The following is a 57,671-nucleotide window of genomic DNA, read 5'->3' on the forward strand; positions in this document are numbered from 1 at the left end:
CATTTTCTCCTGGATTGCGTCACGCTGAGCCAGGAGTTCCTTGTTGCGGGGAGCCAGCTCGTGAATGATGCTGTCGACGTTCGCCCAGAATTTGTCGGCCTCAACGCCGGTGCCCGGAATCGCTTCATTGTTCACGAAATCGAACAGGTTCTTTGCGACCTGAAGGCCGCCGACTTGCACGCGTTCTGTCATCGTTGTTTGCCTCAGTGGTTTTACTGTGTTCCCTGTTTACCGGATCGAAACGCCCGGTTATTCGCTCCCGGCTAACCGGGAGTTGGGGAGCCACGGATGAACTCCGGATCATCTCTGGCCTTCAGAGCGGTTCACAATCAAGGCGCGACTTTGCAGACAGGCTGGTTGCCTTTCAAAAAGTCGCAACGCCGAGTGTGAATCGCTCTGAAGGCCCCGAAGGGCCCGCTCTGAGGGCTGCATCTGCGGCGTTGCGGCCCTTGCCAAGGGCTATCCGGGTGCGGCCCAGACCATTGGCTGCGGACCACGCCTTGCAGCTACAGCCCTCAGATCGCGCAGAGACGATTCGGAGTTCATCCGTGGCTCCCTGCGCTATCTTTCTAGGCGCGGCATTGTACGTTAAATCACGTATAAATTCATGCCTGGAAATGACCGCCATCAACCCCGGCGCCAGCTGGTGCCCTCTCGTGAATCGTCCAGAATCACGCCTTTACTGGCAAGCTCATCCCGGATTCGATCGGCCTCTGCGAAATCCCGTCCCTTGCGGGCATCCGCCCGCGCCTGGATCAGCGCTTCGATCTCCTCGGCGGTCAGCTCTCCGCCGGTATCGGCCTGGAAGAACGCCTCCGGGTCCTGCTGCATCAATCCCAGCACCTTTCCGAGCCGGACCAGCACGGCGGCACTGTCGGACGCCGCCTGCTCGTCGCCCTGGCGCCGGTGCTGATTGATTTCCGCGGCAACGCCGTGAAGCACCGCGATCGCACCGGCGGTGTTGAAGTCATCGTCCATGGCCGCCTGGAACTGCCGGTCATGGGCGGTGTCTGCCACATCCTTGGCAGGTACCAGACCACGCAGGGCGTGGTAGAGCTTGGTCAGGCTGCGCCCGGCTTCGGCCAGATTATCTTCGGAGTAGTCCACCTGGCTGCGGTAATGGCTGGACACCAGGAAGTACCGCACCACCTCGGGGGGATAGCTCTCGAGGATCTCGCGGATAGTGAAGAAGTTGCCCAAGGACTTGGACATCTTCTCCTTGTTCACGCGAATCGCGCCGGCATGCATCCAGGTGCGGGCAAATTCCTGCCCGGTCGCTGCCTCAGACTGGGCAATCTCGTTTTCATGGTGCGGGAACATCAGGTCCGGCCCGCCACCATGGATGTCAAAGGTGTCTCCCAGGCAGCAGGTCGACATGGCGGAGCACTCGATGTGCCACCCCGGGCGACCATCGCCCCAGGGCGAGTTCCAGCTCACCTCGCCGGCTTTGGCAGCCTTCCACAGCGCGAAATCCGCCGGTGACCGCTTGGCCTGCTCGACATCGACCCGAGCGCCTGCAAGCAGGTCATCCAGCTTTTTCTTGCTGAGCTTGCCGTAACCGTCAAACGAGTCCACGGCAAAGTAGACGTCCCCATTATCGGCCACATAGGCGTGATCCTTGCTGATCAGCGTGCGGATCATCGCGATGATGTTGTCGATGTGGGCGGTGGCCCGGGGCTCTTCCGTCGGCGGCAGAACTCCAAGTTTGCCTTCATCCTCGTGCATTGCGCTGATCATGCGCTCGGTGAGATCGGTATAGACCTCGCCGTTCTCCTCCGCCCGCCGCAGAATCTTGTCGTCAATGTCGGTGATGTTGCGAACGTAATGGACGTCGTAGCCGCAATGCCGCAGGTAACGGGTAATCACATCAAACGCCACCAGCACCCGTGCATGCCCCAGGTGACAGTAGTCGTAAACCGTCATGCCACAGACATACATACGAACCTTGCCGGGTTCGATGGGCTGGAACTCTTCCTTCTGCTGGGACAGCGTGTTGTAGATTCGAATCACGTTAACGGCCTATGGACTATCAGTTTTTGGCTTTGGCCCAGGAATCCCTGAGCGTGACGGTACGATTGAAAACCGGACGACCGGGCTCGGAGGCATCGGCATCCAGGAAGAAGTAGCCTTCCCGTTCGAACTGGTACGGCAGGTCGTTGCGGGGCTGGGCCAGGCTTTTCTCAACCCGGGCACCGGTCAGGCGAACCAGGGAATCCGGATTCAGGTGATCCAGGAAGTCGCCTTCCTTGTCACTGTCTGGAGACTCATGGTTGAACAGACGATCGTAAAGATTGATGTCCGCCTCAACACTGTCGCTCTCGGACACCCAGTGAATCACACCATTGGGTTTGTACCCCTCCGGGTTAACGCCCAGGGTGTTGGGATCGTACTCGCACTTGAGCTCGACGATGTTGCCTTCGCCGTCGCGGACCACCTCGCGGCAGGTCATCACGTATCCACCACGAAGCCGTACCGCCTGATCCGGTGCCAGACGCTTCCACTTACGCGGCGGCTCTTCGACGAAGTCTTCCCGGTCGATGTACAGGGTGCGGGTCCAGGGTACTTCGCGGGTACCCATCGCCTCGTTCTGCGGATGCACCGGCAAGGTCAGGGTTTCAGCCTGGTCTTCCGGGTAGTTGGTCAGGGTCACCTTGAGCGGGCGCATGACGCACATGGCTCGGGGCGCGCGGGCATTCAGGTCTTCGCGGATGGCGAACTCGAGCATGCCGACATCGACGGTGCCGCCAGCCTTGTTGACTCCAATCATGTCACAGAAGGCACGGATCGACTCTGGCGTGTAGCCCCGTCGACGCATCCCGGACACGGTTGGCATCCGCGGATCGTTCCAGCCTTCAACCACACCCTCATCCACCAGGCGCTTGAGCTTGCGCTTGCTGGTAATGGTGTAGTTCAGGTTGAGACGGGCGAACTCCGTTTGCCGCGGCCGTGCCGGCGGCGTGATGTTATCCAGTACCCAGTCATACAGCGGCCGGTGATCCTCGAATTCCAGCGTGCAGAGCGAGTGGGTAATCCCTTCCATCGCGTCGGAGATAGGGTGGGTGAAGTCGTACATCGGGTAGATGCACCACTTGTCACCGGTCTGGTGATGGTCGGCGTAGCGAATCCGGTACAGGATCGGGTCGCGCAGGTTGATGTTGGGCGAGGCCATATCGATTTTGGCCCGCAGCACCAGCTCACCATTGGCATACTTGCCCGCGCGCATGTCCCGGAACAGCTGCAGGTTTTCCTCAATCGGACGATCACGGTCCGGGCTGTTGCGACCCGGCTCAGTCAGGCTGCCACGGTACTCGGCCATCTGCTCGGCGTTCAGGGAGCACACATAGGCCTTGCCCTTCTCGATCAGCACTTCGGCAAAATCGTAGATGGCGTCGAAGTAATCGGAGGCAAAACGGATATCACCGGCCCACTCGTAACCCAGCCACTGGACGTCTTTGCGGATCGCATCGATGTATTCCTGGGATTCCTTCTCCGGGTTGGTGTCATCAAACCGAAGGTTACACTCGCCCTGGAACGTCTCTGCAATGCCAAAGTTCAGGCAGATGGATTTGGCGTGACCAATGTGCAGATAGCCATTTGGCTCCGGCGGAAAACGGGTAACAACCTTGCCGGCGTGCTTGCCACTGCTGATTTCGTCTTTAATCAGGCTTTCAATAAAGTTGTGGGCTTTCTTGGAATCGGCGCTCATACGATCTCAATTTCGTGGGACGGTGCGTTTGGAACCCCGGCAAAACGGGGCCAGCTTTGCTTGGGTGGTGCTGAAAGAGCCACTGACCAGGCTCCCGTTCACTCAGAAGCGATCCGGAGTCCGTCAGAGGATCTTTAGCGTAAACGCAGTATTATACGCATTCCCTCGTCAGGCATAACCCCGGCCAACACCGACACGTCGTCGCACCCGGAAAAAACCGGGAAGCCCTGACGCCTCCTGAAGCGTTACGTGGGTGAAAGAGTTACGTACAATAGATCCTTAAGGGCAATAAAGGCCGACTGGCCCGCCCAGAACCGAACCCGATTCATTGCTGCGTCCCGCTGGTGACGGCACGGCGCGCTCCCAACGACACAGGAAACCAGAATGATTCTGCTGAAAACCTCTCACGGCGACATCAAGCTTGAGCTGGACCATGACAAGGCCCCAGAGACCGCCAAAAACTTCGAACAGTACGTCCGTGATGGTTTTTATGACGGCCTGGTGTTCCACCGTGTGATCAGTAACTTCATGATCCAGGGCGGTGGATTCGAGCCCGGCATGACCCCCCGCAAGACCCGTGAACCGATTGCCAATGAAGCCAATAACGGCCTCAGCAACATGGCCGGCACCGTTGCCATGGCTCGTACCATGGACCCTCACTCCGCCACCGCGCAGTTCTTCATCAACGTGCAGGACAACGGCTTCCTCGACCACACGGCAGAAACCGCCGAAGGCTGGGGATACTGTGTCTTCGGCAAGGTGGTTGAAGGCATGGACACCGTCAACGCCATTCGCGCCGTCCCCACCACCATGAAAGCCGGCCATCAGGATGTCCCTCATGACGATGTGGTCATCGAGAAAGCCGAGGTGCTGGAGGATGGAGGCGCAGCGTGACCACGCTGTTCATCTCAGACCTCCACCTGGAGGAAGACCGGCCGGACATCACCGAGGCATTTCTGGCGTTCCTGGCCGGCGAAGCCCAGGGCGCTGAACGCCTCTACATTCTTGGTGACTTTTTTGAAGCCTGGATTGGTGATGACGAGCGGACGCCGCTGCAGGAGCAGGTCGCATCGGCTTTGCGCGCCCTCAGCGATCAGGGTACCGGGCTGTACCTGATGCACGGCAACCGGGATTTCCTCATCGGGGATGACTACTGTCAGCGCATCGGCGCAACCCTGTTGGATGACCCGACCGTAGTGGATCTGTACGGCACTCCCACTTTGCTGATGCACGGCGACAGCCTGTGCACCGCGGACGTGGAGTACCAGAAGTTCCGCGCCACCATGCGCAATCGTCAGTGGCAGACGATGTTCCTGCAACGCCCGCTGGCTGACCGGCAGACGACCGCCCGCCAGCTGCGGGAGATCAGCATGGCCAAGAATCAGGGCAAAGAACAGTCGATTATGGACGTCACCCCGGAAGAGGTGGTCAAAGTCATGGAAGAACACGGCGTCCAACGTCTGATCCATGGCCATACCCATCGGCCGGCGGTTCATGAGCTGGTCGCCAATGACCAGCTCGCCCAGCGCATTGTACTGGGTGACTGGGACCGTCATGTCTGGTGGCTAACGGTAAGCCCTGACCAGGAGCCGGCGCTGAACAAGCACCCTCTGAATAACCAGGGCCAGTGTTAGCGACGGGGAACAAAAGCTGGTACAGAAAAGCCCCGCCAAGGCGACGACGTCCATGGCGGGGCTTTTCAGGTGTTCAGTTTTTCGACACTGCAACAACCATCAAGCGGCGGCAGGTGTCATTCTCAGGCGACGGCGTGTGACTGATACACCGATCAGCCCCAACCCCAGCAGCACCAGCGTTGACGGTTCCGGCACCACAGTGGTCGGCGTGTCATCGCCGGGCACATTCGGGTCGTCCGAACCGAAGGTAATGTTGTCAAACCCGACCTGGTTGGCGGTGCCAGAGAAATCGATCGATTTCGCGGTCCCGGAAAAGGTCACGTTGCCAACATCGAAGTTGCAGAACTGGCCTGACGGATCGCCAGTACAGTTGTTGGCTGTGCTGTTAGCAACCAGATCAATCTGTCCCAGCAGGGAACCACCGGCATTCTCCTGGTCCCACACCGTCACCGATGCCGCCTGGGAGGTGGTGTAATAGAAAGAAAACCCGGTATCAAACCCCGGCGAGTAGTTCAGGATGGACGAGCCCGAGAGGAAAAACATGATGGTGTCCGGTGAGGGTTCATTTGCGAAGTTGCCGTTACCTCCGGCATCCCCGTCAACCACGCCCAACGCGTTGTCGCCAAAGCCAACGCCGTAGTTGGTTCCTGAGTTGCCATCGGAGTCCGTCCCGCCGTTATAGAAATCCTGAATCTGCGCCTGATCCCCAACCCCTTCAAAATCGAGGGTAAAGGGTACGGCATAAGCGCTGCCGGCCGTGCCGATCAATGCTGCGGCAAAGCAACCGCGAGTCCATTGATTCTTGATAGTCATGGTTCTCTCCTTGGCCGGGGATTGACTGAACCCAAACAACTTCCCCTGGCGTTGCTGTAACCCCATGCGAAAAGCCGGCCAAGTTCTCATATCATTGTTTTAACTGTGTGTTTATTGACGAGCCCATTTCGCATGTAAAGCATACCGACACTCTACCCTCCCCTATGGCGGCCCATTGCTCAGTCCGCTAACCGAATCGCGTTCCAGGCAATCCGGAGCCGCGTCGGATTCGGCGCACATTGAGGTTGATCAAGTGCCTGATCACATAGCGAAAAGCCCATCGCCGCCAGCCGCTGAGATTGCTTCCCCGTTCCCGGTAGAACTGATCGGGCTGTTGGTAGCGGCCAAAGTCCCGGGCGATGCCGAGCTTCTGGATGTAGGTATTGCCACCGGTCCACTCATTGTCAGGCGATGACAGGCAGCTGGCAGCAATGCCGAAGCCGTAGAAGGGCCCTCGATGATCGGTGAAGCGCTTCTGCACCTGGCCAAGATAGCGCTGGTCAATGATGTAACCCTCCAGCTCCAACCAACGACCGCCCACCCGAGCCTCCACCCAGCTGTGGATGATCTGATCCGGCGCCAACCCAAACAGATAGTCCGGGATTGCCCCACGTTGCAACTCGTTGTAGATGGTAAAACCATGTAGCCGGGCTGGAATCCCAACGGCCCGGAGCAGCGCCATCAAAAGCGTTCCCTTGGTGTTACACTGACCGTAACCATCCGCCAACACCTTGCTTGCCGACAGGTCATCACTGGCGTTGTAGCCAAACTGAATCTGGTCACGAACGAACAGGTAGATGGCCCTGGTCCCCTCAGGCTCAGGCATCTCCCGCCAACCCTGTTGCCGTACCAGCCGTTGAACACTCGGATGCCCGTAATCCAGCATCGCCGTTGGCTGCAGGTATAGCGGCTCTTTCTGACTCATTGCGTTCTCCAGCGGTCCATAGATGTTGGAGAAACAGTACCGCGTCGCCCCATGGCACACTTGAACAAACTGGCTAGACAGAGACTTGCTGAAGCGAACTGCTGCGGCTGAGATTAGCTTCGCGAAAGCAGGCGGGATGCCTGGCGAATAGAGAGGCCGAAACACCGACGAAAGGTCCGGCTGAGGTGGGCACTATCGGAAAACCCGGCCAGGTGGGCCGCCTCCGTCGCGGCCTGCCCCTCTGCCATCGCCGTCACCGCGCACAAAAGCCGACGCCACAGCAGGTAAGGACGCCAGGCCATGCCCATCTGGTCCCGAAACAGATGCAGAAACCGGCTTTCAGACAACGCAATCGAACGGGCCGCGTCTGCAGCACGCCAGCCCTGAGGCTTGAGGCAACGGTCTACCTCGAAGCACTCATCCATGGCCTGCAACAATCGGCGGATTCGGCCGTCCCCCACCGCCGTCATTGCCGGACCGGGCAGTGGCAGGCCAAGCCGGGAGCAAAGCAGCGCCATCGCCGGAACCAGCCAACCATCGGCCAGCGCGGTGCCAGCTGCCGAAGGCGTCAGCTCCGGTAGCGGCAAGGTGACGCAGTCCTCACCATCAAGCCGACGACCAAGCACCTCACCCCAGCATGACTGCGGCTCGATCAGAAGCAACAGCCCTTCGGACATCGCCAACCGATGAGGAACGCCTCCGGCCACCAGCGCCGGGCCGCGCCAGCGCTGGTTCCCGACCAGCAGCTCGTTGTCACCACAGGGCCAAACCACCTGCGCCGCCACGTGAGCATGCTCTTCCGCCTCAAGCGCCCGACCGACAAACAGCAACACCCCCGGCATCACCCGAACCTGATTAGTCATGAGGCTGCGCTCTCCAAGTACACAGGCCGGAAAGCGAATTCATAGCTAGACTGCAGATACACCATCTACTCTCCTGTGGACGGATGGTGGGAACACTCGCTGCCGGAACACAGCCCTTTGCCAAGGAAATCAACATGCTTCTTGTAAGTCTCGTGTATGCTTCCAATGTTTCAACAGCCGTGGACGAACAGGCCGTGGCACGGATTCTGGAGGTCTCCCGTGCCAACAACGAGCAACAGGACATCACCGGCCTACTGTGCTTCAACCACCGCTATTTCCTGCAATGCCTGGAAGGTTCCCGCACCCGGGTCAATCATCTGTACCAACGCATCCTAGGGGACCCCAGGCATTCCGACATACTTCTGCTTGATTACGCCGAGATCGAGCAGCGACAGTTCGATCAGTGGGCCATGGGCTACGTTCCATCCGGGCAGCTGGCGCGGCAACAGATCCTCAGGTTCTCCGGAAAAGCGGAGTTCAACCCCTATGAGATGACCGGCGCCAGCGCCCGCGGCCTGCTAGCCGAGCTTGGCAGCCTCTGATCACCGCTGCCATTCAAAAACCCGCTGGTTCTTGATGTGCCTGAAACCCTCGGCGAGATAGAACGCATGACTGTCCTCCCGTTCTTCCCGACAACGCACGCGCACAGGCATGCCCAACGAGTCTCCCCAGGTTGTCGCCCGGGCCAGCAGCGACGAGCCAATTCCGCCCCGTCGCCGGGCGCTTTCAACCACCAGCCCCCCGACTTCAACGAAGGGCACCGTACCGACCCGGCGGGCGATGAACGCATGCATCCAACCAACGACCGCACCTCTGGCCATAGCCGGGTTGCCGGTGCTTGCCAGCTCAGCAACCCAGACCCGATGATCAGGCAGCGCCAGCAGTGTCTTTAACGCCCGACGCGAGTCCACTCCTTCGCCGTCAGGCACCAGGGCTGCCGCCAGACGCAATACCGCTTGGCTGTCGGTCGGCCTTGCGGCGCGAATAGTCACTGGCTGATTATCCTGGGTCACAGTTCTGTTCTCATTGATGGCCATCACCCGAGCAAAAGAGTTCGTGCCGTGTCAGTGGGGTCTGAAGAGCTTACGTGCTAGATTCGATCTCTCACAATAGCTCAGAGAACGGGAATCGCTGAAGCCTCTCTGGGCAACTGGGATCAAGACGCCTCAATAACCGACGACCACCATCATGCAACACACTCACGATCTGCTGCTTCTGGGCATCATCATGCTGCTCGGACTGGGAGCCCACACGCTCGGGGGAAAGGTCCACGTTCCCCGGGTCACCCTCCTGTTGCTGCTGGGTGCCCTTGCCGGCCCGGCATTGTTCGACGTGATTCCATTGCAGGCAACCGGCAGTTTCGAACTGATTACCGAGCTTACGCTGGCGATGGTCGGCTTTCTGTTGGGGGAGCGGATGTCTCTGCGGGATCTCCGGGAAGGTCGGGAAGCGATCGTGCTCAGTCTCACGGTGACGCTGGTGACGGCGCTGGTGATGTTCCTGGCGGTATGGGCCTTCACCGGCAACCTGCCGGCTGCGCTGCTGTTGGCCGCGATTGCCACCGCCACCGACCCGGCAGCCACCCTGGATGTGATCCGCGAAGCCGGCGCCAAAGGCCCGCTGACCCGGGTGGTTACCCAGGTGGTAGCCATTGACGATGCCTGGGGCGCGATCCTGTTCAGTATCCTGCTGGTGTTTGCCGAGCTGGTCGCCGGCAATGGCAACAGTATCAGCGACCTGGTGGCCCATGGCGTGACGGACGTCTTCGGCGCCATGATCCTCGGGGCCGCCATCGGCTGGCCCATGGCCTGGCTCACCGGGCGCCTGAAGCCTGGCGAGCCGATGCTGCTGGAGGCGGCCGGCTTTGTGTTTCTGGCCGCCGGTCTGGCCGGATACCTCGGGGTGTCCTATCTGCTCACCTGCATGACCCTGGGCGTGGTGGTCGCCAACCGGGCCCGCCATCACGTGCGCCCATTCCGCTCCATTGAAGGTGTGATCGACCCGTTCTTCGCCCTGTTTTTCTTCCTCGCTGGCTACAGTCTTGACTGGGCGCTGTTGCCCACTTTGGGGCTGCTGGGATTGGTCTACCTGCTGGCGCGGGTTGCCGGTCGACTGGCCGGAGGCTACCTGGGTGGTGTATTCGCCCGCTCCGAGCCGGTGGTCCGGCGCTACGCCGGCGCCTGCATGCTGCCCCAGGCCGGGGTCGCCCTGGGGCTGGCCCTGGTAGCCACCGAGCGGCTGCCGGAACTGACCCTGCTGCTGCCATTGGTGATCGGTGCCACCGTGATCTTCGAGCTCGCCGGACCGGCCATCACCGCCTGGCAGCTGCGACTGGCCGGAGAAACCCGGAAACGGTAACGGTCACCGCAGAGGTGCAAACTGACCTGTGCCCCTGGGTTCAATAAAGAACGACGCCAGGTAGGACCCCCACACGCCCAGCGGCGAAAGCAGGCACGCCAGCCCGCCCCACACAATGGCGCTGCGCCCCATCCGGTGGGCAAACACACCAATGGCGAAGAAGTAAACGATAAGACTGATCAAACCCACCAGACCGGCAGGAAGCGCCCATGGCGGGGCATTGGAGAAATCGTCGACCAGCCAGACAGGCACGATCAAGGCAATATGCCCCAGCCAGAAGGTAGCGTCGACAAGCCACCGCCCCGGCTTACTCACATCATCCATAACATAATGTCCTTTTCTTCCTTGTTGTTCTCTTCCCTGGCCTTGTCCAAGGCCACCGCCCTGACGCGGGACATCAGATTACGCGGCGGAACCGGATCGGGCAAGACCACAACATCAGCCCGCCGTTGCTGTCAGCTCCCTAATCCCGCCACAGCGAGTGCTTCTGCAGCTTGCGTTGCAGTGTCCGTCGGTGCATGTTCAGGGCCCTGGCAGTGGCGGAAACATTCCCGTCGTTCTCCGTCAGTACGCGCTGGATGTGCTCCCACTCCATCTCTTCAACGGAGGGGGGCTCCGGCCTCAGCTCCGGCGGCGCTTCCAGGGGATCGAACCCGGCAATCAGCTGATCCACCGTCACCGGTTTACACAGGTAATTGACGGCACCACGGCGCATCGCTTCCACGGCCGTTGCGATACTGCCGTAGCCGGTCAACACCACCACCCTCAGGCTGGGCTGACTGTCGAGCAGCAATGGCAATAGCTGCAACCCACTGTCCCCGGCCAGGTTCAGGTCCAGCACGCACTGGCTGTAATGCTGCTCTGACAGCCGCTGTCGGGCTTCCTGCGGCGAACGGGCAACATCCGCAACAATACCCCGGCGGTCCAGAGACCGTCTGAGCACGTGAAGAAAGGCCTCGTCATCGTCGATCAGTAAACAGTGTGCGATGTCAGCCATGGTTTGTCCCCTGTTCTGCCAGCGGCAGTTCGATGATCATCGTGGTGCCGCCAGGCTCCACCCGTGCCTTGAGCGTGCCGCCCAATCGCTGGATGGTGGCATTGGACAAAAACAGGCCAACCCCCAGGCCGGTATCAGAGTCGACAACCCTGGCACCGGGGGCGCCCTGGAGCGTGGTCTCCAGGCCATCACCGTGGTCCTGTACCACCAGTTCCAGCCGTCCGGCGACGTCCCTGACGGCAACCCCCACCCAGTCCGGGCTGGCAGTCAGTGCATTGGCAAGCAGGTTGAGAACGGCCTGGTCCAGCGTTGCATCCACGGCGATGGCAGAGGCCGGCACCGACGCCTGCCACTCTATCGTGGCCCCCGGCCAGAGCAGGGTCGCCGACTCCCGCAACCGCCGAATCCAGGCGGCAACGGAAATCACTTCCAGCTCCGCGGCGCTGGCCTGCCGTGCCGCTGACGTCAACTGCCGGAGGTGGCCGCTGCACAGGTCCAACTGCTGGGCCATCAACGCAAGGTCCTCCTGCTGTCCCGGCATCGTCTCCCCTGCTCTCAGGTCATCCACCAGCAGCGATAGGGTATTGAGGGGGGTATTTAGGCGGTGGGCGACAGCCGCTGCGGACAGCCCCAGAGCAATAACCTGCTCGTCCCGCAAGCGGCCTTCACGAATCCTCGACAGCTGGGCCTGCTGCCTTCGCAAGCGTTGAGCCAGTGTCCCAACCACCAGCAGCAGGATTGCCGAGGTCAACACGAACGTCAGCCACATGCCAAACAGGTGCAACTGGGCCATGCTGCTGCCATGGTGGTGATCCATGGTCACCGGCAGGTACCAGCGCGCCAGCACCGTATAAAGCGCAATACCAAGCAGGGTCAGCCCGATACTCTGGGCCAGTGGCAGCAACACGATTGCCACCGCAATCGGTAACAGCATCAGCGAGGTCAATGGGTTGGTGTAACCACCAATCAAAAACAGCCAGCCGCCGATCATCAGCAGATCCAGCGCCAGCCCGGCCGCCACCACTAGGGCAGACGCCGGCGGCCAGCGCTCAAACCACAACCAGCCGCCGACCGCCAGGGCGGCATAGATCAACGTCAGCCAAAGCGCTTCCCCACCCTGGGCCAACGACACCATGCTTTCCGCCACCGCCAACGCCAGCAACTGGGCTGCGGCCATCGCCAGCCGCAGCCCGAGAAGGTAGCGACCTGCCTGCTGGAATCCGGATTCTGAATAGGTTAACCAAGCCATAACCCGCATTCTAACGGCTTTTCCTTTGGGAATACCTACTTGGAGATGCGGCATTCTGTCTCAGGCCAGGCGCGGGCCCGCTGATTACTATTGGCGCCACGTTCAATTCAGGAGAGACAGCCGTGAAAGCAGTACACAGACTGACGCTGGTTTGGCTGGCAGGGGGCGTGGCCCTGCCGTTGGTATCGGTGGCCGGAGAGCCCGCGACCGCATTGCCCTTGATTCAGGTTACCGGCGACCGATGGCAGTCGCCCGCCAGCGAGGTTCTGGTGCCGGAGCCGGTGGCGAGACTGGCCGGTGACGCCTCGGTCTCTCTGTCCCGTATGGGCGGCCGAGGCCTTGACCCGATCATCCGTGGTCAGGGCCGGGACCGTGTCGATGTTCTCCTTGATGGCATCCGCGTCGAAGGCGCCTGCCCCAACCGGATGGACCCGGCCACCAGTCGGCTGAGCTCGGCGCTGACACCCCTGCTGGACGTACGCACGACCAATAAAACGCTGCGCTGGGGACCGATTAGCGGTGGCCAGATCATGGCCACCACCGCCGCTCCGAGGTTCGCCGACGGCGTATTCACCGGTCACCTGACCGCCGGCGGATCGGATAACGGCAGCGGCTCAATCATCAATGGCAGTGCCGCCCTTGGCAATGAACGCAGCTGGGTGCGGCTGGCCGGAGGTCATGATAAAGCGGATGACTATGACGACGGCGATGGTAATCAGATCCGCAGCGCCTTCACCAACCGGGAAGGTCGACTGGACGCGGGCTGGACCGCTGACAACGGCTTTTACCTTCAGGGTTTGCTGCGGCGACAACAGGAGCGTGACGTCAAGTACGCGGGCTCTGGCATGGACGCCCCCAAAACCGATACCGACATCGCCCGTCTCACCCTGGGCAGCCCGGTAGGGTCCGGCGACTGGAAACTGGTGGCCTGGCAGGCGGATGTCGACCATCGTATGGACAGCGTCAGCCTGAGAACCTCCAGTATGGCGATGGTCACTGATTCCCAGACCCGAACCCAGGGACTGCGCCTGACGCTCGATCAAACCGCATCGGCCCAAACCGGTTGGGCGACTGGCCTGGATCTGGAGCGCAACAACTGGGAAGCGGAACGATTTGGTGGGGATGACCTGGAGATGCTGACCTCGGTGATCTGGCCCGACGTGGATCGGGACCGGATCGGCCTGTTTGCAGAGGCCAGCCACCGGCTCTCACGCCACTGGCAGCTGGGTGGCGGTGTCCGCTACGATCGGGTGGAAATGAGCCCGGACTCCGCCGACAAACCGTTCGGCATGGGCATGATGACCAACTCTGCCGCGGCGATCTACCAGCAGGTCTATGGCACCACCGAGCTTGAGCAGACTGACCACAACATCAGCGCGTTCCTGGACAGCCGCTGGCAGTTCAAGCCGGGTCACGCCCTGGAAGTAACGGCCAGTCGCAGCGTACGCAGCCCCGGCGTGACCGAGCGCTACCTGGCGAGCTGGAGCATGATGCCCGCCAAGCGCTGGGTCGGTAACCCGGCGCTGGACACCGAGAAACACCACAAACTGGAACTGGCGCTTGAGGGCCGTGAGGGAGCACTGAGCTGGCGGCCCGCCATCTGGGTGGATCAGGTGGAGGATTTTATCCTGCGCACCCGCAATGCCGACCAGCTGTCGGTTTACCGCAATGTCGACGCCCGACTGCTCGGCGCCGAGGCGGAGGTGAGTTGGCACCACGGCCCCTGGCAGCTGGCCAGCACCCTGGCAACGGTTCGGGGCACCAACCGTGACAGCAACAGCGCTCTGCCGCAGATACCGCCGCTGCAGTTCAGCCAGACCCTGGATTGGCACAACCAGGGACATCAGCTCGGGATCGAATGGCAGCTCGCCCGCCGCCAGGACCGGGTGGACCTGGGGTCCGGACAGGATGCAGACACCTCACCAGGCTACGGGTTGATCAATCTGACCGGTCTTCACCCGCTGATGGAAGGCTTGTCGCTGACCTGGGCTGTCGACAACCTGTTTGACAAGACCTGGGCCCCCCATGTCAGCCGCGCCAACACCGACCCGTTCAATCCCGAAGCGATTCGGGTGCACGAGCCTGGCCGCACCCTGCGGGCGGCACTGACCGCACGCTGGTAGTACTCAGGTAGAGAGTACTCAGGTAGAGAGTACTCGGGTCGAGAATACTCAGGCAGAGAGTACTCAGGCAATGAGCGCTCAGGCTGTCAGTCCTCAGAAAGATGGCGCTCAGGCGACTGGCAGGCTGGTCCGGTGAGCCTGGCTGTAGTCATCATGCAATGCCTGCACCCGTTCCGCCTGGTCGGTTCGGGTGTCTGCGCCCAGGTGCATCAGGTAATGGCAGGCAGCGAAGTCGGCTGCCTTTTGCTGATAACTCTCCACCCAGGCCTGGCGTTCAGCCATACGATCGTGTCGAATCGGCCAGACACCGGATTTGGGTTTCATCCGATCCAGCTTCATACGCCAGGGCTTCGGGCTGACCCGGGCTCGGAAACAGCGCTGATTGCGGCACATGGCAATGTAACGCGGGTCGGAATTGAACTCGGTTAGAAGATTGAGGGCACGCTCACTGGTCGGGTCAAAGGTCTCATTCAGCACCAGTACGCGATAGCCCATCGGTGTGCGGTAGACCTGCAGATTCAGCTGCGGATGGGCCCTAGATACACGCCGGATGTTGGCCAGTGCGCGCTCTTCCGGGCTCTTTCGCCACGTCATCACCGCGGCAAACAGCAGCTTCGCCAATGGCAACGCCAACAGCAACCCGACGATACCGCCCGCCAGCGCCAATCCCAGGCCTCCCGCGCTGGAGCCAGCCAACCAGCCCAGCGTTGCCAGACAGACGATGGCGGTGAGGGTGTAGAGCTCGGAAGACGCCGGTAATACATCAATGTCGGCAAAAAACACATCCGACGTATTCAGGCACAGGGCACCATAACCATTGCGGGAAATCACCACATCGCCGTGACGGGCCACAACCTCCTCACGAATTGGCAGACCCTCGGCGCCATTGTAGGTCACCTTGTGATCAACCCGGCGAACGGTACCCCGTTCAACCAGTTCCTCAAGCGCTTCGGCCAACCGGGTCTGGGCATGCTGCCGGGCCTCCGTCTCGCTGCTGTCGGACCAGCCAAAACGTTTAACAGTAAACTGCCGGCCGTCGACCCTGCGTCGTTCGCTGGCTTCAGCCCAGAACTCCGGAACAATCATCCTGTCCTTCCCTGCGATAATGCATCCGTCAATACAGAGCCCAGACGGGCCCACTTCCCTGTCAGGCAGACCAGCACAGGATGACGTCGTTACGGGCGCTACCGGGCAATCAGCCTAACCCGCTGCCAAAGCGTCCGTTCGCGCCGCCATAATGAAGTCATTGCGATGGAGCCCCCCAATCTTGTGGGTCCACCAGCGCACCGTGACCTTACCCCATTCCACCAGCAAGGCCGGGTGATGGCCTTCCGCTTCCGCCAAGTCTCCGATCCGGTTGGCAAAGGCCAGGGCATCGGCGAAATTGGCGAGTTTGAAGGCCCGACGCAGCTGGAGCTCACCATCCAGCTCAACCACCTCCCAGTCGGGCACTTCCTTCAGCAGTGCCGACCGTTCGGCGCCAGAAACCTTAGGGGCATCAGCTCGACAAGCCTCACAGGCCTGCTCTTTCAGATTGCTCATTGCGGTCTCCCTTCGTGGCTAGTCGTAAAATCTCAGCTCGTCTTACTCATCGCTGGTCGTACTCACAACTGGTCGCACTCACAACTGATCGTACACTCAGATCACACGTTGTAGAACGAGCGATACCAGTCTACGAACCGGGCAATGCCGTCTTCAACGGTGGTCGATGGCTTGTAGTCCACATCCTCGATCAGCGCATCCACATCGGCGTAGGTGGCCGGCACATCGCCCGCCTGCAGTGGTAGCAGGTTCTTCTCGGCCTTACGGCCCAGGCGCTCCTCAATGATTTCAATAAACCGGGAAAGCTCCACCGGGTTATTGCTGCCAATGTTGTAGATTCGATAGGGGGCACGACTGGTACCCGGGTCCGGCTTTTCACCGGACCAGTCCGGATTGCCGGGCGCGACGTGGTCCAGGGTGCGGACAACGCCTTCGACGATGTCATCGATGTACGTGAAGTCACGACGATGGTGGCCGTGGTTGAACACGTCGATCGGCTCCCCCGCCAGAATCTTGCGGGTGAAGATGAACAGGGCCATATCCGGGCGCCCCCAGGGGCCATACACGGTAAAGAATCGCAGACCGGTGGTGGGCAGGTTGTAGAGATGGCTGTAGGTGTGGGCCATCAGCTCATTGGCTTTCTTGGATGCCGCATACAGGCTCAGGGGGTGGTCGACATTGTCGTGGACAGAGAATGGCATGGCCTCATTGGCGCCGTAGACCGAACTGCTGGAGGCGTACACCAGGTGCTTGACGTCGTTGTGCCGACAACCTTCGAGGATGTTCATGAACCCCACCAGATTGGCGTCTACGTAAGCATGTGGATTCTCGAGGGAATAGCGCACACCTGCCTGGGCCGCCAGGTGGACGACCCGTTCCGGCTTGTGGTCCCGGAACACCGTTGCCATGACGTCACGGTCGGCCACGTCTTCCCGTACTTCGGTAAAACCGTCCCGTTCAAGCAGACGGGCCAGCCGGGCTTCCTTGAGATTGACGTCGTAATAGTCGTTGACGTTGTCGACACCAATAACTTCATCGCCACGATCCAGCAGTCGATGGGCCAGATGGGAGCCAATGAAACCAGCGGTACCGGTAACCAGGATTTTCAAGGTGATATCTCCAGGGTCAAAAAGGGATTCCGATGGTCCAGCATCGGTCACTGAGGTTAGTTTAGCGAATGCAGCCTGTTGCCAGTAGTGGCGCTGAATAATGTGGTGCCTCAGAAACAACAAGAGCGCCCCAAAAGGCGCTCCTGGTGACAACCATCATTCAACCAACCGCCGCTTCCGGTGTCAGAATGACAGGCCGGCACTGATGAAGGGGCCGGACACATCGATGTCGAAGCGATCGCTGCCGTCTTCATAGTCCACTGCGATCTCGCGGTAGCCCAGACGAAGCTGAACCAGCGCAATCTCGTACTGGCCATAGGCGTTGACGTCATACATCGAGTCACCGTCAAAACTGATGGCGTTGCCTTCTGCACCCACCGATACGCCGGTGAACGGCAGATCAAAGCGGGCAGCCACATAGCCCATCGGCACTACGGCATCAACCTTGGTGGTGTCGCTGATAGCACCACCGACCTGGGTAACCACCAGCTCGCCGCTGAAGTCCCGGGCAGTGATCCCCAGGTCCAGGTTGACCCAGTTGTCGAGAACTTCGTAGTACAGCGTCAGATCCGTCTGCTCGAACTCCAGGTCCGATGTCACTGGCACACCGGCGCCAATACCACCAAAATCGGTAGTCAGTTCGCTATCGCCTGACTGGTCCAGAGAGCTGTGAGCAATCCGGACATTTGGCAGCAACGGTACCGGGTGCTCCAGGTACAGGGCGATGGTCGTGTTGCTGTTATCCCCCAGATCGAGATCGTTCTCGACATCCAGCAGATCACCTTTCTGGCCGGCCTTGCCGGCCACTTCCGCGTCCCAGTAACTCACCGAGGCGCCGGCCCCGATAATGTCCGCCTGGGCCAGTGGCGCCGCCGCCAGCAGGGCTCCGAGCGCCAGAATACGATTACGCATAACTATCCCCTTCACTATGCCATTGAGGTTGGCTACCAATGATTGCACATCGGCGAGGCTGACGAATCAGTCAAACGTAATGCCAAGCCGGCGCCCGACTTCCTCATAGGTTTCGATAACGTCACCCAGGCCCTGACGGAAACGGTCCTTGTCCATCTTCTTGCGGGTTTCCTTGTCCCAGATCCGACAGCCATCGGGGCTGAACTCGTCACCCAGCACAACCTGTCCGCCCGCGCGTCCGAACTCCAGCTTGTAGTCCACCAGCAACATGCCGGCATCATCGAACAGCTGCTTGAGCACACCGTTGACCTTGTAGGTCAGCGTTTTCATCTGCTCAAGTTCTGCTTCCGTTGCCCAGCCAAAGCTGACAGCCAGAGACTCGTTGACCATCGGGTCGTGCAGTTCGTCGTTCTTCAGGAACAGCTCGTAGGTCGGCGGATTCAGGGTCTGCCCTTCCTCTACGCCCAGACGGCGACAGAGACTGCCCGCCGAGATGTTCCGTACCACGCACTCCACCGGAATCATGTCCAGGTTCTTGACCAGGGATTCGGTGGAAGACAGCAGCTTCTCAAAATGGGTTGGAACGCCAGCGGCTTCCAGTTTCTCCATGATGAAGGCATTGAAGCGGTTGTTGACCATGCCCTTGCGGTTCAGCTGCTCTTTCTTCTCGCCATCAAAGGCCGAGGTGTCGTCGCGGAATTCCAGAACGAACAGATCAGGGTCGTCAGTGCGGAAGACCGATTTGGCCTTGCCCGCGTAAAGCTCTTCGCGCTTTTCCATTGGTATCTCCGGCAGCGGTGGCTCAATGCCACCGTGACTGCTCAATATAGGTGATCAAATAGTTCCGTCAGCAGCAGCGTGGCGCGATTGGCGCCATCGTGATCCGGCGCCCGGCCAGTGGTCACCTGAATTGCCTGCCCCTGCTGTTCGAGATTGACGTAGAAAGTGTACTTCGGCTCCGGCTCGTCAGCGAACCAGCTGAACATGCCCGGGTCGAGCTCTTCACTCGAGCGATAATCGACGTAGAAACGCCCCTGGCTGCGATCAAGGTCAACCACAGTCACATCGGCCTCTCGCAGAGCCCGCTGGACCTCGCCCCAGGCCCGATCAAAGGCCAGATCCATCCGAATGGCACGGGGAATCTCATCCTCCGACACCAGCTTCACCCGCGGCTCGTTGCTGATACCCAGCGCCGCACGGGAATAGGATTTGGTGTCGGCCCGCGCCTGCAGAAAGGTGGCCAGATCCTGAAGCAGGTTCTTTTCCACGGTTTTGTCATCCGTGCGCGGCTGCCAGGACATCAGCTCGTCGGGGTTGCCCTCCACCACACGGGGGCGCAACTGCACCTCGGTGGTCTTGCGACGGACACCCGGCGCAACACGGGCCTGGACCAGAATCCGTGGCTCGTTGGCCTGGCCATCCTCAAGCCCCACCAGGGAACGGGCCCGGCGGCTGAAGTTCACCAGTTCACTCTGCACCAGGCCGAGCTGGGGACTGTCCTGGGCAACACCGAAACCCCGCTCATTGAGGTAGGCGGTGACACCAGGCCACACCTGTCCCGGCACTTCGTTGATCAGCAGCCAGGCCTGGTCGTCGAGTTCTTCGATCAGGTAGTTCTGCTCGAGGATATCGGCCGTCATGTCGGGTGGTCGCGGCAGATCGCCGGCGTACATGTCACCACTGTCGGCGCTATCAATCTCGCGAATGGGGTAGGCGTTGCCGATCCGGTCACGCTGACGTTCGTCGATCGTTTTCAGCGGCTCACCAGCGGGGGCGTTGACGTACTCCAGGGAGCGGTCGTCCACCGCACTGCACCCTGATACCGCGACCAGGGCGCAACCGACCGCCAGACCAGCAAAAGCACCGCGGGAACGCGGTGCTGTCCTGAACGGTAGAACCATCAGGCATCTCCAGTTAGTGCGTTGACTCAGAGGACACCAGCGGCGTTGAGGGCGTCTTCCACTTCGCTGTGGAATTTTTGGTCAAGCACAGTCAGCGGCAGGCGGATACCTTCGCCAATCAGCCCCATCCGGGCCAGTGCCCACTTCACCGGAATCGGATTCGCTTCCAGGAACAGTTTGCGATTGAGCGGATTCAACAGGTCATTCAGGCGTGCGGTTTCATCCCGGTCACCGGCGATGGCAGCCTTGCACAGATCGGCCATGGCCCGGGGCGCGACGTTGGCCGTTACCGACACGTTACCCTTGGCACCGGCCAGCATCAGGTCAGCCGCTGTGGCGTCATCACCGGAGTAGACGGCCAGACGACCTTTGACCGCCTCGATCAGTTCGGCACCACGGGGGATGTTGCCCGTTGCGTCTTTGATGCCAACGATGTTGGGAATGTCCGCCAGACGCTCCACGGTTTCGTTCATCATGTCGCAGGCGGTACGGCCAGGCACGTTGTACAGCATCTGATTGACCGGCACGGCTTCGGCGATGGCACGGAAATGCTGGTAGAGTCCTTCCTGGCTGGGCTTGTTGTAGTAAGGCACCACCAACAGGCAGGCATCGGCCCCCAGCTTGTGCGCCTCAGTGGTCAACTCGATCGCCTCGCGGGTGCTGTTAGCGCCGGTACCGGCAATCACCGGAATACGGCCGTTCACCCGTTTGATGATGTGACCAATGGTCTGGCAGTGTTCTTTCGGGTCCAGGGTTGCAGATTCCCCAGTGGTGCCGACCGCAACAATGCCGTCGGTGCCATTTTCAATGTGAAAGTCTACCAGTGCGTCCAGATGCTCCCAGTGGATACTGCCATCCGGATGCATGGGCGTCACCAGCGCGACGAGGCTACCAGTAATCATAAAGACTCCGTCCAGATAAAACGGTTATGGTAATGTTGGGTGCCAACCGACACAAGGGAGCCCTTGCATAAAGTCATGATTCCCAGTGAATCACCCTACCCTGCATTCACGCCAGCAGTGACGGGCAATCCGGCCCGGGGAGTGAACCGCCAGACGCACCGTCGCCGTATGACGTTTTTGCAAGACTTTCTTGCAAGACTTCCCGGTTGCAAGACTTTCAGGTTGCAAGACCTTCAGATAGTAAGACTTCCCAACTCGCAAACTATATCTCGAACAGCAAACAGGAGTTCCCATGCCCACTGTCGAACTGAATCAGCCAGTCGCCGAATTTGAAGCGCCAGCAACGGAAGATCAAACCGTCCGGCTGTCCGACTTCCGCGGCAAGAAAAACCTGGTGATCTATTTTTACCCCAAGGACAACACCCCGGGCTGCACCACCGAGGGGCAGGACTTCCGCGATCAGCACGCCGCTTTCAAGGCCTGTGACACGGTCGTGTTTGGTGTCTCCCGGGACAGCCTCAAAGTCCACACCAACTTTCGCGCGAAGCACGAGTTTCCGTTCCAGCTGATCTCAGACAAGGATGAAGAACTGTGTCAGCAGTTTGATGTGATCAAGCTGAAGAAGCTCTATGGCAAGGAATACATGGGTATCGATCGCAGCACCTTCATGATCGACAAGGAAGGCGTCCTGCGCCGGGAGTGGCGCAGCGTCAAAGTCAAAGGGCATGTTGACGAAGTGCTGGCTGCCGCCCAGGAAGTGAACGGCTAACATCGCATTCAAAGACTAGGGTTACCAACAGCCGGCAACCCGGGCTTTCCAATGGGCTGGCGCCTCGTCAGCCCACGTCGTCAATCGGCCCCAGCGGCTCTCGCTTGACCGGCCAGGCGGAGAAAATCGCCTTCAGCATGGTTGCCAGAGGGATCGCAAAGAACACCCCCCACAGCCCCCAGACACCCCCAAAAAATAATACCGCCACGATGATGACCACCGGGTGCAGGTTGTTTACTTCAGAGAACAGCACTGGTACCAGCACATTGCCATCCAGCGCCTGAATAATGCCGTACACCACCATCACCCAGATGAAGTGACTGCCCCAACCAAAGGCGAAAAGCGCAATCATCGCCACCGGAATGGTTACTACGGCGGCGCCGATGTAGGGAATCACCACACTCAGCCCCACCAGCAGCGACAGCAAAGCGGCGTAGGGAACGCCCAGCAGTTTGAACGCAACGTAGGTGGCGCCACCAACGATCAGGATCTCGACCGCCTTGCCGCGGACGTAATTGGCACACTGCAGATTCACTTCTTCCCAGATGTGCAGCATCAGCGGCCGCTGGTGAGGAAGCAGACGGGCCAGTGCTCCCAGCAACAGCTTGCGGTCCTTCAGGAAAAAGAACACCAGAATTGGGACCAGCACCATGTAAATGAGCACGGCCAGCAGATCCGGAATGCTGGAGAGCGAGAAGGACACCAGCCACTGGGTCATCCGCGCCGCTTCTGATGTCACCTCGTGGTAGACGGTGTTCACCGCGTCAATGGAAATCAGGTTCGGGTACTGGTCCGGCAATACCTCCATGTAGCTCTGCAACTCACGGAAGATGCGAGGCGCCTCCCCAGCGAGCGCAGTGACCTGGGTCCACACCAACGGCATCAGGCCAAACAGGAAACCCAGCAGGATGCCCATAAACACCAGGAAAACGCCGACAATGGCCAGCGTCTCCGGCACCCCCCATCCCATCAGCTTGCTTACCAGCCCCTGCAGGATGAAAGCCACGATCACCGATGCAATCACGGGCGCCAGCATGGCACCAAAGAAGACCACTGCCAGGGTACCCACCACCAACAGCAGTAGCAGGATGACAGCTTCGTCATCTGAAAAGTATTTATCGGCTAGACCACGTAGAATTCTGACCATGAACGGCTCCGGCAGGGACTCAGGACTGGCCGCACTCTATCACAAAGCGATAGCGGCCTTCGGTTTCGGATTGGCTGATTAGCCGATGGTCGGACATCGCCAGGTAGGCGGGAATATCTCGGGCCGAGCCTGGGTCGGTAGCCAACACTTCCAACTGCTGCCCGGCCACCATGGCGCTGAGCTCCAACTTGGTCTTCAGTAAAGGCATCGGGCATTGCAGCCCTGATGCGTCAAGCAACTTGTCTGGCATGATTCGGTCACAATTCGGATGAGGCAAAGGTAAAGTAGTAAAGGCAACACAGCGAGGGACCGGTGAACCACCCGCCCCCAGAAGGATTCTGAACGCACTCAGAGCATCCAAAGACCCTCTGAACCAGGCCCAGCTGTCGACAGGGCGATCATCGCCCCATCCAGCGGCCAAGTATGACGCAGCCAGGAATAGTACCGCATTATGGCTTACCGCAAACAGCTTCGCACCGTAACCGGCACGACCAGCCCCACTTTCAGGTGCCGACTTCGCCGTCGCTTTGCCGCGTTGGCCATCTGCAGCCTTCTGGCCACACCACTGGCGGCCACCGATCACACTCTGCCAACCATTGGCGGCCTCGGCGGCGGGCTGATTTCCGAACAGCAGGAAGCCGAAATCGGCCGTCAGGTTATGGGGTCGATCCGCCGTTCCGCACCGCGCATCCAGGACCCGCTGGTGGCGGATTACCTGGAATCGATGGTCCACCGCCTGCTGCCCTCAGTGCCACTGGGCGACAAACAACTGACCCTCGTGTTGATCGACAGCCCCGACATCAATGCCTTTGCGGTACCCGGCAACATCGTCGGAGTAAACGGCGGTCTGTTTCTCTACGCCCGCAGCGAGCAGCAGTTTGGCTCCGTTATCGCCCACGAACTGGCCCACCTCAGCCAGCGCCACTTTGCGCGCCGCCTGGAGCAGCAGGAAACCAACGCCCCACTGGCGATCGCCGGTATGGTCACCGGCATCATCCTGTCCGCCGTCACAAAATCCGACGTCGGCCTGGCGGCCATTGCCGGCACCCAGGCCCTCAGCATCCAGAACATGCTGCAATACAGTCGCGCCCACGAACAGGAAGCCGACCGGATCGGCCTAGACATCATGGCGGATGCCGGCTTTGATCCCCGTGGCATGCCGGCCATGTTTGAAACCATGATGCGCCAGAACCGGCTGCAGGGAAATCAGCCACCGGAGTACCTGTCCACCCACCCGCTGACCCAGAGCCGCGTCTCCGATACCCGCTCCCGTGCCGAGCAGTACCCTATCACGCAGGTTGCAGACCGGCTGGAGTATCACCTGGTCAGAGCGCGCCTGCAGGCCCACTACGCCACCACGCCAGAACACGGTGTCGCCTTCTTCGAGCGCCGCACTGCCAACACTGCGATCAGCGAGAGCCCCGCGGATCATTACGGACTGGCAGTCGCCTATCTGGGCAATCGCCAGCCTGCCGAGGCCGAATCGACTCTGCGGCAGCTGTTGTCACACCAGCCCGGCCGAATCACCTACCAGGTAACCCTGGCCGAGGCCCTGCTCGCCCAGGATCACGCCAGCGAAGCCAACGCCCTGATGCACGAGGCACTGGACCGCAACCCGGAAAATACTCCGATCACCGACATGCTGGCCCGCACCGAACTGGCGGATGGCAATGCCCGCGCCGCCAGCGGCTATCTGCGCACACTGATCAGGCAGTATCCGGAACGGGAGAATCTCTGGCTGAGACTGGCGGAGGCGGAAGGTCAGGCGCGGAACATCGTTGGTGTGCACGAAGCCCGGGCAGAGTACGCGATTCTGATGGGGGATCTGGAATCGGCTCACCGGCAACTGCTGGAGGCGCAGGAGAAGGCGCCCCCGGGGACGCCATCCTACCAGAGCCTGTCATCAAGACTGAACGAGGTCAGCCAGGCTCTGGCCAAACGCCGCCGCTGACGGTGGACTGAATGCCCTCAGGCGTTGCCAGCGGCCTTGAGGTTCATGTCGGCGGTGAAATCCAGCATGCGCTTCAAAGGCGCCAGCGCACGCTCTCTCAGCGCGTCATCCACGTGCACCTGCTGATCTCCAGACTCCAGCACATGGAGCAGGTTTTCCAGGCCGTTCATCGCCATCCACGGGCAATGGGCACAGCTGCGACAAGTCGCGCCGTTTCCGGCCGTAGGTGCTTCGATCAGGGTCTTGTTGGGCGCCAGTTGCTGCATCTTGTAGAAGATGCCGTTATCGGTGGCAACCACGAACTTGTCGTTCGGCAGGGTCTGTACTGCATGAATCAGCTGCGATGTGGAGCCGACCACGTCCGCCATCTCCACCACCGCATCCGGCGACTCCGGGTGCACCAGAATCGCCGCATCCGGGTACAGGGCTTTCAGATCTTCCAGCCCACGATGCTTGAACTCTTCATGCACGATGCAGGAGCCGTCCCACAGCAGCATATCAGCGCCGGTGGTCTTCTGGACGTAGTGCCCCAGATGTTTGTCCGGCGCCCAGATCAGCTTCTCGCCACGGGCATCCAGGGACTCCACAATGGCCTGGGCACAGCTGGACGTGACCACCCAGTCCGCCCTCGCCTTCACCGCCGCGGAGGTATTGGCATACACCACCACGGTCCGGTCCGGATGCTGATCGCAGAACGCTGCGAACTCATCCGCCGGGCACCCCACATCCAGCGAACAGGTTGCCTCCAGAGTCGGCATCAGCACCCGCTTTTCCGGCGTGAGGATCTTGGCGGTCTCCCCCATGAACTTCACGCCCGCGACCACAACCGTCGATGCCGCATGGTCACGACCGAAGCGGGCCATCTCCAGCGAGTCAGCCACACAGCCGCCGGTTTCCTCGGCCAGTCGCTGAATGTCGGGGTCGGTGTAATAGTGCGCCACGAGCACGGCATCCTGATCCTTCAGGGCCTGGCGAATACGCGCTTCCAGCGCGGCCTTCTCATCGCCACTGAGGGGTTTTGGCTCTGCCTGGTGGGCCAGATGCTCCTGTACCAGAATTCGATCTTCGGCTCGTGTCATGGTCTACATCTCATCCGTTATTCTTCAGCCCCATTGTACCATCGGACATGGTTGATTCATGACCCTGTCACACTGGGCTGTTATTGAGAAGACTGGGTAACCCGAGTAGCTGGGAGCCACTCAGAGTCTCCCTGGAGACATTGGTATCTTTGGGCAAAAAAAAAGAGCCCGAAGGCTCTTTTTTCCAACCAACCCGAGAAGCCCGGATGGTTTATTTGGTGGGTCGTGATGGATTCGAACCATCGACCAATTGGTTAAAAGCCAACTGCTCTACCAACTGAGCTAACGACCCAATTCGTTTTGGCATTGCTTTCGATCACCGAAAACCTTGCCTGGAAGCGTGGCGGGCTCAGCTCTGCCAGCGCTACCTGAAGATGGTGGGTCGTGATGGATTCGAACCATCGACCAATTGGTTAAAAGCCAACTGCTCTACCAACTGAGCTAACGACCCAAGCGAGGCGCATATAGTACTGATATTTTTTCGGTGATCAACCCCTTGTGAAGAAATTTTCTAAAAAAAGTTTTGATCGCCGTTTTTTTGAACACATCAATGGCTTGCGAGGTACTCCCGGGCCAGTTCAGCCGCATCGGAATCCGGATAGTCACGGATAACCGCGTCCATCCGGCGGCGCGCTTCTTCGGTTTCACCGAGACGATCCAGAGCCACGCCGAGCTTGTACCCGGCATCCGGTGCCTTGCGATGGTCCGCGTAGCGGCTGGCCACAATGGTGAAGGCCTGCTTGGCCTGTTCCGGTTGCGGCTTCACCAGGTAAACCTCACCCAGCCAGTAATAGGCATTAACGGTGAGATCCCCTTCCGGATACTTGCCGATGAAATCATACAGCGCGCCAATGGCGCTGTCATAGTCCTTGTCGTCCCGTATCAGCTTCTGAATTTGCTGATACCGCTGACGCTCTTCGGCACTGGGGGCACGGTACTCCCGTGTCGGCTGAGGCGTCGAAACAGGCTCGGCAGACGCCTCCCCTGCCGGCTTCTGCGCTGACTGATCAAGCTTTTCCGTCAGCCCGAGAATCCGTTGATCCAGATCCACGTAGCGACTGCGGGACTGCTGGGAAAGCCGGTCAAGCCGGTTCTGCTGCTCCTCAAGATCTCCCCGCAACCGCCGGACCTCACGCTGCAACTGCTCAATCATGTGAAGCAACTCAGCATTGGCCTGTGACGCCGAACGCTGGGCACTGGCACCACCCGAATCAGCGGATTGAGCCTGTGCACCAGTGGCTACGGCCAGAGTGAAAGCGGTAACGAGGAGTCTTCTCATGGGCAAGCCCCGATAGCAGGTGAATTCCTTACTTGTAGATCAGCTCAACACGACGGTTCTTGGCCCAGGTGCTGCTGCCTGATCCCATAACCGCCGGCTTCTCTTCACCGTAGCTTACGGTTTCAATCTGGCTACGGCTAACGCCATTCACGATCAGAAAACGCTCAACCGCCTTGGCACGACGCTCGCCCAGAGCCAGGTTGTATTCCTTGGTGCCGCGCTCATCGGCATGGCCTTCCAAACGGACAGCCTGACCCGGGTTGGCGGCAAGGAACTGACCATGAGCAACCAGCACATCGCGGATTTCCGGCTGAATCTCGGAGGTGTCAAAGTCAAAGTAGAATACGGTGATATCGCGCTTGGCCGCTTCAGCCGCCTGCTCAGCTGCTTTACGCGCCTGCTCGCGCTCGGCATCGGTCAAGCCGGAAGAGGAAACGCCACCCTGGTCATCGCCGCCGTAGACGGTGCTGGTATCCTGCTGATCGCCAACCGCAACTTCTGTGCCCTGCATATCTTCATCGGTAGTCTCACCGGTGGTGCTACAACCAGCCAGCAGGCCGAGGGACATTGCCATAACGATCGCTTTTTTCTGCACTGAAATATTCATAGGGTTTCCTTCCGTTAAGTGTATATGGGGGTGACTGACCGTCCGCCATTCTTACGTGCGCGGTACTTCCGTCACCCCATTTTGAATTATTGCCGGCATTCGTTACAGACAAAAGCCGATGACTGCCGTTGGCGTTACAATCGCCCGCATCCCGCCGGTCAGCGGATGATCGGTGACCAGGCTGGTTCACGAACGTCACCTTCAGACGCCGGCAAAGTGTAACTGGCCCCACCATCCGATGTGATTACAGTGAGTACACTTTGACCATCCTGTTTGGTGGCGTAAATCAGCATCCGACCATTGGGTGACACGCTTGGCGATTCATCAAGCAGGGTCCGGGTCAACACGGTCTCTTCGCGGGTTTCCAGGTTGGTGCGGGCGATATGGAATGCCCCCTCGCGCTGATGAACGTAGTACACATACTTGCCATCGCCGCTGGGTCTCGGCCGGGCATTGTAGCGACTGCCAAAGGTCAAGCGGCGCGGTTCGGCGTCAAAATCGTCTTTCACGTAGATCTGCGGTCCACCGGAACGGTCGGAGGTAAAGTACAGACTCTCGCCATCCGCTCCGAACATCGCCTCGGTATCAATGGCCCAGTGATTGGTCAGCCGGGTGAGCGCGCGAGACGCAATGTCCATGCGGTAGATCTCGGCGTTGCCGTCCTTGGACAGCGTGACCAGCAGGGAACGTCCGTCCGGGGACCAGGCCGGCGCGGAATTCAGCCCGGGAAAGCTGGCAATACGGGTGCGACGTCCGGACGCCAGTTCGTGGATATAGATGGCCGGATTTCCGGTTTCAAAGGAAACATAGGCCAGCCGGCGACCATCCGGGGACCAGGCCGGCGACAAGATGGGCTCACGGCTTTCGAGGCGAATGCTGGCACGTTTACCATCCACATCGCTGACCTGCAGCTTGTAGAGCGGCCGCCCGCCTTGCGCCTGCCGGGTGACATAGGCCAGCCGGGTGGAAAAAGCGCCAGGCACACCGGTAATGGCCTCATAGACCTTGTCACTGATGTGATGCGCAAGCGTCCTCAGACTACCCACTGCAGAGTTGGCGGTCTCGCCCAGCAGCCGCTCCTCGGTGTTAACGTCGAACAGCTCGAACCGGGCATTGAGTTGATCGCCCTGGCGACTGACCTCACCTACCAGCAGATAACGCTGCCCTAACAGTTTCCAGTCGCGATAGAACACGTCGTCGCCCCGGGACGGCAGACTCAACATTTTCTCCGGCGACAGCGTGGAAAACTCACCACTCATGGTCAGGTCTGAACGCACGATATCGCTGACACCATCGCCTGCCGGCAAATCGCCACTCTCCTTGAACGGCACAACGGCAACCGGAATCGCACTTTCGACCCCTTCGGTGATGCGGATCAGCAACTCGGCATGGCCAGGGACGGCAAACAGCAGCAAAGCGAGCAGCGCGGATAACGATGGCCAGCGGTGAACCCAGCCTGCCAGACGTGACGGAGTACGGGATAGATCGATGCGTGCCACTGTACTTACCTCAATGCTTCTGGGGTGAATTCGATAGTGAACTGCCGAAAGTAACGCTCAAACGTCTGCTGATCGTCTGGCAATGGGTAGCGGTCAATGCCTCGAACCGCACTCAGGGCTGACTGATCAAAGGCACCGTTGCCACTGCCCCGCACCAGCTCCACCGATGACAGCTCACCGGTCGGGAACAGCGTGATGCGTAACTTGACCGACATATCCCCGGTCGCCGATGGCGGTATGTACCAGGCCTGACGGAGCTTGTCCCGGATCATCAACTGATACTTGTCGCGGTCGCTCATCATTTGCGCTTCACGGGCCCGGGCCGCCGCGGCGGCCTCGGCCTGACGTTGACGCTCGGCCTGGCGTTCCTCGTTGGCCTTGTCCGCCAGCGCCTGCAACTGCTGCTCCCGCAACTGACGCTCCTGTTCCCGACGACGGGCTTCGGCTTCCCGCTGCTCCCGGGCCTGCTGTTCACGTCGGCGCTCGGCCTCCTGCTGGCGCTGGCGTTCTTCCTCGGCCTTGCGGGCCGCCTCCTGACGGCGACGCTCCTCCTCTTCGGCCTGGCGACGCGCCCGCTCCTTGGCTTCCGCCTCGGCTTTTTTGCGGGCAGCCTCTGCCTCAGCCCGCTGCTGGCGCTCACGTTCCGCGGCTTGCTGACGCTCACGCTCTTCCCGGGCCTGGCGCTCAGCCTGCTCCCGCTGACGCTGCAGTTCCCGCTGGCGTTCCTGCTCACGCTGCCGCTCACGCTCCTGCTGACGTTTGCGCTCCTGCTCCTGCTGCTGGCGGTCTGGAACCGGTGCGGGCTCCGGCGGCGCAGCGGCCGGCTCAGGCTGCTGCATCACCAGGGTTGCGGCGATACTCCGCGGCGGCGGCTCGTGGGTTGGCGTGCTCCAGTGCCAGCCGACCAGCAGGAACACCGCCAGAGCAGCGTGCATCCCCAGCGACAGCGCAACGGGCGACTTCCAGGGCGCCTTGTCATTCGATATGTAATCCCGTTCTCGATCGGTCACAGCCTATCCGTCCTGACGGTCCCCGGTGGGCACATCGGTAATCAGTCCCACGCTGCTGGCACCCGCCGCCTGCAGCTCTGACATCAACCGCACCACCGTGCCGTACTCCACATGCTGATCACCACGGACCAGAACGTCTTTGCTGCTGCGCTGGGACAGAATCTTCGCCACCTGCTCCCGCAGCTCCGACAGCGCCATCGGGTCGCTGCCACGATCGCCGATCTCCATAAAGTAGGCGCCATTGGCGTCCACCGAGATGATGATGGATTCCACCTCTTTCTGGGCCTGAATCGGATCGGAGCTGGTTTCGGGCAGGTCGACTTTGACCCCCTGGGTCATCATTGGCGCCGTCACCATGAAGATCACCAGCAGCACCAGCATCACATCGATGTAGGGCACCACGTTGATCTCGGCCATTGGCTTGCGCCGGGTGACCGGCATCATTCCCATGCCTTTCATGCGCTTTCTCCCGGAACCGACCCTCAGGTCTTGCTGTGACTGTCACCGCTGTGGACGCGGCGGTGAAGAATGCTGGAAAATTCTTCGGCGAAGGTTTCGTAGTTCTTCAGTAAGGCATCTGAACGGGCGGCGAAGCGGTTATAGGCGATCACCGCCGGGATGGCGGCAAACAGCCCCATGGCAGTGGCGATCAGCGCTTCGGAGATACCGGGGGCCACGGTGGCCAGTGTTGCCTGCTGAACCTGGGCCAGACCTCGAAACGAGTTCATGATCCCCCAGACAGTCCCGAACAGGCCGATGTATGGACTGGTCGAGCCGACGGTCGCCAGGAACGGCAGATGGTGCTCCAGTCGCTCCTGCTCACGGGAGAAGGCCACTCGCATGGCCCGCTGCGCCCCTTCCATGACCGCATCGGCGTCCCGGCTCTGTTGCCGCAGACGGGAAAACTCCTTGAATCCAGCGCGAAAGACCGCTTCCATGCCTGAGAACGGGGTCGGATTGGCATTGACGTCCCGGTACAGCTGACCAAGATCCATCCCCGACCAGAACTGCTCTTCAAAGGCCAACTGCGCTGCCCGGGCCTTTCTGAAAACCTGCAAACGCTGATAAATCAACGCCCAGGACACCACTGAGGCCAGCATCAACAGCAACATCACCAATTGCACCAGCGGACCGGCATTGGCGATGAGGGACCATACAGAAAGTTCTGACTCCACGTTCTACTCCTGGTTCTCAGGTTGTCGAGTTGAGGTATGTTCGGCCAGCAGAGTGGCCAGATCGTCAGGCAGTCGCCGGGGACGACCGGTATCAAGTGCGATGCAGGCCACGCGGACCGTGGCTTCTGTCAGCACCGCCTGATCCACTGCCCGCCGGACACATTGGCGGAAATCCATGGACACACGACCGAAATCCGCCAATTCCGCCGTCACCAGCAGCTCATCATCCAGCCGAGCTGGCTTGCGGTAGTTGATGGTCAGCCCCTGGACCACATAGCTGATGTTCTCGGCCAGGCCGGCACGCAGGCCAACACCGTGGGTACGCACCCATTCGATACGGGCCCGTTCCATGTAATGCAGATACTTGGCGTGATAGACGATGCCACCGGCATCGGTATCCTCGATATAGACCCGAACCGGCAGTTCAAACCGCGCGGCTGAATCATCGCGCTCAGTCAAGGGAGGCCTCCTCGCGGGACCCGGGGGGAGAGACCCCGAAATGCAGGTAAGCACTGGACGTTACCATTCGTCCACGGGGGGTCCGCACCATGAAGCCCTGCTGGATCAAAAAGGGCTCGATCACATCCTCAATGGTGCCTCGCTCCTCGCTGATGGCCGCTGCCAGGCTTTCCACGCCCACCGGGCCACCATCGAACTTCTCGATCAGCGCCAACAGCAGGCGGCGGTCCATATGGTCGAACCCCTCGCTGTCGACCTTAAGCATGTTCAGAGCCTCATCAGAGACCTGCTCATGAATATGACCATCGTGGCGCACTTCAGCGTAATCGCGGACCCGGCGTAACAGTCGGTTGGCGATTCGGGGGGTTCCCCGCGATCGGCGGGCAATTTCATGGGCTCCACGCTCGTCGATACCGACACCAGAGAGGCGGGCCGAGCGCAGAATGATCTGGGTAAGATCGGCGGTGTTGTAGAACTCCAGCCGCTGGACAATGCCAAAGCGATCTCGCAAGGGCGATGTCAGCAAACCGGCGCGAGTGGTGGCCCCAACGAGGGTAAAGGCGGGCAGGTCCAGCTTGATGGAGCGGGCAGCCGGGCCCTCACCAATCATGATGTCCAGCTGGTAATCTTCCATAGCGGGATAGAGCACTTCCTCGACGGCGGCATTAAGCCGGTGGATCTCGTCGATGAACAGTACGTCACCCTCTTCCAGGTTGGTCAGCATCGCCGCCAGATCACCGGCTTTTTCCAGCACCGGTCCCGACGTGGTCTTGATGGCCACGCCCATTTCGTTGGCAATGATGTTGGCCAGGGTGGTCTTTCCCAAACCGGGTGGCCCGAAGATCAATACATGGTCCAGCGCCTCTTCGCGACGTCGGGCCGCCGAGATGAAGATGTCCATCTGCTCCCGGACCGTCGGCTGCCCCACATACTCCGTCAGCAGTGTTGGGCGGATGGCCCGGTCCTGAACGTCTTCCTGAGGACCACTTTGTGCGGATATCAGACGATCCGATTCAATCATGTCGCTGCCTGTCTGTGTTGGGCCTGCCGCAAAATGCCCTTTATTTTACAAAGGACTCCGACGCTGTCACGTTACGCTGGATTCAGGATATCTGTCCATTATGCAGACAGAATATGCCTACCCTGTTAAGAAACTCCGGAATACGCCCGCTGATCAGCGACCTGCCGGAATCATGTTCTTCAGGGCCAGTCGTATAAGTTCTTCCCGGCTCATGCCCTCACCGGCGATCTGATTGACGGCTTTCGCCGCCTCTTGAGGTTTGTAACCCAGGGCAATCAACGCAGACTCGGCTTCCTCAACCGGGTCCACCGCGGGTGGTGTTGCCGCCGGCAGGGTGGTCGCGGCCGGGTCGGACAGCTGGAAGACGCCCTCAAGCTGCCCGATACGGTCCGCCATGTCGATCAGCAATCGCTCGGCGGTTTTCTTGCCCACGCCGGGTACCTTCACCAGCGCTGCCACATCTCTGGCCTCCACGCAGCGGATGAACTGCCGGGCATCCAGCCCGGACAGGATGGCCAGGGCCATCTTCGGCCCAACGCCATTCACCTTGACCAGCAACCGGAACAGGTCCCGATCCAGCCGGGCGCTGAAACCAAACAGGCTCTGGGCGTCCTCCCGAACGGCGAAGTGGGTGTGAAGGGTGAGCTCCTGACCGGGTTCGGGGAGGTTAAAAAAAGTGGTGTAGGGAATGTCCACTTCGTAACCCAGTCCGTGGCATTCGACCAAGGCCTGGCTCGGGGATTTTTCGACCAACAGGCCGCGAATTCGTCCGATCAACTCAACACTCCTGTCTGGCGTGGACTGGTCAGCGGATGCGACCACCACGGAGCTTGCCGCGATGGTTCGGCTGCTGCAATGCCGCACCGGTACCAACCCGGACCATGCTCTGGTTCATATGGGCATGGCACAGCGCGATCGCCAGGGCATCAGCGGCGTCAGCCTGAGGTTTACGTGACAGGCCCAGCAACGCCTGCACCATGTGTTGCACCTGGGATTTGTCTGCCCCACCCTTGCCGACAACCGCCTGCTTGACCTGGCGGGCAGAATACTCATGGACCGCAAGCCCGCTGTTGGCAGCACTGACGATGGCCGCTCCGCGGGCCTGCCCCAGCTTGAGGGCGGAATCGGGGTTGCGGGCCATAAAGACCTGCTCGATGGCAAATTCGTCGGGGCGATACTCGCCAATCAACGTCGCCAGGCTGTGAAAGATGACCTGCAGCCGCTCCGCCAGCGGCTTGTCACCCAGGCGAACACAGCCGCTGTCGAGGTACTCCAGATCACGCCCTTCGGCGCGGATAATGCCGTAGCCGGTGATGCGGGAGCCTGGATCAACTCCCAGAATGATGGCCAAGACGGCTCCTTACCTTTGCGCTCAGGATGGCGGGTTACTCGCCCAACCGGGCAAGAATGTCATCAGGGATATCCGCATTGGAGTACACATTCTGGACGTCGTCCAGATCCTCCAGCATATCCACAAGTTTGAGAATGGTCTCAGCGCCCTCAAGATCCAGCTCGTCAGAAGTGGACGGCACCATCGTCACTTCCGCCCGCTCAGGCGTCAGCCCGGCGCTTACCAGGGCATCCTTGACGTCCAGAAACTGCTCTGGCGTGGTGACGATCTCGAAGGAGCCATCCTCCTGCTCGGCCACGTCCTCGGCACCAGCCTCCAGTGCCGCTTCCATCAACTGATCTTCCGCGGTGTCAGAGCCACAGTAGAGCAGGCCCTGCTTGGCAAACAGGTAGGCGACGGACCCATCGGTGCCCAGGTTACCACCATGCTTGCTGAATGCGTGACGAACCTCCGCCACCGTGCGGTTACGGTTGTCCGTCATGGCTTCAATCAGGATCGCGACACCTCCGGGACCATAACCTTCGTAGGTCAGCTCTTCGTAGTTGTCGTCGTCCTCACCACCGGCACCCCGCGCGATGGCGCGTTCGATGGTGTCCTTCTTCATGTTGGCGGTTAACGCCTTGTCGATTACGGCCCGCAGGCGGGGGTTGTCCTCGGGACTCCCCCCGCCCTGGCGGGCCGCCACCGTCAGCTCGCGAATGAGTTTGGTAAAGATCTTGCCACGCTTGGCGTCCTGAGCCGCCTTGCGATGCTTGATGTTGGACCATTTACTGTGTCCGGCCATACCTCGCTCCGCTCACTCCTTCTCTTACCAACAACGTTCTCTTGCCGGTTACTCGTCGTCCGACTTGGCCTCGGCTTCGCCAGCTTCGCTCTTCACCGGCGGCTTGCGCAGACGGATGTTCAGCTCCTTGAGCTGCTTGTCGTCGACAGTGCCTGGCGCCTGGGTCATCAGACAGGTCGCGCTCTGGGTTTTCGGGAACGCAATAACGTCACGAATAGAGGAAGCACCGGTCATCAGCATGATCAGACGATCCAGACCAAACGCCAGACCACCGTGAGGCGGGCAACCATACTTGAGCGCATCCAACAGGAAGCCGAACTTGCTGCGAGCTTCTTCGTGGCCGATGCCCAGTACGCGGAACACAGTCTCCTGCATCGCCTCATCGTGGATACGGATCGAACCGCCACCCAGCTCGGTACCATTCAGCACCATGTCGTAGGCGCGGGAGAGCGCTGTGGCAGGCTGGGCCTCAAGCTCCTCGGCACTGCAGGACGGCGCAGTGAATGGATGGTGAATTGCGGTCAGGCCGCCATCCGAGGTTTCCTCGAACATCGGGAAGTCCACCACCCACAGCGGTGCCCACTCAGCTGTGAGCATGTTGAGATCGTGACCTATACGGATACGCAGTGCGCCCAGGGCTTCGTCAACCACGGAACGCTTATCCGCACCGAAGAACACGATATCGCCATCCTCGGCACCGGCACGCTCAACCACCGCCATGGCGACGTCATCGCCCAGGAACTTGACGATCGGAGACTGCAGTCCCTCGGCACCCTTGGCAAGGTCGTTGACCTTGATGTAGGCCAGCCCCTTGGCACCGTAGATACCAACGTATTTGGTGTATTCATCGATCTGCTTGCGGGTCAGCTCACTGCCCTTGGGCACACGCAGCGCCGCCACACGACCTTTCGGGTCTTTGGCCGGGCCGGCGAACACTTTGAAATCAACGCCTTCAACCAGGTCGGCAACGTCAATCAGCTCCAGCGGAATCCGCAGGTCCGGCTTGTCGCTACCGAAACGGCGCATGGCCTCTTCGTACGGCATACGCGGGAATTCGGGCAGCTCAATGTCCATCACGTCCTTGAACAGCTTCCGAACCATGGACTCGGTGATTCCCATCAGGCCTTCTTCATCAATGAAGGACGCCTCAAGGTCGATCTGGGTGAACTCCGGCTGACGGTCAGCCCGCAGGTCCTCGTCACGGAAACACTTGGCAATCTGGTAGTAGCGGTCAACACCAGACACCATCAGCAGCTGTTTGAACAACTGTGGGGACTGGGGCAGCGCAAAGAAGGAACCGTTGTGAGTCCGGCTCGGCACCAGGTAGTCACGCGCACCTTCCGGGGTGGCCCGGGTCAGGATCGGCGTTTCCACATCCATGAAGTCGTTGCTGTCGAGGAAATTGCGAATGTAGCTGGTTACCCGCGAACGGAAACGCAGACGGTTCAGCATTTCCGGGCGACGCAGGTCAACAAAGCGGTAACGCAGGCGAACGTCTTCCCCCACGTCGACATGCTCGTCCAGCGGGAACGGCGGCGTGGCGGCAGCGTTCAGGATGGTCAGCTGCTTACCCAGCACCTCAACCTGGCCGGTCGGCATGTTGTCATTCTCGGTACCGGCAGGGCGACGGCGAACACGACCGGTAATCTGGATAACGAACTCACTGCGGACTTTCTCCGCCAGCTGGAAGCTCTCAGGCGTATCCGGATCGACTACTACCTGGGAAATACCATCCCGGTCGCGCAGATCCAGAAAGATAACCCCGCCGTGGTCGCGACGACGATGGACCCAACCACACAGGGTTACATCCTGATCAATATGAGACTCGTTGATTCCACCGCAATAATGACTGCGCATAACCCTTCCCGTAATGTCTGTATGTGCGTAATTAGCTTGATTGCCCGGGCCGGCCGGGCAGGCGTCAGGGCGCGCGGTCAGCTAGCTGCCGACTCCTTTGAGCCACCCTTGTCGACCAGATTCTTCTTGGCGCCGGTTTTGAAATCGGTCTCGTACCAACCGGAGCCAGATAGCCGGAACCCTGCTGCGGAAATCCGCTTGCGAAACGCCGGGGTTTCGCATTTCGGACAGTCCTTCAACGGGTCCGCGCTCATTTTCTGAATAACGTCCTTCTCAAAGCCACAGGCGTCGCAAACGTACTCGTAAATCGGCATCTTCTCACCTCTCGAACTTGCCTTTACCCCACAACATAACCAACACCGGCAACCCCCTGAATCCGGGGACCCGCCCTGCTCACATCATCGGGTACCGCCTGCTGCCATCCGAGCCTGTCGAGCGTCGCTCAGCCAGCGCCGCCCGCCGATGGCGGACCCATTCTCGAAAAGCGGGACATTATAAACGCATCAGGCTGGAAAATCAGGTTTCCGGCATCACAATCCATCGGGCAGACGGTGATTGGACGGCTCTCTGGGTTGAAGATGACGCCCTTACGGTCTGCCGGTAGAATAGAGCGCCTTTATCGCACATCCGGCCAGCCATTCCCGCCCTGCCACGCTGGCGGTTCGCTGCCTCGTCGCGACTCTCGCAACCCGATCCGAATGGAGGCCCCGTGTCGTCACGAGCCGAACAGAAACTCAAGACCCGCAGAGCACTGATGGACGCCGCACTGTCGCAGCTCAGTGCCGATCGCGGCTTCGGCAGCCTCAGTCTGCGGGAAGTAGCCCGGGAGGCAGGCATCGCACCCACCTCCTTCTACCGGCATTTTTCAGAACTGGATGAGCTGGGACTGGCCCTGGTCGATGAAGGCGGTGTCGCGCTGCGCCAGCTCATGCGCCAGGCCCGCAAGCGCATCGCCCGTAACGGCAGTGCGATCAGCACTTCCGTGGATACCTTCATGGAATATCTGGGCAACAACGCCAACCTGTTCCGGCTGATGCTGAGGGAGAGGACGGGGGTGTCGAAACCATTCCGAACGGCGATCCAGGCCGAGATCGACCATTTCGTCACCGAGCTGGCCGACGACCTGCGCCGCATTGCCGAAGAAGAGAAACGGCCGATTCATGATGGCCGCCTGGTAGCCGAGGCGATGGTCACCCTGGTGTTCAACCAGGGCGCGGAAGCGCTGGACGCCACCGCCCGGGAACGAGAGATCCTGAAAGCCAAGCTGAAGACCGAACTACGCATGATCCTGCTTGGCTCGCAGACCCTGGCGCGCTCACTGCGGAGCTGACACCTCACCACCCCAAACCGCCAGGCCACCCATCACTAACCGGCGGCCTGCACCGCAGCAACGACGGGCGCCAACTGTGCCAGGCGCTGCTCCAGGGCCACCGGCTCATAGGGCGTTGGCGGCTGACGCCCCCACACCGGTCCCGGCCAGGCCGGATCACCCTCGAACCGCACAATGTGGTGCACATGCAGCTGCGGCACCAGATTACCCAGGGCAGCAACGTTGAGCTTGTCGCCATCGAACGCCGCCATCAGCCCCTTGCCCAGCGCCGACGACTCCCGCAGCAACTGGAGCTGCTGCTCCCACTCCAGCTCGTAGGCCTCCCGGATGCCGGGTTTGCGGGGCACCAGGATCAGCCAGGGCCAGGCGGCGTCGTTCATCAGCAGAATCTCGCACAGGGCCGCCTGCCCCAGGGAGTGGGTATCCGCCGCCAGTCGGGGATGCAACTGAAACCCGTCCATCGACCTTACCCGACCTGGAACTGATTGCGGCCACGGCCGATGGCGTAGTAGATCAGGCCATGGCGGGACAGCATATCGGCCTCGTAGAGATTACGGCCATCGAACACCACCGGCTCGCTCAGAGTTGCGGCGATGCTGGCAAAATCCGGGGAGCGGAATTCTTTCCATTCGGTGCAGATCACCAGGGCATCGGCGCCCTTCAATGCCTGCTCCTTGGTGCCACAGAGGGTCAGGCCATCCTGATCGCCATAAATGCGCTGGGTCTCGGACATCGCTTCCGGATCAAACGCCTGGACCTTGGCGTCCGCTTTCCAGAGCGCCTCCATCAACGCCCGCGATGGCGCCTCGCGCATGTCGTCGGTGTTTGGTTTGAACGACAACCCCCAGACCGCGATGACCTTGCCATCCAACTGGCCCTGGAAATAGTGGCTGACCTTGTCGAACAGCACGTACTTCTGGGACAGGTTGACAGATTCGACGGCGTTTAGCAGGCGGGCCTCGTAATCACAGCCTGCTGCCGTGCGCGCCAGCGCCTGCACATCTTTGGGGAAACAGGAGCCACCATAACCGCAACCGGGGTAGATAAAATGGTAGCCGATGCGGGGGTCCGAACCGATCCCCCGGCGTACCGCCTCTACATCGGCGCCAAGCCGTTCGGACAGGTTGGCAATCTCGTTCATGAAGCTGATCTTGGTGGCCAGCATGGCGTTGGCGGCGTACTTGGTCAGCTCCGCCGAGCGGATGTCCATGAAGATCATCCGGTCGTGATTGCGGTTGAACGGGTAGTAGGTTTCCCGCAACAGCTCACGGGCCCGGTCACTGTCGGTACCCACCACAATGCGGTCCGGCTTCATGAAGTCGTTGATGGCCGCGCCTTCCTTGAGGAACTCCGGGTTCGACACCACATCGAAATCCAGCTCCAGTCCGCGGCGATCCAGCTCCGCACGCACCGCATCCCGGACCTTGTCACCGGTACCAACTGGCACCGTGGATTTGTCCACCACCACTTTGTAGCCATCCATGTGCTGACCGATGGCACGGGCCACCGCCAGTACATATTGCAGATCCGCCGAACCATCCTCATCCGGCGGCGTACCAACCGCAATGAACTGCAGCTCGCCGTGAGCTACGGCCGCCTCGGTGTCTGTGGTAAAGGACAGCCGGCCGGCCTCAGCATTGTGCTTGACGATGGGCTCCAGGCCAGGCTCATAAATGGGAATCTGCCCGCCGATCAGCTTGTCGATCTTGGCCTGGTCGACATCCATACAGACCACATCGTGACCCACGTCCGCCAGACAGGCGCCAGTGACCAGACCAACATAGCCGGTACCAAAAATGGTGATTTTCATGGGTGTTGTCCTAACTTAACGAATCAATGATTGGTGGAATGGGTCGCGCCGTCCGCCTGCTTACGCTGCCACTGGCGCTCCCAGTCCAGCGCGGTACGGACAATGACCTCAAGGTCATCATGCCGGGGCGACCAGCCAAGCACGCGGCGAATCCGCTGGTTGTCGGCCATCAGCGCACCGGGGTCTCCCGCACGCCGGGGCGACTCGGCAACCGGAAAGTCACAGCCCGCCTGCTGACGGACAACATCGATGACCTCTCGCACGGTAAAGCCGCGACCATACCCGCAGTTGAGCACATCGGATTCGCCACCAGCGGCCATGTGATCAAGCGCCATGACGTGGGCACGCGCCAGATCCTCAACGTGAATGTAGTCACGGACGCAGGTGCCATCACGGGTGTCGTAATCCGTGCCAAAGATGCTCATGCCGTCGCGCACACCGGTCACGCACTCACAGGCCACCTTGATCAGATGGGTGGCCTCAGGTGTTGCCTGTCCCAGTCGACCGTCCAGATCCGCACCGGCCACATTGAAATAACGCAGGATGACATAACGCAGTGAGCTGGCCGCAGCCAGATCCATGATCATTCGCTCACTCATCATCTTGGAGGCGCCGTAGGGATTGATCGGCGCCAGCGGGAGGTCCTCGGTCAGCACGGTCTGCTCCGGCATGCCGTAAACCGCTGCGGTGGAGGAAAATACCAGATGGGGAACCTGATACCGCTCTATCGTGGCAAGCAGATTCAATGTGTTACGGGTATTATTTCGATAATACTTTAAAGGATTGGCGACCGATTCCGGCACCACGATGTGAGCCGCAAAATGCAGAACCGCCTCAAACTGGTGGTCGCGGAACAACGCGTCAATCGCGTCTTCGTCCGCCAGATCGCCAACAACCAGCTCACCATGGGTCACCGCCCAGGCGTAGCCAGTGGAGAGATTGTCAAAAACGATAATGTCGTGGCCGGCCTCGCCCAACTGGCGAACAACGTGGCTGCCGATATAACCGGCTCCGCCGGTAACCAGAACCTTCATGGGTAAGCCCCTGCTTCTTCCCTGCTGAAACCCGGGCGATCACACCTGAGACGAGTCGCGCCGCTTGCGGCGGGCCGCACGACGGTCAGCAAAGAAACCACTGATCAGCTCGCTGCATGTCTCCGACAGTACCCCGCCCTGATGCTCGACACGCCAGTTGAAGGCGGCCTCTTCCAGGGTCCGACGGGTGGAGACCACCGCTCCCGCCTTTGGCTCACAAGCGCCAAACACCAGACGGGATACACGACTGTGCACGATCGCACCGGTACACATGGTACAAGGCTCAAGGGTGACGTAAAGCGTGGCCCCGGACAAGCGATAATTGCCCACGCGGGCCGCCGCATCCCGCAGGGCCCGCATTTCAGCATGGGCAGTCGGATCGCAGCCGGAGATCGGCGCATTGAATCCGGCACCGATCTCCTTGCCATCGCGAACCACCACCGCCCCGACCGGCACCTCACCGGCAGCGGCCGCCATCCTGGCCAGAGCCAGGGCGCGCGTCATCCAGCGCTCATCCTCATCTGATGCACCCACAACCTGCCCTCAAACCGCTCTGTAAACAGGCTCGCGATTATACGGCAGATCATTGGCGATTCAATCAAAGCCCCTTACTGTCCCGTCTCGCTGATTCCTCAGCCAGACCGGACACTAGAACCGGCCGCGCAGGCTTACGGTCAGATTGCGGGGCTCACCATAATATCCGTGATTATAGACAGGCACGGAGCTGTAGTACTTCCTGTCGAAGACATTGTTCAGGTTGACGCCTGCCGACACCGACTCGCTGAAGTCGTACCCAAAACGGAGATCCATAATGGCGTAGGCCCCCTGCCTGGCATTTTCGCCATTGGGCCCCTTGCCCTCGGCAACCGTCTCACTTTGATAGCGAATGGCACCACCGACCGTTATCGCACGCCAGTTGTCGGGCAGACGGTAATTGCTGCTCAGGCGCAGCATCTGCCTGGGCTCTGACCTCATGACCTTGTTGCCATCGACGTCTTCCGATGTGCGAAAGGTGTAGCCGGCGGCAATGTTCAATCCGGTGTAGATCTCACCGTTCAGCTCAGCTTCAAAACCCTCGGAGGTGACGCCATCCACCAATTTGTAGCGCTGCTCGTCACCGACCCTGACATCAGGCTCAGATACGTTGGATTGCTCAACCCGAAACACGGCGAGGGAGCTGTTCACGGTGCCGTCGAAATGCTCGCCTTTTAGGCCAAGTTCATAGTTGGCCCCTGATTCCGGCTTCAATACGTTGCCATCCCGGTCCCGGTTTCCAGTCGGTTTGAACACTTCGGTATAGCTCGTGTAGACCGACCAGTCATCGGCAACATCGTACATCAGCCCCGCATAGGGTGTAGAAACACCACTGTGGTCATAGCGGGCGCCCTCAACCCCCTCGTCCCTCCTGGTGTACTCGTAACTGCTGATTCGGGTTCCCACCAACAACGTCAGATCATCAACAAGCGACCAGCGACTGTTGACGAAGCCTCCCCACTGATCTGTCGTCCAGCCTCCCGTGCTTTCGGCCTCGCCGTATCTCCCGGGGTCAGGAGCGGGCCAGTCGAAGAAGTTACCCACCTCGACCGCGGGGTCCTCATACCAGGTCCTGGCGATGGTTTCTCTGGATTTGCTCCATCCCACAAGGAGCTCGTGTTTACGCCCCAGAAACCTGAACTGCCCGTCAGCCGTAGTTGACAGACTGGTCAGATCACGCTTACTGCTAAAGCTGTTGGGGGAGACGCTCAAGCCTTCTCCGGTTTGTCGATTGAGGTGCCCGGACATGTACAGCAATTTATCCGATTCAACCTCACCGTTGAGATCACTTGCTGACAATTTCACCTGCCAACCGCTGTTGAATCGATGCGTCAGGTCAGCAAACACGACGGTACGACGGTTATCCTTGGTGGACCAGGGCGCGGACGTGGTCACATTGCGGCCAAAATGGGTCGGAGTACCATCGTCGAAGAAAAAGGGCACCGGCTCACCGTAGGTGGTCCCTTCAACGTCCTGTGCCTGGTAATCGATACCAATGCCCAGAACCGTGCCGGGAGACAGGTCGGCCTCAACGATCCCATAGGCAACAGTCTTGTCGTTGCTGTAATAGTCGATATAGGAATCGCGACTGTCATAGGCAGTAACAAGCCTTCCACGCACACGGCCCGATGCCACCAGACTCCCGGAAAGATCCCCCTGCAGGCGGCCCGCATCCCAGCGTCCACCGCTGGCCACCAGCTGGCCCTGGGAGTCCCGGGTTGGACGCTTTCGTACCAGGTTAATCGAGGCTGAAGGACTGGCAGAGCCACTCAAAAGTCCAGCGGCGCCGCGAACCACCTCAACCCGATCATAGATGGCGGTGTCCGACAACAAATCCGCACTCATCAGGCCGTAGGCGGCGCTCGACACCCCATCAACACTGATGTTTTCAACCTTGAAGCCTCTCGCCGTGGGGAAAGCCCTGTCCGTTTCAGCTCGATTGACGCTGATTCCCGGCGTATTCGCCAGTACCTGGTCCACCGTTTCCAGCGAAAAGTCATCGATCTGCTGACGGGTAACAACGGTAACGGACTGGGGCGTCTCCCGGAGAGAAAGCTGTAAACCAGCGGCAGAACCGGAAGAACGGGGAGTGTACGAGCGCGTCGATTCGGTCGCCGCAGCCATGGATGCGCCCTTGATCAACAGAGTCTCCAAGAACTGACCGTCATCCTCACTGGTCAACTCTATCGTCACCGAGTTGTCGCCGGTGAATCTTGCAACCAGCCCGCTGCCGGCCAGCAAGCGCTGCAGGGCGCCACGGATCGTGAAGCTGCCCTGCAGAGCCGGCGCCGTGTGACCGAAGGTGGATTGTTCGGTGTAGAGCACCTGAATCCCCGTCATCGCAGACAGCTCGGTGATTGCCTGAGGCAACGGCTTGGCAGGAATATCGAACAGGTAAACCGGCTGCGACTGGGCCGCAGCCTGAGTCTCGCCGTTGGTCAGGTCCCACGCCACCGCCGCACCGGCCGTCGCCACGGTTAACGGTATCGCCAGCGCAATCGCAGCCGCCAGGCTGTTGCGTTTGCCGGGAGGTGTCACCGCCCCGGCCCCTGTCCGAACAGCTGACCGGGAGTTGCTATCCTTCACGTTGTGTCTGCCTCGCATCGTCATATACCCAAATACTATTGAGAACCGTTACTGTTAGTGTCAGGTGATGAGACGCGGCAACGAGGAACATTCCCCCAGTCCGGATGCACTTTTTCAGAGAAAGTTACCCCGCACTCAGCGAATCAGAACGAGGTAATCAGTCAGACGGGTCTGCTGAATTGGCAGGGTATTGGCAATGACGTTGAGCGCAGCATCAGGGTCATCAACGGCAAAAACGCCACTGACCCTGAGTTGGTTCAACGTTTCCCCAACAACCACAATTCGGCCAGGGCGGTAGCGGTTCAGGGTTGCCACCACCTCCGCCAGAGGCGTGTTATAGAACACCGCCTGGCCACGCCGCCAGGCGGTAATTGCAGTACGATCAAAGGCTTCTGGCGGACTGATGAAGTCGCTGGCCAGCACAGATTGCCATCCCGGCGCCAGCACCACCGGCTTGTCCTCAGCAACATCGGCAGCACGCAACACCACCTGACCTTCGTCCAGACTGGCAATAGCCACCTCCCCGGCCAGGCGGACGTTAAACCGGGTGCCAGTAACCGTTACCGAGCCAGGGTCCGTGACCACGATGAACGGTCTCGGGTCAGCCGAAGACACGTTGAACCATGCCTCGCCCCGTATCAGCCGCACACGACGCGCCTCGGGACCAAAATCGATCGCCAGGGCACTGTCGGTATTGAGGGCAATGCGACTGCCGTCCTCCAGCTCAATGGCCGCCGTTTCTCCCACCGCAGTGACATAGTCGCCCTGCCATTGAGCCAGCCAGTCCTGCTGCCAGCCAACGCCAAGGAATGCCGCCAGCACCAGGCATGCGGTCATGGCTAGGGACGACCATCGTGATGCCCTGCTCCGCGCGCCGGTTTCAAGCTCCGCCAGCCATTGCTCGACAGGCTCCTCCAACGCCCCCCAAAGCGCCTCCATTTCGGCGAAGGCCTGTCGATGACGAGTATCCATTAAAAGCCACCGCCCGAACTCTGCTCGCACCTGCCTGCCCGCCACTTCTCCCGCTGCGACGTCCCGTAACCGCGCTTGCCAGATGGCGGCTTCTTCGAGTACCTCATCAGGCAACTCATCCATGGGGGCATCGCGGTACTCGTAGGGGTCATTGGTCATAGCGGATTCGCCCTGGTCGGAATGGGCCGAGGCAGCAAATGGCGGTGGCATCAACTCGCGGCTTTGAAATAAGACGAGCGGCAGGATCGGAATCCCCCAGCCCAGCCCCGGAAAGACTGGTACAGGAGCCGCCATCGCGCGCAGCAATGCACCGGGGATTGATTGATTGCAACATCACACCTCCCGCCCTGCCGCCCGGACACGGGCCCGGCAATGCACCATGGCCCGGGCTATGTGCTTCTCAACCGTCTTATCCGAAATGGACAGCCGTTCAGCAATCTCCCTCATCGTAAGGCCATGACCTCGATACAGCAGAAACACTTCCCGACATTTATCGGGCAGTTCACGCACGGCGGCGTTAAGGGCAACCAGCTGCTTCTGGGACATCAGGGCTTCCAGAAGATCAGGGGCACCATCGGGTACGGTTTCCAGCGTTTGTATGCCGTGTTCGTCTGTCTCGTTTGCAAGAGGCTGCTCCACCCTCTCCCACACCTGGCGGCGCCGCAAATGGTCCACGGCCACGTTACCCGCCATTCGATAAAGATAAGCGCGGGGATTGTCCGGCAGATCCACGGTCGTGGTGTTGGCACGAATCCAGGTTTCCTGAACCACATCCTCTGCCATGGACCTCGACCCCGTCCGTCGGCGGATAAATTGGCGAAGCTCCTCGTAGTAAGCCTCTACAGCCTGAGATAATGAAGAAAATCGGGATTTCGGCATTGCGTACCGCATCGATGGGCCTCCCCCATGGTCCAGCCACCCCAAGTTACTGGAGCCTCACCGGGGTGTTTAAGCGTCGCCTGGGAACCCACACAGGAAGCGCCGTAAATAGGAATGCGACGCATTCTACGACACCCCTCAATTCAGGGCAATTCTGGCAGAGAATGCGAAGCAATCGCCTAAGGAGCCTCTGATTAACTCGTTGGACTGGCGCGCCAAAGGCGTTTTGCTCTCAATACGATCCGGTGCTTTACTCCAATTTATTAATGATTATCATTACCACGGAGTTCAGCACTCCCCATGTCACCGGCCTGTCGTCAGCACAGCCGACCATGCATCGGGCTGCTGCATGAGCCCCCAGCGGCCACGGAGGGCGGGCCTCAACTGACTCAGAGCACGGAAGGGATTGTCCCTACAAGACATGCAGGAGAAGCGAATGAACGCCGCCGGTACTCCTCGGGCGATCAACCGACATTTTTCCTACCAGCCATGCGAAGGGCTCATGTTTGGCGGGTACGATATGATTTATGCTGCCGATGCCAACATCAGATCCCTGCAGCATCCCGGTTTGTTCATCGGCTTGATGCTGTGTGGCCAATCCACTTCGGTGCACAGTGGCGGCAGCAACCGCATACCAATACCGGTCGGTCGGCCCATCGTTCTGAGCTTCGCCAAACCAACCCTTTGCACGAACACCTACTACGCGGGTGAGTTTTGTGCAGGTGTTGGCCTTCACATTGATTTTCTTGCCTTACCTGCAGAATTGGGGCGCCCCCTCAAGACCTCTCTCCTATACCTGAAAGCGCATTTCATGGACAAATCGAGCTTAACGGTTCTACCGGTTCTGCCGGCATTGAATGCCCTGGTCGAACAGGCACTGCAGATCCCGCAGGATGCGCCATTTCGCGAACTTGAGCTTGAGGCGGTCTTCATGAATTTTATGGCCTACATTTGCCGGGCCACCGAGCAGCTAAAGCAGCAGGACGGGATGCGGGGAAGCTTGCAGCATAGAGCGCGCAACCGGGTAAAGCTCGTTACCGACTACCTGCAAGACAACCTCGACCAAACGCCCTCGCTAACAGAGTTGTCAGAAATCGCGGGGGTTAACCCCAGCACGCTGAGTGACAATTTCAAAACGGCCTATGGACGGACTATCTTCGCTTTCTTACGTGATCTGCGCCTGGATGCCGCACGTCGCATGCTGAGATCTGAGGGACTCTCCGTGACTGAGACCGGCCTGCGCGTTGGTTTTTCAAGTCCGGCCGCTTTCGCAACGGCTTACCGGCGCCGATTTGGCCACTCACCCAGTCAGGAGATTGAAGACAAACCCGATTTTGACAAACGAAAACCCAATCACACGAAAGCTGCCCTTGAAGCGACCCGATAGAGTGTTCCGGCACATTCGCCATGAGGAACATCAATGTCGCGCCAGTCTGTTTTTCCGGCTCTTATCCTGATCGCACCTGCCCTGCCCGCCCCCGTCGCTGCGCAGGACGCCCACATTAGACTGCCCGCCATAGAGGTCAGTGCCGACCGGCGCGATGAGGATCTTCAGGAGCAGCCCCGTGCCGTAACCGTCCTGAAGCACAAGGAAGTGGAAACCACCCCCACCGAACCCGGAGCAGGCATCGCTCTGAATTCACCTGGGCTGACATTCTCCGGCTTTGGCCAACCCGGTACTGACTTCCTCAATATTCGCGGCGTGGGTCCGCTGGGATACCCTTTAAGCGCAACCGATCATGTCGTTGCCTACTCGGTAAACGAAGTACCAACCTCCAGTTTCGGCTTTCCCGCCAGTCTCTTCGATATGGAGCAAATTGAAGTCCTGCGTGGCCCCCAGGGCACATTGTTTGGACGAAATGCCCTCGCAGGCGGCATCAACTTCGTTCCCCACGGCGCGGATGGCGACTATGAGAGGCGACTGTCGGTTGAAGCCGGTACCGATGGCTACAAGAAGGGGGATTTTGTCGCTGGTGACTGGCTGGTGGCCAATCAACTGGCTGCCCGGATCGCTCTGCGTTTTCAGGATTTTGACGGCGATGTACCCAATAGCATTGCAAACGGTACTGAAGGCGGGGCTTCATTATCCGGCGCCCGGCTCTCATTGACCGCTTACACGGCGTCCGGCTGGGATATCTCGACCATGTTGCAGGCCGATAAGCGGGAGAATCATAACTCCTATCTACTTTATTACGAGCACCCGAACTTTCCGGAAAGCGGCGATGATCGGATACCGGAGCACAACCGGGAAAATCTTCAGGCAATCATCAAAGCCGAAAAACAGTTTGGCCACGCTCGCCTGACCTCCCTGACCGGCTTTCAGAAACAGCATATCGACGGCGATGTTGGTGCGTCTGACGCGTATCTGTATTCCGCATTAACCGGCCAGCCTGAGAGTTCATTCACTGATGCCACCACAGACTACTTTTTAACCGAAGAACGCGAACGGATATTCAGCCAGGAACTACGGCTGGCGTCGGATGACGACTCACACTTTTCCTGGGTGGCCGGAGCCAACTATTTTCAGTCTGGCTACAGCGGCGAGCGGGACGCCAAAAGTGCCACCCAACCCACCTCAAACGGGGTGACGGATGTCGATATCGATACCCGGTCCTGGTCGCTGTTTGCTGACGGTACCTGGGCAATGACACATCGCCTTAGACTCTCCGCCGGTATTCGCTACGGTTGGGAAGACCAGGACGTTGACGGCCACTATGTTTCCAACGGTTTCCCCGGCACCGTACCGACGTTCCACCAGACTGACGACATCGGGGACCATTACACCACAGGGCGTCTGGGTTTATCGTTTGATGTCACCGATACCACAACAGCTTACGCCTCCTGGTCCAGAGGCTACGCTGCAGGCGGCTACGAAAAACTGCTGGTAGGCTCTGCAACTGGCGTCAAAACCGATCCCTTTAAATCAGCGACCAACACGACTTGGGAAACCGGTCTGAAATACGTCTCCGCTGATGATCGAATGAACATCAACGCCGCGCTTTTTCATAATGACGTGAAAGATGGCCAGATGTTTGATTTCGAGTTCAGAGAAGGGCTCGTCTACTACACGTTTACGAATCAGGACTACCGAAGTTATGGCCTGGAACTTGATGGCGCCTATCAGGCAACAGCCGATCTGCAACTGCGTGCCTCGCTGGCCCTGCTGGATAGCGACATGCAATCGGTGTCCGCCACCACCAATACCGGGGCGAGCGAAGGCAACGAAGTTCCACTGACACCAAACGTTTCAGCGACGCTTGGCTTTGATTACCGGATTGCTGTCACCAGCGTGAATCTGTTCAATGACATCCTGCTTTCGGCTGACTGGCTTTATGTTGGTGACCGTGAGGGTGACATTGGCAACAACTTCAAACTGCCCGACCACGAAATCCTCAATGCCCGCGTGTCTTGGCGCAGAGGCGACAATTCGCTGTATCTGTTCGGGCATAACCTGCTGGACGAACGCCCGGTGCATTTCTCATCGGAATACACGCCAGATATTCACACCGCCTCCGTCGGCACGGGCAGAATTCTGGGACTCGGCCTGAGTATTGCGTTCTGATATGACGAAAAGCGGCTATCTCGGCGTTCTCTCCTTGTCTGCGGTCATTGGTCTGCAGGGGGCTTTCTTCACCATCGCGGTGCCAGCACAGCTGCGCGATGGTGGCGCATCGTTGATCGAAATCGGCCTGATCTGGATCATATGGCTGCCTTCTGCGCTCAAGTGGTTGTGGGCGCCGTGGTTTGAGCGAATCGCAGTACCCGCCGCCACGCGAACCAAAGCCATCGCCATTCTGGCGTTACTGCTGGCATTGTGTTTTCTACCTGTTGCAGCGCTGACTGAACAGGCTGCAACCTGGCCACTGATTGCCCTAGCCGCCGTGTGTGCGCTACTCGCCCTGATGCTGCAGCTGCTTTACGCAGGCTGGGCCATGCGCACCCTGGATGAAACAAACCGCGCACGGGCAAACGGGTTTGCCGCAGGTGGCATGGTCCTGGGTGGCATTGTCGGTGGCGGCGTGGTGCCCTGGGTCGCAAGTTGGTTCGGTTGGTGGCCGGTGATTCTGTGTACCAGTGTTGCGATGGCGATAGCTGGTCTGACCGGCAAGCTGCTAAACGACGGCCCCCGGGCAAGTGCCGTGCAGCAAGTCACTTTTCTCCAGGGAGCCAGGATTCTCGGCAACCTGCCGGTTTGCATCAGCCTGATTCTGATTGCCACCGCCAGCGGCGCCGATGTGCTGTTGCCGGCCCGGCTTATTGATGCGGGGATGTCACCAGAGCGGTCAGGCTTGTTGCTGGGCAGTCTGGCAATGGGGTTGATGGTACCGGTATCGCTGACATCGGGCTGGTTGATTGCCCGGTTTGGTCTGAAAACCTGCTTTCTGGTTTGCGCCGCCCTGAAAGGCCTGATGCTTTTCTGCCTCGCCCAGGTGCCAATGATGGCGAAACTCGCTGTCATCATCCTGTCAATCAGCGGCTTTGTGTTGGCGGGTGCGTTCACAGTCCTGACCTGGCAGTTATACATGCAACGCGCGCTGCCGGAAGCTCCCGTCTCGTCCTACGCCGTTCTAACCTCGGTGGACGCCTTTATTCGATTTGGTGCGGCCATTGTGGCAGGCATCCTGGCTGAATACGCGGGATACGCCACGCTGTTCGCCTTCACGGCAATCCTGACACTGGCAGCTGGCATCAGCGTGATCAGTTCCGCCCGCCTCCTCCCCGATAAAACGAGCAACGAAGCTGGCGCTTAAAGCGTCCAATGGCCGTCATGGCGCTTTTCGCATCACCCAACTCACTATGTGTAGAGCCAGATAATGTCTGAAACCAGCCCCATAGCAACGAATGAACATCCGTCAGGCACAGTAGCCAGCGGCTTCGAGCCCGTTCAAGAAGCCTTCGATCAGATGCAGCAGCATCCCGATGAACTCGGGAACGCGCTGTGTATCTACCATCAGGGAAACGTCGTGGTTGATCTGTGGGCAGGCCATACGTCGCCCAAGCGGGAGCACCCGTGGCAACCGGATACGGTGGTCAGTTTGTTTTCCGCAGGCAAGGCCTTGGCGGCACTTTGCCTGCTGCACATTGTTGACCGCGGTCTCGCCAACCTGGACGACCCTGTCGTTAAATATTGGCCGGAGTTCGCACAGGCAGATACGGAAGCCAAATCCCAAGTGACGCTTAATCACTTGTTGCATCACAGTGCCGGCCTGCCAACAGCCGACACCAACCGGCCTGGTGATGTCTATGACTGGCATCGCATGATATCGGCTATGGAGCAGGCCCCCTTATTGTGGCCGGCAGGGACGGTTACCGCTTACCACGCGGTTACGTTTGGCCATCTTGTTGGTGAGGTAATACGGCGCATTTCCGGAAAAATGCCGGCCGATTACTTCTCGGAGCACTTTGCCGATCCTTTGGGGATGGATCTGTCACTTCGTTTGCTTGCTGAACAGCGCCCGGTGCTGGCCACTTGCGATGGTGACAACTGGAAAACCAGGTCACGATTGGTGCTTTGCTCTCACATCCTGTCTCGGTTTGGCGGTTGGCGTACCAGGTATTTTCGCCCTTGCAGCAAGGATTACCATCCGAACAATCCTCGCTGGCAGCATACCGAAGCCCCCGCAATCACCGGGTTCGGAAGCGCCAGAGGATTGGCTCGCGTTTACGCCATGCTGGCGCAAGGTGGTTGCCTGGACGGCGCACAGGTTTTGTCAGAAGCGATGGTTGAGCGCATTGCCAATGAAAACCCTGACCCGGTCAAAGACGAGGGAGTTCAGCAAGACGTCCGCGTTGGCATGGGCCTGTATTTCAACCTGGCGCCAATGGCAGATCTGGGACCAACCCCCAACAGCTTTGGCCATGTGGGTATGGGAGGCGTCACGTCTTTCGCAGACCCTGATCATCAGGTCGGCTTTGGTTACGTTTGCAACCATCTCTACCAGCCTCACGCCAAGGACAATACGATCATCGGACATCGTGCGGCTAAGCTGGCCAGGGTTTTCTATGACTGCCTTTAATCGTTGAATAACTGACGGCACGTTTCTTCCCAGTTTTCCATCCATGCCGGTATCGCATCGCCCGGCATGGCTTTGGCACATAACCAGCCCTGCGCCTGGTCACAGCCCAGCTTCTCGACTCGCCGCCAATCGTCCAGGGTTTCCACCCCCTCAGCCACGATGCTCATCCCCATTTTCTTGGCGATGTCCACACTGGATTCCAGAATCGTCCTGGCCCGCTGCCCCTCACCTCTAATATAACTGCGGTCCAGTTTGAGCTCATCGAACGGCAAGTCACGCAACTGGGACAAATTGGAGTGGCCGGTGCCAAAATCGTCGATGGACAAACGAACTTTCTTCAAGCGCAATCGCAGGAGGACATCCAGCGGGGCAATCAGATCCTCCATCAAGCTACTCTCGGTTACCTCCAGCTGCAGCGAGCTGAGGTCACCTCCGGCTTGTTCCACAACCTGCTCCAGTTGTTGCGAAAAATCCGTTGCCTGCAGACTTTGCATCGACAGATTGACCGCAATTTTCAATTGCACACCTTGGGCGCGCCACTCACGCTCAATGGCAACGGCTTTAGCAATCAGCATAAAAGTCATCCGATCGATAAGGCCGCTGGATTCGGCTACCGGAATGAACTCGTCGGGATAGACCGGCCCAGTCGGGCCGTTCGGCCAGCGCGCCAACATTTCAACTCCGACTGGCTGGCGGCTCAAGACATCGATCTTCGGCTGGAACCACGGCTCCAGCTCCCCCGCATCAATTGCGGCCTCCAGCATGGCGGCGGAAATATGCGGCGCAGTCACCGACCTGGCCGGACGGCTGGAACGCTGGGTACGCCTGGCCAATAGTTCGAGCAACCTGTCACGCTGGACCGGCTTTCCAACTGAACCAAGTACCGATAGATTTCGTGCATTGGCAAGAGACTCAGCCATGCTCAGTGTCTGGCTGTCTTCGCCGCTGAACAGCAAAATATCCCCGCTGTAGCTCACCTCGTCGAAACGTCGCAGCAGTTCGATGCCATCCATGTCAGGCATATTGAGATCGACCAGCGCCAGGCGTACATCAGGGGTAGTCGTGCGAAGCAGATCCAGCGCCTGCTGCCCCGTTTCAGCGGTAACCACATGTGTGAACCCCATATTCTCAAGGGCATGTGCAGTGACCTTGAGCACAAAAGACTCATCGTCCACGATAAGGATCGAATAGCTGAACCCCTTGGGATCGAAGGGTTGAATCTCGATCTTTCCGGCTCCGATTTGTCTCTCCACCCACTCGCAGACCTCGGTATACACCTGAGGAAAACGTTTTATGCGCTGGTCCAGCGCCATCCTGTCCTGTTCCCGAGCGACGCTCTCCATGTCGCTGCAGTATTCGGCCAGATTAGTGGCTCCGATAGCGTTTGAAAATGTCGTCAGTTTGCTGACCAGGCGGACAAACTCGCTGAGGTCCTCTCCGGCACCCGCAGTTTGAATCTGTTCCGCACAGCTATTGCCGGCTGCGAGAAACTCCTTGTAAAAGTCTTCAGGTGTCGAGGCTTGTGGACTGCCCACCAGTTCACTGAGCGCATCCGGCTTCAGGAATGCCTCAATATCATCTGAAACGCCCTGCAACTTGATCAGCGCCTGCCGTATCAGCAGCTGTTGCTCACCCCGGACTGAGCCCAGCTCGGCATTGACGAGTTCTTCGAGGGTTTCACGAACGCCATCAAGCATTGGTCGCAGACTTTCCTCGACCACCTGCCGTATACCGAGCCGGGCCCGTTGCGTTACCCCGGCCTCCACCTCGGCATGATTGAGGCCCGAAGCCAGCTGCAACGCCTCGCCGTGATTGAGCTGCGCTTCCACCAACAGGGCGAGGTCGATGAGCATCCGGCGCTGGTCATCACTCAATTGCCTGGGCCTGCTGTCGATCAGGCACAGCGTACCAAGTTTGCTGCCATCCAGTGCGGCAACCGGCACGCCGGCGTAGAAACGGATACCCGGATGCCCAGTCACCAGGGGATTATCGGCGAATCGCGAGTCTTCCAGGGCATCTTCCACCTCAAACAGCTCGTCCCCCAGGATCGCGTGACCGCAGAACGATATATCCCGAGCAGTCTCCTGGACCTCCAGCCCCCTGTTCGACTTAAACCACTGCCGCTCTCCATCCACCAGGGTGACCAGCACAATGGGGACATCGAACAATTTCTGGGCGATTGCGCTGATACGGTCGAAACGTTCTTCCGGCGCAGTATCCAATAGATCAAGCTTGCGCAGCACCCGTAGTCGATGGTTCTCATTCTCAGGTTTTGGTGGCAACATCATCGGCAATAACATTCCCTTTGCATTCATCTTCGCGACATTCGCCATGGCGCGAACTGTCACGCCCCTGCCAGTCCTATCGGTCCCCTCCATTATAGCGGTCAATCCAGGTCTGGACTTTGAGAAACAACCCAATGAAGCCCTGCATCTGCGAGGCAATACGTTGCTCGTCCTTTTCCTTGCAGGCCTCTTCCAGCGCCAGGCAGGTATCCGCGAGCACGTTCGCTCCCACGGTGCGCGCGGCAGACTTCAACTTGTGGGCAAGGCTACCCAGTTCGTTGAAATCGCGCGCCCTATTGGCCGCCTCAATCTGCCACGCTGTGGGACCGTTGCTGGCAAGGAAATCCTGGTATAGGCCGGTCAGTATCGACCGCTCATTGCTGCCTACCAGTTCGGCAAGCACGTTGGGATCGACTGCAGCCATATCGGCGTCGCTGTCCATTCCATCGACTCGCCCTTCCGGCGACACGGCCTCAGCGCAACCACCTAATGCCGGAGAGTCAGCCGGCGGCGGACTGCCGAGCCACTTGCGCAGTACAGCATCGAGTTCATTCAGTTGCATCGGCTTGGTCAAATAGCCATCCATACCGGCGTCGTAACACTGGTTCGCAGCTCCCTTCATCGCGTCCGCAGTGACCGCAATGATCGGCAAGTGGCCCCTGCCATCTTTTACCGCCGTCTGCCGTTCGTCCTCGCGAATGCTGCGAGATAGCTCGTAGCCATCCATATCCGGCATGTGGCAATCGGTCAACAGCATCGCATAGTCGCCACTGCGCCATTTCGATAGGGCCTGCCGGCCGTCCTCGGCATACTCAACACCGCAACCCAGCATGACCAGTTGCTGGCCAATCACCTTGCGATTGGTTTCGTTGTCATCGACCAACAGGATCATCCGTCCGGCAGCCCTTGCCGCTTCAGCATCAAGCAACCGGGATATCTGATCACTGGCCGGGGCGGCGGGCAACGGTTCAGGGTCGATACGGCCAATCGCCGCGGCCACCGCATGGAGCAGAGTTCGTCGGCGCATGGCATTCAGATCCAGGGTCTGGCCGTCTTTCTGGTCGACACGAGGGTAGCGCCGCCGCCCACGCTCCACCACCACAAAACGCAAGTCGACCTGGTCAAACTCGTGGCACAGCTGCTCACGCACCGCCGAGGAGATCTCCTTATCACCATGGTTATCAATAACCACCACCGCAACCTCCGTTCGGTCCCGCAGCTCTCGGCATATCTGGCGCGCTTGGCCCGGCGCCGCGACAGTCACTATGGCGCCAGCGTGCTGAAGGTAGCTCTGCAATATGTGGGAAGACTCACGCTCGTCATCAATCAGCAAGATCTGGATACCCTCGAGGCTCGAGGTATCGGTTTCGGCCTCTTCTATCAGGGCTGGCAGGGTCAGACGGACCGTAAAGTTCGAGCCACGGTCCGGCTCACTCTCCACCGCCACCTTGCCCCCCATCAGTTCGATCAGGCGCCGGGTAATCACCAGGCCAAGCCCGGTTCCCCCAAACCGCCGGGTGGTATCACCCTCGGCCTGCATGAAGGGCTGGAACAGGCGCTCGCGAACTTCGGCACTCATGCCGATACCGTTATCCTTCACCTCTATGAGCAGTTTCGCCTGTTGTGCAACCACTTCCTGAAGGCGCACCGAGATCAGCACCTTGCCGGAACGATCAGGTAGATCCTTACTGAACTTGACCGCATTCCCGCCGAGATTGAACAGAATCTGCTTGAGTCGAACCGGGTCGCCCATTACCCGAGGCACATTCGGGTCGAAGAATATCAGCAGATCCACCCCAACCTTGTATGCCTGGTGGCGCAGGTTCTCGGCCACCGTATCCAGCTGGCTTTCCAGAGACAAAGGGACGCTCTCCAGCTCCATCCGGCCCGACTCGATCTTGGAGAAATCCAGCACATCGTCAATGACACCGCGCAAGAGGTGTGCAGAATCCTTGGCTGTACGCACCAAGTCCAACTGACTGGGCAGCAGACTGGTGTGTTCGAGCATATCCATGGTGCCGACCACGCCATTAAGCGGGGTGCGTATCTCATGACTCATGGTGGCCAGGAAGGTGGACTTGGCACGGCTGGCGTCCTCGGCCTCCCGTTTTGATTGCGCCAACAGCCGCTCTGTACGCTTCAGTTCAGAAATATCGACGAACGCCCCGATGATGCCGGCCATCTCCCCTTTTTCATCGAAATAAACCTGCTTGTGGTATAGCACATCACGTCGTTCGCCCGACTTGGTCTCGACCTGGTATTCGTATGTCTGAGGTTCAGGATGGTGAATCAGGTCCAGATCCTTCTGGTGATCAGTCTCAGCCAGGTCTCCCGGCCACAACTCCATCGCCGTCTTGGCGCGAACCTGTTCTTCAGTCACTCCTATGGTCTGCTCGAAGTGCTTGTTACAGCCAAGATAACGCCCCTGTGTATCCTTGTAGAATACGGCGACAGGCAAGGCTTCCAGCAGGGTGGAGAGAAAACTCCGGGAGCGCTGTTCTTCGCGTGAGGCCGCTTCTGCATTTTCACGGGCCTGAATCAACAGATACTCGCTCTCCTTCCTCTGGGTAATGTCGGTGACGAAGGACACGAAGAAATCTTCACGCTGGCCACGACCGGGCTCGTGCATTACGGTGACCTCTACCGGTATTCGCCGCCCGTCCCGGGTTTGATGCAACGTTTCAAAACGTTGCCAGCCGTCTTCCTTGATCGGCACGACCAGCTCAGCAAACCGGTCCTCAGTGAAGTTTGGATCGAAATCCGACACCGTCATCTGCAGCAGCTCCTCGCGGCTGTAGCCGAGGTGTTCGCAGGCATAGTTGGACACGCGCAACACCCGGCCATCGATGGCGCTGTTCCAGAATTCCGCCACGCCGGTACGATCCAGCGCTGCTCTGGTCAGGCTCATGATGCGGTTGACCTCGGTGACTGCATCACGCTCCCGTTCCGCAGCTTCACGCGCTTCTTGCAGTTCAGTCAGCAGTCGCTTCTCTTCAGTAATGTCCTGACCGAGGGCCACAAACTGCACAAGCTCACCCTGATCGTCGTACACCGGGGCGATCTCAATATGCTGCCAATAAGGCTCTCCCGCCTTAGTGTAGTTGACGATCTCCTCGTCCACCCGCAGCCCCTCGCGCAGCCGTTCCTCGATCCGCGCCACCACCACCATGTCCGTTTCCGGGCCTTGCAGCAAATCCAGCAG

General features: G+C 59.6%; 54 protein-coding genes and 2 tRNA genes (2 of these 56 cut by a window edge). 12 read left to right on the forward strand and 44 right to left on the reverse strand.

The features are described 5' to 3' along the window. The 3 genes from J2887_RS11435 to J2887_RS11445 all read right to left on the reverse strand — a co-directional run. Window positions 1-192, reverse strand: the start of a protein-coding gene (locus J2887_RS11435; protein WP_227171261.1) for a malate synthase G. The gene continues 1,989 nt to the left of window position 1, outside the view; the window shows 192 of its 2,181 coding nt (coding positions 1-192); its start codon is at window positions 190-192; its stop codon lies off the left edge, out of view. Between the two features lie 435 nt (window positions 193-627). Continuing rightward, a complete protein-coding gene (gene cysS / locus J2887_RS11440; protein ID WP_227171262.1) occupies window positions 628-2,010 on the reverse strand; it encodes a cysteine--tRNA ligase in 1,383 nt (460 codons plus the stop codon). Between the two features lie 19 nt (window positions 2,011-2,029). Further along, on the reverse strand, window positions 2,030-3,706 hold the full coding sequence (locus tag J2887_RS11445; protein WP_227171263.1) for a glutamine--tRNA ligase/YqeY domain fusion protein: 1,677 nt from the start codon (window positions 3,704-3,706) through the stop codon (window positions 2,030-2,032). A 384-nt stretch (window positions 3,707-4,090) separates the two neighbouring features. On the opposite strand from J2887_RS11445, the gene J2887_RS11450 reads away from it, so the two are divergent. Both J2887_RS11450 and lpxH read left to right on the forward strand, forming a co-directional pair. Further along, window positions 4,091-4,600, forward strand: a complete 510-nt coding sequence (locus tag J2887_RS11450; RefSeq protein WP_227171264.1) for a peptidylprolyl isomerase — start codon at window positions 4,091-4,093, stop codon at window positions 4,598-4,600. Next, window positions 4,597-5,340 (forward strand): UDP-2,3-diacylglucosamine diphosphatase, encoded by a 744-nt coding sequence (lpxH, locus tag J2887_RS11455; protein ID WP_227171265.1) that lies wholly within the window; start codon window positions 4,597-4,599, stop codon window positions 5,338-5,340. Before J2887_RS11450 ends, lpxH begins: the two co-directional genes overlap by 4 nt. Window positions 5,341-5,439: 99 nt before the next feature. Here the strand turns inward: lpxH and J2887_RS11460 are convergent, their stop codons facing one another. The 3 genes from J2887_RS11460 to J2887_RS11470 all read right to left on the reverse strand — a co-directional run bounded on the left by J2887_RS11460 (window position 5,440) and on the right by J2887_RS11470 (window position 7,941). Further along, a complete protein-coding gene (locus J2887_RS11460) occupies window positions 5,440-6,153 on the reverse strand; it encodes a PEP-CTERM sorting domain-containing protein (RefSeq protein WP_227171266.1) in 714 nt (237 codons plus the stop codon). Window positions 6,154-6,340: 187 nt separating this feature from the next. Then, window positions 6,341-7,078: a transglutaminase-like domain-containing protein gene (locus tag J2887_RS11465; protein WP_227171267.1), complete on the reverse strand. Its 738-nt coding sequence runs from the start codon at window positions 7,076-7,078 to the stop codon at window positions 6,341-6,343. Window positions 7,079-7,191: 113 nt separating this feature from the next. After that, window positions 7,192-7,941, reverse strand: a complete 750-nt coding sequence (locus J2887_RS11470) for a helix-turn-helix transcriptional regulator (protein WP_227171268.1) — start codon at window positions 7,939-7,941, stop codon at window positions 7,192-7,194. A 134-nt stretch (window positions 7,942-8,075) separates the two neighbouring features. On the opposite strand from J2887_RS11470, the gene J2887_RS11475 reads away from it, so the two are divergent. Next, window positions 8,076-8,483, forward strand: a complete 408-nt coding sequence (locus J2887_RS11475) for a BLUF domain-containing protein (RefSeq protein WP_227171269.1) — start codon at window positions 8,076-8,078, stop codon at window positions 8,481-8,483. On the opposite strand, the gene J2887_RS11480 is transcribed toward J2887_RS11475, so the two are convergent. Then, the gene (locus tag J2887_RS11480) at window positions 8,484-8,933 is read right to left on the reverse strand and encodes a GNAT family N-acetyltransferase (RefSeq protein WP_227171270.1); all 450 of its coding nucleotides are present in this window, start codon (window positions 8,931-8,933) and stop codon (window positions 8,484-8,486) included. Between the two features lie 196 nt (window positions 8,934-9,129). Here J2887_RS11480 and J2887_RS11485 point away from each other — a divergent pair, with 196 nt between their 5' ends. Continuing rightward, window positions 9,130-10,299, forward strand: coding sequence for a cation:proton antiporter (locus tag J2887_RS11485; protein WP_227171271.1), 1,170 nt, complete (start codon window positions 9,130-9,132; stop codon window positions 10,297-10,299). A gap of 3 nt (window positions 10,300-10,302) precedes the next feature. On the opposite strand, the gene J2887_RS11490 is transcribed toward J2887_RS11485, so the two are convergent. The 3 genes from J2887_RS11490 to J2887_RS11500 all read right to left on the reverse strand — a co-directional run bounded on the left by J2887_RS11490 (window position 10,303) and on the right by J2887_RS11500 (window position 12,545). Further along, window positions 10,303-10,623, reverse strand: a complete 321-nt coding sequence (locus tag J2887_RS11490; protein ID WP_227171272.1) for a hypothetical protein — start codon at window positions 10,621-10,623, stop codon at window positions 10,303-10,305. A gap of 139 nt (window positions 10,624-10,762) precedes the next feature. After that, complete coding sequence (locus tag J2887_RS11495; protein ID WP_227171273.1) at window positions 10,763-11,296, reverse strand: response regulator transcription factor; 534 nt, start codon at window positions 11,294-11,296, stop codon at window positions 10,763-10,765. Continuing rightward, a complete protein-coding gene (locus J2887_RS11500; protein WP_227171274.1) occupies window positions 11,289-12,545 on the reverse strand; it encodes a sensor histidine kinase in 1,257 nt (418 codons plus the stop codon). The genes J2887_RS11495 and J2887_RS11500 overlap by 8 nt, the downstream gene beginning before the upstream one ends. A gap of 122 nt (window positions 12,546-12,667) precedes the next feature. Here J2887_RS11500 and J2887_RS11505 point away from each other — a divergent pair, with 122 nt between their 5' ends. Beyond that, window positions 12,668-14,668, forward strand: a complete 2,001-nt coding sequence (locus J2887_RS11505) for a TonB-dependent receptor domain-containing protein (protein WP_227171275.1) — start codon at window positions 12,668-12,670, stop codon at window positions 14,666-14,668. A 108-nt stretch (window positions 14,669-14,776) separates the two neighbouring features. Here the strand turns inward: J2887_RS11505 and J2887_RS11510 are convergent, their stop codons facing one another. From J2887_RS11510 to dapA, 7 genes are all read right to left on the reverse strand, one after another. Continuing rightward, on the reverse strand, window positions 14,777-15,754 hold the full coding sequence (locus J2887_RS11510; protein ID WP_227171276.1) for a hypothetical protein: 978 nt from the start codon (window positions 15,752-15,754) through the stop codon (window positions 14,777-14,779). 114 nt (window positions 15,755-15,868) lie between these two features. Beyond that, window positions 15,869-16,210 (reverse strand): 4a-hydroxytetrahydrobiopterin dehydratase, encoded by a 342-nt coding sequence (locus J2887_RS11515; protein WP_227171277.1) that lies wholly within the window; start codon window positions 16,208-16,210, stop codon window positions 15,869-15,871. 101 nt (window positions 16,211-16,311) lie between these two features. After that, window positions 16,312-17,319, reverse strand: coding sequence for an NAD-dependent epimerase (locus J2887_RS11520; protein WP_227171278.1), 1,008 nt, complete (start codon window positions 17,317-17,319; stop codon window positions 16,312-16,314). A gap of 183 nt (window positions 17,320-17,502) precedes the next feature. Beyond that, window positions 17,503-18,231 (reverse strand): TIGR04219 family outer membrane beta-barrel protein, encoded by a 729-nt coding sequence (locus J2887_RS11525; protein WP_227171279.1) that lies wholly within the window; start codon window positions 18,229-18,231, stop codon window positions 17,503-17,505. Window positions 18,232-18,297: 66 nt separating this feature from the next. Further along, window positions 18,298-19,011, reverse strand: coding sequence for a phosphoribosylaminoimidazolesuccinocarboxamide synthase (gene purC, locus J2887_RS11530; RefSeq protein ID WP_227171280.1), 714 nt, complete (start codon window positions 19,009-19,011; stop codon window positions 18,298-18,300). 41 nt (window positions 19,012-19,052) lie between these two features. Continuing rightward, the gene (bamC, locus tag J2887_RS11535; RefSeq protein WP_227171281.1) at window positions 19,053-20,132 is read right to left on the reverse strand and encodes an outer membrane protein assembly factor BamC; all 1,080 of its coding nucleotides are present in this window, start codon (window positions 20,130-20,132) and stop codon (window positions 19,053-19,055) included. A 26-nt stretch (window positions 20,133-20,158) separates the two neighbouring features. Continuing rightward, on the reverse strand, window positions 20,159-21,034 hold the full coding sequence (gene dapA / locus J2887_RS11540; protein WP_227171282.1) for a 4-hydroxy-tetrahydrodipicolinate synthase: 876 nt from the start codon (window positions 21,032-21,034) through the stop codon (window positions 20,159-20,161). Between the two features lie 292 nt (window positions 21,035-21,326). On the opposite strand from dapA, the gene J2887_RS11545 reads away from it, so the two are divergent. Then, window positions 21,327-21,803 (forward strand): peroxiredoxin, encoded by a 477-nt coding sequence (locus J2887_RS11545; protein ID WP_227171283.1) that lies wholly within the window; start codon window positions 21,327-21,329, stop codon window positions 21,801-21,803. Between the two features lie 67 nt (window positions 21,804-21,870). On the opposite strand, the gene J2887_RS11550 is transcribed toward J2887_RS11545, so the two are convergent. Then, a complete protein-coding gene (locus J2887_RS11550; RefSeq protein WP_227171284.1) occupies window positions 21,871-22,950 on the reverse strand; it encodes an AI-2E family transporter in 1,080 nt (359 codons plus the stop codon). Between the two features lie 19 nt (window positions 22,951-22,969). Beyond that, window positions 22,970-23,200 (reverse strand): sulfurtransferase TusA family protein, encoded by a 231-nt coding sequence (locus J2887_RS11555; RefSeq protein ID WP_227171285.1) that lies wholly within the window; start codon window positions 23,198-23,200, stop codon window positions 22,970-22,972. Between the two features lie 201 nt (window positions 23,201-23,401). Here J2887_RS11555 and J2887_RS11560 point away from each other — a divergent pair, with 201 nt between their 5' ends. Then, complete coding sequence (locus J2887_RS11560) at window positions 23,402-24,901, forward strand: M48 family metalloprotease (RefSeq protein WP_227171286.1); 1,500 nt, start codon at window positions 23,402-23,404, stop codon at window positions 24,899-24,901. 17 nt (window positions 24,902-24,918) lie between these two features. On the opposite strand, the gene nadA is transcribed toward J2887_RS11560, so the two are convergent. The 16 genes from nadA to J2887_RS11640 form a co-directional block, all read right to left on the reverse strand. Next, complete coding sequence (gene nadA / locus J2887_RS11565) at window positions 24,919-25,980, reverse strand: quinolinate synthase NadA (protein ID WP_227171287.1); 1,062 nt, start codon at window positions 25,978-25,980, stop codon at window positions 24,919-24,921. 216 nt (window positions 25,981-26,196) lie between these two features. Continuing rightward, a tRNA-Lys gene (locus tag J2887_RS11570) sits at window positions 26,197-26,272 on the reverse strand. Between the two features lie 83 nt (window positions 26,273-26,355). After that, window positions 26,356-26,431: transfer RNA gene (locus J2887_RS11575), tRNA-Lys, on the reverse strand. A gap of 96 nt (window positions 26,432-26,527) precedes the next feature. Next, window positions 26,528-27,259: a tol-pal system protein YbgF gene (gene ybgF, locus J2887_RS11580; RefSeq protein WP_227171288.1), complete on the reverse strand. Its 732-nt coding sequence runs from the start codon at window positions 27,257-27,259 to the stop codon at window positions 26,528-26,530. Between the two features lie 28 nt (window positions 27,260-27,287). Then, window positions 27,288-27,866, reverse strand: a complete 579-nt coding sequence (gene pal, locus J2887_RS11585; RefSeq protein ID WP_227171289.1) for a peptidoglycan-associated lipoprotein Pal — start codon at window positions 27,864-27,866, stop codon at window positions 27,288-27,290. 158 nt (window positions 27,867-28,024) lie between these two features. Then, entirely contained in the window at window positions 28,025-29,290 is a 1,266-nt protein-coding gene (gene tolB, locus J2887_RS11590) for a Tol-Pal system beta propeller repeat protein TolB (RefSeq protein ID WP_227176108.1), read from the reverse strand. An 80-nt stretch (window positions 29,291-29,370) separates the two neighbouring features. Then, window positions 29,371-30,375 carry a cell envelope integrity protein TolA gene (gene tolA, locus J2887_RS11595; protein WP_227171290.1) on the reverse strand — a complete coding sequence of 335 codons (1,005 nt, stop codon included), beginning with the start codon at window positions 30,373-30,375 and terminating at the stop codon, window positions 29,371-29,373. Between the two features lie 3 nt (window positions 30,376-30,378). After that, the gene (gene tolR, locus J2887_RS11600) at window positions 30,379-30,834 is read right to left on the reverse strand and encodes a protein TolR (protein WP_227171291.1); all 456 of its coding nucleotides are present in this window, start codon (window positions 30,832-30,834) and stop codon (window positions 30,379-30,381) included. Between the two features lie 23 nt (window positions 30,835-30,857). Next, window positions 30,858-31,550: a protein TolQ gene (tolQ, locus tag J2887_RS11605; RefSeq protein ID WP_227171292.1), complete on the reverse strand. Its 693-nt coding sequence runs from the start codon at window positions 31,548-31,550 to the stop codon at window positions 30,858-30,860. Between the two features lie 3 nt (window positions 31,551-31,553). After that, complete coding sequence (ybgC, locus tag J2887_RS11610) at window positions 31,554-32,009, reverse strand: tol-pal system-associated acyl-CoA thioesterase (RefSeq protein WP_324197195.1); 456 nt, start codon at window positions 32,007-32,009, stop codon at window positions 31,554-31,556. Further along, window positions 32,002-33,030, reverse strand: a complete 1,029-nt coding sequence (gene ruvB / locus J2887_RS11615) for a Holliday junction branch migration DNA helicase RuvB (RefSeq protein WP_227171293.1) — start codon at window positions 33,028-33,030, stop codon at window positions 32,002-32,004. Before ruvB ends, ybgC begins: the two co-directional genes overlap by 8 nt. 153 nt (window positions 33,031-33,183) lie before the next feature. Beyond that, window positions 33,184-33,807, reverse strand: a complete 624-nt coding sequence (gene ruvA / locus J2887_RS11620; RefSeq protein ID WP_227171294.1) for a Holliday junction branch migration protein RuvA — start codon at window positions 33,805-33,807, stop codon at window positions 33,184-33,186. A gap of 28 nt (window positions 33,808-33,835) precedes the next feature. Further along, window positions 33,836-34,381: a crossover junction endodeoxyribonuclease RuvC gene (gene ruvC, locus J2887_RS11625; RefSeq protein WP_227171295.1), complete on the reverse strand. Its 546-nt coding sequence runs from the start codon at window positions 34,379-34,381 to the stop codon at window positions 33,836-33,838. A gap of 34 nt (window positions 34,382-34,415) precedes the next feature. Next, complete coding sequence (locus J2887_RS11630; RefSeq protein WP_227171296.1) at window positions 34,416-35,165, reverse strand: YebC/PmpR family DNA-binding transcriptional regulator; 750 nt, start codon at window positions 35,163-35,165, stop codon at window positions 34,416-34,418. Window positions 35,166-35,213: 48 nt separating this feature from the next. Beyond that, on the reverse strand, window positions 35,214-37,022 hold the full coding sequence (aspS, locus tag J2887_RS11635; protein ID WP_227171297.1) for an aspartate--tRNA ligase: 1,809 nt from the start codon (window positions 37,020-37,022) through the stop codon (window positions 35,214-35,216). A 77-nt stretch (window positions 37,023-37,099) separates the two neighbouring features. Continuing rightward, entirely contained in the window at window positions 37,100-37,336 is a 237-nt protein-coding gene (locus J2887_RS11640) for an FmdB family zinc ribbon protein (protein ID WP_227171298.1), read from the reverse strand. 395 nt (window positions 37,337-37,731) lie between these two features. Here J2887_RS11640 and fabR point away from each other — a divergent pair, with 395 nt between their 5' ends. Continuing rightward, complete coding sequence (fabR, locus tag J2887_RS11645) at window positions 37,732-38,352, forward strand: HTH-type transcriptional repressor FabR (RefSeq protein WP_227171299.1); 621 nt, start codon at window positions 37,732-37,734, stop codon at window positions 38,350-38,352. 35 nt (window positions 38,353-38,387) lie between these two features. Here fabR and J2887_RS11650 read toward each other — a convergent pair whose 3' ends face one another. From J2887_RS11650 to J2887_RS11680, 7 genes are all read right to left on the reverse strand, one after another. Further along, complete coding sequence (locus tag J2887_RS11650) at window positions 38,388-38,813, reverse strand: HIT domain-containing protein (protein ID WP_227171300.1); 426 nt, start codon at window positions 38,811-38,813, stop codon at window positions 38,388-38,390. Window positions 38,814-38,818: 5 nt separating this feature from the next. Continuing rightward, complete coding sequence (locus J2887_RS11655) at window positions 38,819-40,162, reverse strand: UDP-glucose dehydrogenase family protein (RefSeq protein ID WP_227171301.1); 1,344 nt, start codon at window positions 40,160-40,162, stop codon at window positions 38,819-38,821. Window positions 40,163-40,185: 23 nt separating this feature from the next. Beyond that, window positions 40,186-41,196, reverse strand: coding sequence for a UDP-glucose 4-epimerase GalE (galE, locus tag J2887_RS11660; protein WP_227171302.1), 1,011 nt, complete (start codon window positions 41,194-41,196; stop codon window positions 40,186-40,188). Between the two features lie 39 nt (window positions 41,197-41,235). Next, window positions 41,236-41,730, reverse strand: coding sequence for a tRNA adenosine(34) deaminase TadA (gene tadA / locus J2887_RS11665; RefSeq protein ID WP_267461600.1), 495 nt, complete (start codon window positions 41,728-41,730; stop codon window positions 41,236-41,238). A gap of 114 nt (window positions 41,731-41,844) precedes the next feature. Next, a complete protein-coding gene (locus J2887_RS11670) occupies window positions 41,845-44,340 on the reverse strand; it encodes a TonB-dependent siderophore receptor (RefSeq protein WP_227171304.1) in 2,496 nt (831 codons plus the stop codon). A 111-nt stretch (window positions 44,341-44,451) separates the two neighbouring features. Beyond that, window positions 44,452-45,447, reverse strand: a complete 996-nt coding sequence (locus tag J2887_RS11675) for a FecR family protein (RefSeq protein WP_227171305.1) — start codon at window positions 45,445-45,447, stop codon at window positions 44,452-44,454. A 174-nt stretch (window positions 45,448-45,621) separates the two neighbouring features. Further along, the gene (locus J2887_RS11680) at window positions 45,622-46,179 is read right to left on the reverse strand and encodes an RNA polymerase sigma factor (protein WP_324197200.1); all 558 of its coding nucleotides are present in this window, start codon (window positions 46,177-46,179) and stop codon (window positions 45,622-45,624) included. 424 nt (window positions 46,180-46,603) lie between these two features. Here J2887_RS11680 and J2887_RS11685 point away from each other — a divergent pair, with 424 nt between their 5' ends. The 4 genes from J2887_RS11685 to J2887_RS11700 all read left to right on the forward strand — a co-directional run bounded on the left by J2887_RS11685 (window position 46,604) and on the right by J2887_RS11700 (window position 52,184). Next, window positions 46,604-47,554 carry a helix-turn-helix domain-containing protein gene (locus J2887_RS11685; RefSeq protein WP_227171306.1) on the forward strand — a complete coding sequence of 317 codons (951 nt, stop codon included), beginning with the start codon at window positions 46,604-46,606 and terminating at the stop codon, window positions 47,552-47,554. A 33-nt stretch (window positions 47,555-47,587) separates the two neighbouring features. Further along, entirely contained in the window at window positions 47,588-49,729 is a 2,142-nt protein-coding gene (locus tag J2887_RS11690) for a TonB-dependent receptor (protein ID WP_227171307.1), read from the forward strand. Between the two features lies 1 nt (window position 49,730). Further along, complete coding sequence (locus tag J2887_RS11695; protein ID WP_227171308.1) at window positions 49,731-50,918, forward strand: MFS transporter; 1,188 nt, start codon at window positions 49,731-49,733, stop codon at window positions 50,916-50,918. A gap of 63 nt (window positions 50,919-50,981) precedes the next feature. Further along, entirely contained in the window at window positions 50,982-52,184 is a 1,203-nt protein-coding gene (locus J2887_RS11700; RefSeq protein WP_227171309.1) for a serine hydrolase domain-containing protein, read from the forward strand. Here the strand turns inward: J2887_RS11700 and J2887_RS21770 are convergent. Together J2887_RS21770 and J2887_RS11710 are read right to left on the reverse strand one after the other, a co-directional pair. Continuing rightward, entirely contained in the window at window positions 52,181-54,532 is a 2,352-nt protein-coding gene (locus tag J2887_RS21770) for an EAL domain-containing protein (protein WP_227171310.1), read from the reverse strand. The genes J2887_RS11700 and J2887_RS21770 overlap by 4 nt on opposite strands. Before the next feature lie 13 nt (window positions 54,533-54,545). Continuing rightward, a protein-coding gene (locus J2887_RS11710; protein WP_227171311.1) for a PAS domain S-box protein crosses the window boundary here: on the reverse strand, window positions 54,546-57,671 show its 3' portion. 1,368 nt of this gene lie beyond the right edge of the window; the window shows 3,126 of its 4,494 coding nt (coding positions 1,369-4,494); its start codon lies beyond the right edge, outside the window; its stop codon occupies window positions 54,546-54,548.

This window comes from Marinobacter sp. CA1, assembly GCF_020546665.1.
In the GTDB taxonomy this organism is placed as follows: Bacteria; Pseudomonadota; Gammaproteobacteria; order Pseudomonadales; family Oleiphilaceae; genus Marinobacter; species Marinobacter xestospongiae.

Coding starts and splice junctions, on each gene's coding strand:
- J2887_RS11475 (WP_227171269.1), top strand. CDS start 8,076: ATGCTTCTTGTAAGTCTCGTGTATGCTTCCAATGTTTCAACAGCCGTG.
- J2887_RS11460 (WP_227171266.1), bottom strand. CDS start 6,153: ATGACTATCAAGAATCAATGGACTCGCGGTTGCTTTGCCGCAGCATTG.
- purC (WP_227171280.1), bottom strand. CDS start 19,011: ATGGAAAAGCGCGAAGAGCTTTACGCGGGCAAGGCCAAATCGGTCTTC.
- J2887_RS11700 (WP_227171309.1), top strand. CDS start 50,982: ATGTCTGAAACCAGCCCCATAGCAACGAATGAACATCCGTCAGGCACA.
- J2887_RS11690 (WP_227171307.1), top strand. CDS start 47,588: ATGTCGCGCCAGTCTGTTTTTCCGGCTCTTATCCTGATCGCACCTGCC.
- J2887_RS11680 (WP_324197200.1), bottom strand. CDS start 46,179: ATGCGGTACGCAATGCCGAAATCCCGATTTTCTTCATTATCTCAGGCT.
- bamC (WP_227171281.1), bottom strand. CDS start 20,132: ATGGTTCTACCGTTCAGGACAGCACCGCGTTCCCGCGGTGCTTTTGCT.
- ybgF (WP_227171288.1), bottom strand. CDS start 27,259: ATGAGAAGACTCCTCGTTACCGCTTTCACTCTGGCCGTAGCCACTGGT.
- J2887_RS11470 (WP_227171268.1), bottom strand. CDS start 7,941: ATGACTAATCAGGTTCGGGTGATGCCGGGGGTGTTGCTGTTTGTCGGT.
- J2887_RS11515 (WP_227171277.1), bottom strand. CDS start 16,210: ATGAGCAATCTGAAAGAGCAGGCCTGTGAGGCTTGTCGAGCTGATGCC.
- galE (WP_227171302.1), bottom strand. CDS start 41,196: ATGAAGGTTCTGGTTACCGGCGGAGCCGGTTATATCGGCAGCCACGTT.
- J2887_RS11695 (WP_227171308.1), top strand. CDS start 49,731: ATGACGAAAAGCGGCTATCTCGGCGTTCTCTCCTTGTCTGCGGTCATT.
- aspS (WP_227171297.1), bottom strand. CDS start 37,022: ATGCGCAGTCATTATTGCGGTGGAATCAACGAGTCTCATATTGATCAG.
- J2887_RS11650 (WP_227171300.1), bottom strand. CDS start 38,813: ATGGACGGGTTTCAGTTGCATCCCCGACTGGCGGCGGATACCCACTCC.
- J2887_RS11495 (WP_227171273.1), bottom strand. CDS start 11,296: ATGGCTGACATCGCACACTGTTTACTGATCGACGATGACGAGGCCTTT.
- J2887_RS11560 (WP_227171286.1), top strand. CDS start 23,402: ATGGCTTACCGCAAACAGCTTCGCACCGTAACCGGCACGACCAGCCCC.
- J2887_RS11500 (WP_227171274.1), bottom strand. CDS start 12,545: ATGGCTTGGTTAACCTATTCAGAATCCGGATTCCAGCAGGCAGGTCGC.
- tolR (WP_227171291.1), bottom strand. CDS start 30,834: ATGAAAGGCATGGGAATGATGCCGGTCACCCGGCGCAAGCCAATGGCC.
- ruvB (WP_227171293.1), bottom strand. CDS start 33,030: ATGATTGAATCGGATCGTCTGATATCCGCACAAAGTGGTCCTCAGGAA.
- J2887_RS11655 (WP_227171301.1), bottom strand. CDS start 40,162: ATGAAAATCACCATTTTTGGTACCGGCTATGTTGGTCTGGTCACTGGC.
- J2887_RS11510 (WP_227171276.1), bottom strand. CDS start 15,754: ATGATTGTTCCGGAGTTCTGGGCTGAAGCCAGCGAACGACGCAGGGTC.
- J2887_RS11630 (WP_227171296.1), bottom strand. CDS start 35,165: ATGGCCGGACACAGTAAATGGTCCAACATCAAGCATCGCAAGGCGGCT.
- J2887_RS11685 (WP_227171306.1), top strand. CDS start 46,604: ATGAACGCCGCCGGTACTCCTCGGGCGATCAACCGACATTTTTCCTAC.
- J2887_RS11490 (WP_227171272.1), bottom strand. CDS start 10,623: ATGGATGATGTGAGTAAGCCGGGGCGGTGGCTTGTCGACGCTACCTTC.
- J2887_RS11450 (WP_227171264.1), top strand. CDS start 4,091: ATGATTCTGCTGAAAACCTCTCACGGCGACATCAAGCTTGAGCTGGAC.
- J2887_RS11445 (WP_227171263.1), bottom strand. CDS start 3,706: ATGAGCGCCGATTCCAAGAAAGCCCACAACTTTATTGAAAGCCTGATT.
- J2887_RS11485 (WP_227171271.1), top strand. CDS start 9,130: ATGCAACACACTCACGATCTGCTGCTTCTGGGCATCATCATGCTGCTC.
- J2887_RS11640 (WP_227171298.1), bottom strand. CDS start 37,336: ATGCCGATTTACGAGTACGTTTGCGACGCCTGTGGCTTTGAGAAGGAC.
- J2887_RS11555 (WP_227171285.1), bottom strand. CDS start 23,200: ATGCCAGACAAGTTGCTTGACGCATCAGGGCTGCAATGCCCGATGCCT.
- J2887_RS11670 (WP_227171304.1), bottom strand. CDS start 44,340: ATGACGATGCGAGGCAGACACAACGTGAAGGATAGCAACTCCCGGTCA.
- dapA (WP_227171282.1), bottom strand. CDS start 21,034: ATGATTACTGGTAGCCTCGTCGCGCTGGTGACGCCCATGCATCCGGAT.
- nadA (WP_227171287.1), bottom strand. CDS start 25,980: ATGACACGAGCCGAAGATCGAATTCTGGTACAGGAGCATCTGGCCCAC.
- J2887_RS11675 (WP_227171305.1), bottom strand. CDS start 45,447: ATGACCAATGACCCCTACGAGTACCGCGATGCCCCCATGGATGAGTTG.
- J2887_RS11545 (WP_227171283.1), top strand. CDS start 21,327: ATGCCCACTGTCGAACTGAATCAGCCAGTCGCCGAATTTGAAGCGCCA.
- J2887_RS11465 (WP_227171267.1), bottom strand. CDS start 7,078: ATGAGTCAGAAAGAGCCGCTATACCTGCAGCCAACGGCGATGCTGGAT.
- J2887_RS11550 (WP_227171284.1), bottom strand. CDS start 22,950: ATGGTCAGAATTCTACGTGGTCTAGCCGATAAATACTTTTCAGATGAC.
- J2887_RS11525 (WP_227171279.1), bottom strand. CDS start 18,231: ATGCGTAATCGTATTCTGGCGCTCGGAGCCCTGCTGGCGGCGGCGCCA.
- pal (WP_227171289.1), bottom strand. CDS start 27,866: ATGAATATTTCAGTGCAGAAAAAAGCGATCGTTATGGCAATGTCCCTC.